49 protein-coding genes and 1 tRNA gene (1 of these 50 running past the window's edge) are annotated in these 57671 nt (G+C 55.3%); 10 read left to right on the top strand and 40 right to left on the bottom strand.

The genetic code is table 11. The annotated features are described in order from the left end of the window. The 8 genes from MK323_10710 to MK323_10675 all read right to left on the bottom strand — a co-directional run. On the bottom strand, positions 1-803 hold the 5' portion of the coding sequence (locus MK323_10710) for an SDR family NAD(P)-dependent oxidoreductase (protein ID MCH2482628.1). The gene continues 451 nt to the left of window position 1, outside the view; 803 of the gene's 1254 nt are visible here — the first part of the coding sequence; it begins with the start codon at positions 801-803; its stop codon lies off the left edge, out of view. Next, on the bottom strand, positions 800-1984 hold the full coding sequence (locus MK323_10705; GenBank protein ID MCH2482627.1) for a thiolase family protein: 1185 nt from the start codon (positions 1982-1984) through the stop codon (positions 800-802). Before MK323_10705 ends, MK323_10710 begins: the two co-directional genes overlap by 4 nt. Further along, the gene (locus tag MK323_10700; GenBank protein MCH2482626.1) at positions 1981-3618 is read right to left on the bottom strand and encodes an AMP-binding protein; all 1638 of its coding nucleotides are present in this window, start codon (positions 3616-3618) and stop codon (positions 1981-1983) included. Before MK323_10700 ends, MK323_10705 begins: the two co-directional genes overlap by 4 nt. A gap of 13 nt (positions 3619-3631) precedes the next feature. Further along, positions 3632-4420, bottom strand: coding sequence for an aspartate/glutamate racemase family protein (locus MK323_10695; GenBank protein MCH2482625.1), 789 nt, complete (start codon positions 4418-4420; stop codon positions 3632-3634). 102 nt (positions 4421-4522) lie between these two features. Then, a tRNA-Thr gene (locus tag MK323_10690) sits at positions 4523-4598 on the bottom strand. A gap of 112 nt (positions 4599-4710) precedes the next feature. Continuing rightward, complete coding sequence (locus tag MK323_10685) at positions 4711-5349, bottom strand: hypothetical protein (GenBank protein MCH2482624.1); 639 nt, start codon at positions 5347-5349, stop codon at positions 4711-4713. Positions 5350-5452: 103 nt separating this feature from the next. Continuing rightward, a complete protein-coding gene (locus tag MK323_10680) occupies positions 5453-6460 on the bottom strand; it encodes a biotin--[acetyl-CoA-carboxylase] ligase (GenBank protein ID MCH2482623.1) in 1008 nt (335 codons plus the stop codon). Then, the gene (locus MK323_10675) at positions 6457-7770 is read right to left on the bottom strand and encodes a replication-associated recombination protein A (protein MCH2482622.1); all 1314 of its coding nucleotides are present in this window, start codon (positions 7768-7770) and stop codon (positions 6457-6459) included. Before MK323_10675 ends, MK323_10680 begins: the two co-directional genes overlap by 4 nt. Before the next feature lie 282 nt (positions 7771-8052). On the opposite strand from MK323_10675, the gene MK323_10670 reads away from it, so the two are divergent. Next, on the top strand, positions 8053-8829 hold the full coding sequence (locus MK323_10670) for a type III pantothenate kinase (protein MCH2482621.1): 777 nt from the start codon (positions 8053-8055) through the stop codon (positions 8827-8829). Positions 8830-8846: 17 nt separating this feature from the next. Here the strand turns inward: MK323_10670 and MK323_10665 are convergent, their stop codons facing one another. The 3 genes from MK323_10665 to MK323_10655 form a co-directional block, all read right to left on the bottom strand. Further along, positions 8847-9506, bottom strand: a complete 660-nt coding sequence (locus MK323_10665) for an alpha-ketoglutarate-dependent dioxygenase AlkB (protein MCH2482620.1) — start codon at positions 9504-9506, stop codon at positions 8847-8849. Beyond that, on the bottom strand, positions 9496-11067 hold the full coding sequence (locus MK323_10660; protein ID MCH2482619.1) for a gamma-glutamyltransferase: 1572 nt from the start codon (positions 11065-11067) through the stop codon (positions 9496-9498). Before MK323_10660 ends, MK323_10665 begins: the two co-directional genes overlap by 11 nt. A gap of 63 nt (positions 11068-11130) precedes the next feature. After that, positions 11131-12525: an FAD-binding protein gene (locus MK323_10655; protein MCH2482618.1), complete on the bottom strand. Its 1395-nt coding sequence runs from the start codon at positions 12523-12525 to the stop codon at positions 11131-11133. Positions 12526-12641: 116 nt separating this feature from the next. Between MK323_10655 and MK323_10650 the strand changes: the two genes are divergently transcribed. The 5 genes from MK323_10650 to MK323_10630 all read left to right on the top strand — a co-directional run bounded on the left by MK323_10650 (position 12642) and on the right by MK323_10630 (position 17770). Beyond that, on the top strand, positions 12642-13409 hold the full coding sequence (locus tag MK323_10650) for a class II aldolase/adducin family protein (GenBank protein MCH2482617.1): 768 nt from the start codon (positions 12642-12644) through the stop codon (positions 13407-13409). A gap of 39 nt (positions 13410-13448) precedes the next feature. Beyond that, positions 13449-13913: a hypothetical protein gene (locus tag MK323_10645; GenBank protein MCH2482616.1), complete on the top strand. Its 465-nt coding sequence runs from the start codon at positions 13449-13451 to the stop codon at positions 13911-13913. A gap of 55 nt (positions 13914-13968) precedes the next feature. Next, positions 13969-15051, top strand: a complete 1083-nt coding sequence (locus tag MK323_10640; protein MCH2482615.1) for an NAD(+)/NADH kinase — start codon at positions 13969-13971, stop codon at positions 15049-15051. 84 nt (positions 15052-15135) lie between these two features. Beyond that, complete coding sequence (locus tag MK323_10635; GenBank protein ID MCH2482614.1) at positions 15136-16785, top strand: amidohydrolase; 1650 nt, start codon at positions 15136-15138, stop codon at positions 16783-16785. Continuing rightward, on the top strand, positions 16754-17770 hold the full coding sequence (locus tag MK323_10630) for a GTP-binding protein (protein ID MCH2482613.1): 1017 nt from the start codon (positions 16754-16756) through the stop codon (positions 17768-17770). Before MK323_10635 ends, MK323_10630 begins: the two co-directional genes overlap by 32 nt. A 3-nt stretch (positions 17771-17773) precedes the next feature. On the opposite strand, the gene MK323_10625 is transcribed toward MK323_10630, so the two are convergent. The 6 genes from MK323_10625 to MK323_10600 form a co-directional block, all read right to left on the bottom strand. Further along, a complete protein-coding gene (locus tag MK323_10625; protein MCH2482612.1) occupies positions 17774-19213 on the bottom strand; it encodes an FAD-dependent oxidoreductase in 1440 nt (479 codons plus the stop codon). Continuing rightward, positions 19210-19407: a hypothetical protein gene (locus MK323_10620; protein ID MCH2482611.1), complete on the bottom strand. Its 198-nt coding sequence runs from the start codon at positions 19405-19407 to the stop codon at positions 19210-19212. Before MK323_10620 ends, MK323_10625 begins: the two co-directional genes overlap by 4 nt. Then, entirely contained in the window at positions 19404-19781 is a 378-nt protein-coding gene (locus MK323_10615) for an MmgE/PrpD family protein (protein ID MCH2482610.1), read from the bottom strand. The genes MK323_10620 and MK323_10615 overlap by 4 nt, the downstream gene beginning before the upstream one ends. A gap of 156 nt (positions 19782-19937) precedes the next feature. Then, positions 19938-20528, bottom strand: coding sequence for a cysteine hydrolase (locus tag MK323_10610; GenBank protein MCH2482609.1), 591 nt, complete (start codon positions 20526-20528; stop codon positions 19938-19940). Between the two features lie 18 nt (positions 20529-20546). Continuing rightward, positions 20547-22607 carry a hydantoinase/oxoprolinase family protein gene (locus MK323_10605; GenBank protein ID MCH2482608.1) on the bottom strand — a complete coding sequence of 687 codons (2061 nt, stop codon included), beginning with the start codon at positions 22605-22607 and terminating at the stop codon, positions 20547-20549. Between the two features lie 15 nt (positions 22608-22622). Continuing rightward, positions 22623-24290: a hydantoinase B/oxoprolinase family protein gene (locus MK323_10600; protein MCH2482607.1), complete on the bottom strand. Its 1668-nt coding sequence runs from the start codon at positions 24288-24290 to the stop codon at positions 22623-22625. A 163-nt stretch (positions 24291-24453) separates the two neighbouring features. On the opposite strand from MK323_10600, the gene MK323_10595 reads away from it, so the two are divergent. After that, positions 24454-25449 carry an LLM class flavin-dependent oxidoreductase gene (locus tag MK323_10595; GenBank protein ID MCH2482606.1) on the top strand — a complete coding sequence of 332 codons (996 nt, stop codon included), beginning with the start codon at positions 24454-24456 and terminating at the stop codon, positions 25447-25449. Positions 25450-25530: 81 nt separating this feature from the next. Here MK323_10595 and MK323_10590 read toward each other — a convergent pair whose 3' ends face one another. From MK323_10590 to MK323_10500, 19 genes are all read right to left on the bottom strand, one after another. Continuing rightward, complete coding sequence (locus MK323_10590) at positions 25531-26511, bottom strand: ABC transporter ATP-binding protein (GenBank protein MCH2482605.1); 981 nt, start codon at positions 26509-26511, stop codon at positions 25531-25533. Next, positions 26504-27511, bottom strand: coding sequence for an ABC transporter ATP-binding protein (locus MK323_10585; GenBank protein ID MCH2482604.1), 1008 nt, complete (start codon positions 27509-27511; stop codon positions 26504-26506). The genes MK323_10590 and MK323_10585 overlap by 8 nt, the downstream gene beginning before the upstream one ends. Beyond that, positions 27511-28368: an ABC transporter permease gene (locus MK323_10580; GenBank protein ID MCH2482603.1), complete on the bottom strand. Its 858-nt coding sequence runs from the start codon at positions 28366-28368 to the stop codon at positions 27511-27513. The genes MK323_10585 and MK323_10580 overlap by 1 nt, the downstream gene beginning before the upstream one ends. 44 nt (positions 28369-28412) lie before the next feature. Further along, complete coding sequence (locus MK323_10575) at positions 28413-29402, bottom strand: ABC transporter permease (protein ID MCH2482602.1); 990 nt, start codon at positions 29400-29402, stop codon at positions 28413-28415. A gap of 104 nt (positions 29403-29506) precedes the next feature. Continuing rightward, positions 29507-31087 (bottom strand): ABC transporter substrate-binding protein, encoded by a 1581-nt coding sequence (locus MK323_10570; protein MCH2482601.1) that lies wholly within the window; start codon positions 31085-31087, stop codon positions 29507-29509. Positions 31088-31307: 220 nt separating this feature from the next. After that, positions 31308-32903, bottom strand: coding sequence for an AMP-binding protein (locus tag MK323_10565; protein ID MCH2482600.1), 1596 nt, complete (start codon positions 32901-32903; stop codon positions 31308-31310). 68 nt (positions 32904-32971) lie between these two features. Continuing rightward, positions 32972-34552: a sulfatase-like hydrolase/transferase gene (locus MK323_10560; GenBank protein ID MCH2482599.1), complete on the bottom strand. Its 1581-nt coding sequence runs from the start codon at positions 34550-34552 to the stop codon at positions 32972-32974. Between the two features lie 77 nt (positions 34553-34629). After that, a complete protein-coding gene (locus MK323_10555) occupies positions 34630-35427 on the bottom strand; it encodes an MBL fold metallo-hydrolase (GenBank protein ID MCH2482598.1) in 798 nt (265 codons plus the stop codon). A gap of 150 nt (positions 35428-35577) precedes the next feature. Next, the gene (locus tag MK323_10550; GenBank protein MCH2482597.1) at positions 35578-37095 is read right to left on the bottom strand and encodes an AMP-binding protein; all 1518 of its coding nucleotides are present in this window, start codon (positions 37093-37095) and stop codon (positions 35578-35580) included. Continuing rightward, positions 37092-38366 (bottom strand): acyl-CoA dehydrogenase family protein, encoded by a 1275-nt coding sequence (locus tag MK323_10545; protein ID MCH2482596.1) that lies wholly within the window; start codon positions 38364-38366, stop codon positions 37092-37094. The genes MK323_10550 and MK323_10545 overlap by 4 nt, the downstream gene beginning before the upstream one ends. 2 nt (positions 38367-38368) lie before the next feature. After that, positions 38369-39157, bottom strand: a complete 789-nt coding sequence (locus tag MK323_10540) for an alpha/beta hydrolase (GenBank protein ID MCH2482595.1) — start codon at positions 39155-39157, stop codon at positions 38369-38371. Next, positions 39150-40202, bottom strand: coding sequence for a peptidase M29 (locus MK323_10535; protein ID MCH2482594.1), 1053 nt, complete (start codon positions 40200-40202; stop codon positions 39150-39152). The genes MK323_10540 and MK323_10535 overlap by 8 nt, the downstream gene beginning before the upstream one ends. Before the next feature lie 28 nt (positions 40203-40230). Beyond that, a complete protein-coding gene (locus MK323_10530; GenBank protein ID MCH2482593.1) occupies positions 40231-40638 on the bottom strand; it encodes a RidA family protein in 408 nt (135 codons plus the stop codon). Next, positions 40631-42262, bottom strand: coding sequence for an AMP-binding protein (locus MK323_10525; GenBank protein MCH2482592.1), 1632 nt, complete (start codon positions 42260-42262; stop codon positions 40631-40633). The genes MK323_10530 and MK323_10525 overlap by 8 nt, the downstream gene beginning before the upstream one ends. 57 nt (positions 42263-42319) lie before the next feature. Continuing rightward, positions 42320-43474, bottom strand: a complete 1155-nt coding sequence (locus MK323_10520) for an acyl-CoA dehydrogenase family protein (GenBank protein MCH2482591.1) — start codon at positions 43472-43474, stop codon at positions 42320-42322. A gap of 1 nt (position 43475) precedes the next feature. After that, on the bottom strand, positions 43476-44288 hold the full coding sequence (locus MK323_10515) for an enoyl-CoA hydratase family protein (GenBank protein MCH2482590.1): 813 nt from the start codon (positions 44286-44288) through the stop codon (positions 43476-43478). A 2-nt stretch (positions 44289-44290) separates the two neighbouring features. Further along, positions 44291-44806, bottom strand: coding sequence for a MarR family transcriptional regulator (locus tag MK323_10510; protein ID MCH2482589.1), 516 nt, complete (start codon positions 44804-44806; stop codon positions 44291-44293). Next, positions 44803-45591, bottom strand: a complete 789-nt coding sequence (locus MK323_10505; GenBank protein ID MCH2482588.1) for an SDR family oxidoreductase — start codon at positions 45589-45591, stop codon at positions 44803-44805. Before MK323_10505 ends, MK323_10510 begins: the two co-directional genes overlap by 4 nt. After that, positions 45591-47909, bottom strand: coding sequence for a bifunctional salicylyl-CoA 5-hydroxylase/oxidoreductase (locus MK323_10500; protein ID MCH2482587.1), 2319 nt, complete (start codon positions 47907-47909; stop codon positions 45591-45593). Before MK323_10500 ends, MK323_10505 begins: the two co-directional genes overlap by 1 nt. Before the next feature lie 103 nt (positions 47910-48012). Here MK323_10500 and MK323_10495 point away from each other — a divergent pair, with 103 nt between their 5' ends. Both MK323_10495 and MK323_10490 read left to right on the top strand, forming a co-directional pair. Further along, positions 48013-49467: an NADH:flavin oxidoreductase gene (locus tag MK323_10495; GenBank protein ID MCH2482586.1), complete on the top strand. Its 1455-nt coding sequence runs from the start codon at positions 48013-48015 to the stop codon at positions 49465-49467. A 62-nt stretch (positions 49468-49529) separates the two neighbouring features. After that, the gene (locus MK323_10490; protein ID MCH2482585.1) at positions 49530-50288 is read left to right on the top strand and encodes an SDR family oxidoreductase; all 759 of its coding nucleotides are present in this window, start codon (positions 49530-49532) and stop codon (positions 50286-50288) included. 69 nt (positions 50289-50357) lie between these two features. On the opposite strand, the gene MK323_10485 is transcribed toward MK323_10490, so the two are convergent. The 3 genes from MK323_10485 to dctP all read right to left on the bottom strand — a co-directional run bounded on the left by MK323_10485 (position 50358) and on the right by dctP (position 53431). Next, the gene (locus MK323_10485) at positions 50358-51803 is read right to left on the bottom strand and encodes a TRAP transporter large permease subunit (GenBank protein ID MCH2482584.1); all 1446 of its coding nucleotides are present in this window, start codon (positions 51801-51803) and stop codon (positions 50358-50360) included. 3 nt (positions 51804-51806) lie between these two features. Beyond that, the gene (locus tag MK323_10480; protein MCH2482583.1) at positions 51807-52337 is read right to left on the bottom strand and encodes a TRAP transporter small permease; all 531 of its coding nucleotides are present in this window, start codon (positions 52335-52337) and stop codon (positions 51807-51809) included. A gap of 107 nt (positions 52338-52444) precedes the next feature. Beyond that, on the bottom strand, positions 52445-53431 hold the full coding sequence (gene dctP, locus MK323_10475) for a TRAP transporter substrate-binding protein DctP (GenBank protein ID MCH2482582.1): 987 nt from the start codon (positions 53429-53431) through the stop codon (positions 52445-52447). Between the two features lie 358 nt (positions 53432-53789). Here dctP and MK323_10470 point away from each other — a divergent pair, with 358 nt between their 5' ends. Then, a complete protein-coding gene (locus MK323_10470) occupies positions 53790-55292 on the top strand; it encodes an amidohydrolase (GenBank protein ID MCH2482581.1) in 1503 nt (500 codons plus the stop codon). A gap of 82 nt (positions 55293-55374) precedes the next feature. Here the strand turns inward: MK323_10470 and MK323_10465 are convergent, their stop codons facing one another. After that, positions 55375-57633 (bottom strand): molybdopterin-dependent oxidoreductase, encoded by a 2259-nt coding sequence (locus MK323_10465; GenBank protein MCH2482580.1) that lies wholly within the window; start codon positions 57631-57633, stop codon positions 55375-55377. Positions 57634-57671: the final 38 nt, after the last annotated feature.

Below are 57671 nucleotides of genomic sequence, written 5' to 3'. Positions count from 1 at the left end.
TGTGCGAATACCAGGTCGCCCCCGTCCATTACCCCACCCGGCCGGACAAACCGCGCATTGTTGACCAGGATATCGACCTTGCCGCCGATCTCACCGCACAGTTCCTCGACGGACTGTGTGTCACTCACGTCCAGCGGTACGAGTTCGACGTTGTCGATCTCCTTGAGGCTGTCCCGTTCGGGCCAGTGGCGCCAGCTTTCCGCCTCACCGGCGAAGACGAGGGCGGCATCGGCCGTGGAGAAGGCCCTAGCCAGGGCCTGGCCGCTTTCGCTGCGTGCATCTGTAATCAGTATGCGTCGAAACTTCGGGCTGCAGGTCAGTTCGCGCAGTTGGGGATCATCTTCCATAGCTGGTATCTCCTTCTCGGGCAGGGCAAACAGGACACCGTGACCAGACTTGTCAAGGCGGTTAATCATGCGGACATTTCCTTGGGACTCACAGTCCCCATGAACATGACAGATCATCGACGGGCCGCAATCCAGTTGCACGGTACCGACCCGCCACGGGGTACGTTCACGGAAATAAACGTGTGTGCTGGTGCGAATGACGGTCTCGGCGACCAGCCGGCCCCGGTTCGAGACGACTTGCCATTCAAGGTCTACCGACAGGCAGCTTGAACAGGCGTCCCGCGGTGGGTACTGGATGGCTGAACACTCTGTGCAGACCTGCAGCATAAATCGCCCCCGTGCAGCTGCCACCGACAGTCCAAGCGCGGCGCGGCTACGCGTATCCGGCGGCACGACCGGCACACGGGTACGCTTCTGAGGATTCTTTCTGGCCGGTGGACTGATCGGCGTAGTCATGAGCTACCTCCCGAGATCATCACCGCACCCGAACAGACGCCGCGGTCGTAGTTAATCATGCCGAAACCAGACACCAGTGCCAGCTTTGCGTCCGCTACCTGGGTGGGGCCGGCCATTCCCGTCACCTGTCGGATCGCCTCGACCAATCCGAGATAACCGCCTGCCGCACCGGCCTGCCCAGCGGACAATTGACCACCAGAGGTATTGTGCGGGAAATCCCCGTCGATCGTCAGGTCCCGCTGGCGGACGAATGCAGGGGCCTCGCCTTTTTCACAAAAGCCAAGATCCTCAATCTGCATCATCGTGATGACCGGGTAATCGTCATAGGTCTGCACGAGATCGACATCAGTGGGGGCTGCCTGTGCCATTCCGTAAAGCTCATCAACATCCACTGCCCAGCCACCGCGCATCTGTACTGGATCAGCAGCGAAGGCATTGTGCCTTTCTATGGTCGAGCGGATACAGGCAAATGGGAGACCCTGGGCCACGGCATCGGTTTCGCGCAAAACCAGAAACGCTTCTGCGCCTGCCACCGGCATCACACAGTCATAAAGTGCAATCGGGTCGGAAATCAAACGGGCCGACAGGTATTGAGCCATCGTCAACGGCTCTTTCATGATAGCGTGCGGATTACGCAGGGCATTGCTGCGCTGGGAGACACAAAGACGACCAAAGTCCTCACGGGTTGCGCCGAAGGCGTGCATGTAGTGATCGGTCAACAGACCAAAGCTAGTGTTGGGCCCACCGGAACCGTAAGGCCAGGACGCATCCTGGGCAAAACGACTGAAACTCGACAGCAGCCGTCGGAAGCTGTCGATATGATTGGTGTCGCCGGCGACACAGGCTACGACGTCGACGTCTCCAGCCTGGACTGCCCGCGCCGCGCGGCGCAGAGCCGTGATGCCACTGGCCCCACCAGTAGGTATGTGATCAAGCCAGCGAGGCGCCAGTCCCAGATGCTGCGTAAGTCCTACAGCAGTATCTGGAAACAAGGTAAAACTGGCAACAGAGAACCCGTCCAACTCAGTCGGAGAAATCCTGGCTGCGGTCAGGCTCCCGCGAAGGGCCCGCGCGATCCAATGGTGAGCCGATTCCTTTGAGAACCGTTGATAAGGTACGGTCACCGGTGCCGCCAGGACGACCCCGTCGTAGGCTGTACGAAACCCTGTCGGGCGTCTCATGATCCACTTCGACGACGCTTCAGGGCCGTGGTGTCTACAGTGGCCGAATCACCCAGCAGCCGGTCTACCAGGGCTTTCAACTCACTGCGCTGAATCTTCTGCGTGGAGGTCAGCGGCAATTCAGCAACACTGGCAACGAAACCAGGCACCTTGTAATAGGCGATCTGGGTCAGGCACCATCTGACGATATCCCGAAGCCGGTCTTCTGCAGCGTCCCCATTAATGACCAGACAGGCGAACACCTCCTCGCCCCGAACCACATCGCTGACCCCGGCGACCCCTGCCGTGACCACCGCCGGATGGCGCATCAGGGTGGATTCCACTTCTACAGCCATGATGTTCTCACCACTACGGCGAATCACGTTCTTTTTGCGGTCGACAAAAAACATATCTCCGTCGGCATCCCGCCGCGCTATATCTCCGGTGTGGAACCACCCACCTTGCCAGGCGGCGTCGGTCGCCGCCTGATCTTTATAGTACTCGGTGAAGAAACCCCGCCTCGGGTCTACCCCGGCGTGGCGGACCAGCAGTTCGCCGGGGCGATCTGGACCAGCTTCTTTTCCGTCTTCTCCAACAATGCGCACCTCCACATCAGGACCAGGACGCCCCAGACAGTTCTTCCCCACCTTGCGAGGTTCGTGATTGGCACAGATCACCGCGCCGGCACCGGTCTCGGTCATAGCCCAAGCCTCGATCAGCGGGAAACCGAAGCGCCTCTCGAATAGCTCATGCAGACCTGGATCGACGCCGGCACCAAATCCAAATCGCACCTGATGATCCCTGTCAGTCATCGCTGCTGGTGCTTGCATCAGGATAGACAGCATTACTCCCAGATAATGAAGGCAAGTTGCCCGGCTTTCCCGCACGCTGGCCCACCAACTGGACGGGTGAAAACGATCAAGGGCGATCAGACAGCCACCTGTCATCACCATTGCCATCACTGAGCAGGCCATTGCATTCATATGAAACATCGGCAACGGCGTGATCATCCGTTCTCCATCAGTGGCGAGCGAACACAGGCCACCGGCATCGTTATACCAACGACCCGCATGGAGAAAATAAAGGTTCGCCAGCACACACCCTTTGGGCTGACCCGTGGTGCCGGAGGTGTAGAGCATGGCGGATTCACGCTGCAGGGGCCCGACCGACAGGTCCATCACTGGTTCACAATTCGCCGGCGCCGGCAGCGGCGCGTCGGAGGCGATGACCGGGAAGTTGACACCCGACTCGCAGCTTGCCTGCTGCAGGTCCTCTATACCTGACCCGGCGGCGACGGCGAGGCAAGGCTGGGCGTGGCCCGCGATAAATCCAAGCTCTGCTGCTTTCAGATCAGGATTAACAGGAACGACCGACAACCCGAGTGCATTCAGTGCAAACCAGTGCTGGAAAAATCCCGGCCGGCTCTCCAGCAACAGCATGACCCGGCCCCCGGCCCGGTAGCCTGCCACTTCGTAAGCCACTCGAAGCCTTTTGACGTCGGCCAGTAACTGGCCATAAGTCGTCTCGCCGGCAGCAATCCCATAGGCAGCGGCTGTTTCTGGCAGCACATTGAGAAACAGACGCGCCGGCCAGCGCTCAGCCATATTGCTGAACGTGCCAAACACCGTGTCGGTATCGGTAAAAACGTACCCCATTGAACGGAAATTCCTACAGACCCTTGGGATGACTCAGAAATTCTTCGATAACGTGGCCTGGTGGTTTGATGTAATCACCGACACGACTGACACCCAGACCGCTGGCTCGCTGCAAGAAGACAGCAGTTTCGGCCGCTTTCACAACAATGTCGATACCGTTCACCACCGGTGCACCCGAAACGTTAAAACCGAACTGATCAGCAAACAGCAGCATGGGAATACCGCCACCCGCGAGTATCAACTCCACACCCTCTTCGACCAGGGGCTCGGCCTGCGTACAGAACAGTGCTTTGGCCTCAAGGGTTTTCTGGGTATTACCCATCGCGTCGAGCAGCTGACCTGGCTCGAACTGCATTGCGTGAACGCCCGTAATACGCTCGGTCAGCCCATACTTGCGAATCTGGTGCTGGAACCACGGGATGAAGCGGGTATTGATGGTGACGACGCCGATACGCTGAGCAAGCTGGCAACTGTACAACATGCTGGACTCGCCGAGCGACACCACCGGTATATCGACGACCGCGCGCGCTTCATACAGTCCCGCATCTTGGAAGTGCCCGACGATAAATGCATCGTAACCCTCACGCTCCGCAGCAACCGCGTTACAGATCATCTCCCTGGCACAGCGCATCTCGACCAAATTGTGGGCATAAGAGTCAAAGGGCGTGATACCGCGGATATCGATGGTGGTACCAGGATAAGTGATTTTTTTCAGGTACGCACCCAGTGTGTCCCAGTAGGTCTTTCCGTTCTCGTAGTCCACATAACTCTGATAGCAGATCCTGATCGGCTGTGTGTTCATCTTTCACCGTCCTTGCGTTCTTTTACGGAGTAATAATAACCTCACAGCAGGCCTATAGTTATCCACAGGTTTCCGGGGAATACCTGTAACGCGGTGAGATTTTGGAGCCCGCAAGTGGATTCGAACCACCGACCTGCTGATTACAAATCAGCTGCTCTGCCAACTGAGCTATGCGGGCTTGATCGGTCCGTCAGTAGGTGAATTGTGACTGCCAAGACGCAGCAAAGTCCAGGAAATCACTGTGTTATAAACAATTTTCTAAGACTGCGGAGTTTGAAGGCCTGCAGATACTATGAGCTGGTGCCACAGGGCACTGCGGCCAAGCGCACCTTCGAGTCGGCCCAGTCAAGCGCCGCCAGGCTCTGCCGGCGTTCCTCATTCACAACGTCCGAAATCTCGAGCCAGCGCAAAGGACCCAGCGTTCTGACTTCAGCTTTTGCGTTTGCCGCCAGGCCTAGCACAGTAAGTTCGGCGACATAGCGGCCGGCTTCTTCCCCCTGCGAAAACATCTGTATAGATAAAAGTGTGCCAGCCTCAACTTGATGGGCGTAATGATTCAGGCCCATCTGATCTAGCTTCCTGGCAGACTGATCCTGTTCAATAGGGCTACTGAACGGCCCCAGGTAAACCCGAAAGGTTCGAAGCTCCCGGGCACTGATGACATTTCGTGTAAATCCATAGCCTTTATTGACCAACAGGCGCGCTGCTCGAGAGTACGTCTTCTCAGTCGCGAACGGTCCCACACGCAGACAATCAACTAACACTTGGCTGCCTCGCCTAGCATTTCGCTCGTGCAACAACTCCATCGCTCGACTGTTCACGTTCGGCATTGCGCTAGGAAGAGTCACGCGGCTCTGCACAGGGTGTCCTGTTACCCACAGGTAAAAAATTACGTTCACAAGAGCCAGCGACATAAAGACCCATTTCATCTGTCGAACCCAGGACGTTCAGAGAAGAGATTTCCGACGGAGCAGAAAAGTGTCACGCAGCTACAATAAAATGCTTGTTCGAGCAAAGTCTAACCTGTAAACGCTAGTCCCTTTGGTAGTTCGGCCTGTCAGGAGCCGCCCGTTGTGGAATTATCTCACCTATCAGTATTGATTCAACCTGACAATCATCGAGACGTACCCGGTAGGCCCCACTGGTATCGACTCCGAGAGCCTCCCCTTCAACAGTCCTGTTATTGATCTGAGCCTTAACTCGTAATCCGGCATACGCATCACAGGCATTCCAGGCGTCGACATCACCTGAAAATCCGTCACGGTCGAATGCTTCCAGAGTCCGGCTCAGATCCGCAATGATCAACGCGACCAGCTGGGTGCGATCTACGGGTACTGTAGACAAGTCCACTAAATTGGCGACACGTCTTTCAAGGCGAGTTGCAATTACCGCAGGATTCTTCAGATTGATTCCGATCCCAACGACCACCGTACAACGATGGTCTGAGCCGGTCAGAACATCAACCAGAATTCCCGCGAGTTTTCCGTGGTCACAAACTATATCGTTGGGCCACTTGAGTTGCAGGTGCTCTGCACTGAATGTCTGTAATCGTTGGAGCAGTGTCAGACCCACCGAAAGACTTAAGCCCCCGGCACGCTCTGCTGTTCTATCCATCTGCCAGGCCATGGACAGCATGATGTTCCGGCAGGGGACACCCAGCCAGCTACGCCCCCGTCGACCCCGACCCTGACTCTGAAATTCTGCAACGCAGGTTCTACCGTGCAGAATCTCCCGATCCGGCCATTCAAGCAGACGCTGACTGGTGGAATCTACTTCCCCCAGGACCTCTAACCGATCTTCGATCAATAGGCCTTTTGAACGCAGTTCCACCCGCAAGCGATTTTCATCAACCAGCTGGAGTGATTCGGTCAGCTGATAGCCTGTTCCCAAAAGATCTGAAATTCCGAATCCCCAATCTCGGAGGGCCTTCACACAGTCGTCGACAGCGCCAACAGAGACTCCAACCTGTCTGGCCAGATCACGACTCGATACCGATCCATTGGCCTGCAAAAACCTCAAGATCTCAATATGATGCTTCATGTGGAAGCCGCATCCAATTGGCCTTTCAGGCGTGCCAGTTTTTCACGAATCCGAATTTCCAGTCCGCTGTCAACGGGTTCGTAATAGGTTCTGCCCAGGAGCTCTTCGGGCAGGTAAGTCTGTCCGTGAGAATATCGGTCCGGTTCATCGTGTGCATATCGATAACCTTTACCGTGTTCAAACTGCTGTGCCAGCTTGGTGGGTGCATTTCGCAGGTGTACTGGCACTTCCAATGTCCCGAATTCGACAGCATCTGCCCTGGCTGCATTGAAGCCCTTGTAAACTGCGTTGCTCTTTGGAGCACAGGCAAGATAGACCGTCACCTGCGCTAGAGCCAGCTCCCCTTCAGGAGTACCCAATCGTTCGTAAGCCTCGGCACCGTTCAGGGCCAGAGCCAGCGCCCTCGGATCGGCGTTGCCAACATCTTCACTGGCAACCCGTATGAGTCGGCGCGCGATGTAGCGCGGATCGCAACCGGCTTCCAGCATGCGAACCAACCAGTACAGTGAAGCATCAGGATCGGTACCACGAATAGATTTATGCAGTGCTGAGATCTGATCATAAAAATAGTCACCGCCGCGGTCGAAACGACGCGTTGTTGCACCGGTGATATCCGGCAACATATCTTCTGTAATGCAGACGTTACCGTCATCATCTACGCCAAGCTGAACCGCCAATTCCAGAAAGTTCAGCAACCGCCGTGCATCACCATCTGCGGCTCTGATCAGTGCGCTGGCCATGCTATCGCTGAGTTCAACCTGCATCCTACCTACACCTTTTTCCTTATCAGTTAGTGCCCGGTCAAGAACTCGTCGCAGTTCAATATCCACTAATGGCTTAAGTACGTATACACGAAGCCTGGAAAGCAGTGCATTGTTCAGTTCGAAGGCCGGGTTTTCAGTTGTAGCACCGACCAATATCAGGGTGCCATCCTCAATATGTGGCAAGAATGCATCCTGCTGCGCCTTGTTGAACCGGTGGACCTCGTCGAGAAACAAAACCGTCTCACCGTCATGACCCTTGGCTTCGCTGACCACAGTTCGTACATCCTTAACGCCCGAGGTGACAGCCGAGCGCATTAGGAAGCGCGCACCGCAGGATCCCGCCATAAGGCGCGCGAGGGTAGTTTTTCCAGTTCCAGGCGGCCCCCACAAGATCATCGAATGCAGACGTCCCGCTTCCATAGATTCTCGAAGTGCACGACCGGGTGCAAGCAGATGGGCCTGGCCAACGAAATCAGCGAGACCTTGCGGGCGCAAAGATTCTGCGAGCGGCTGATAATCCTTAGTCGACATAATCAGATCAGATATCAATAGGGTTTGGTGATTGAAGCTCTGTCACGCTGCTGAACCCCCTCAGATCACTGTGCAACATTACAGGACAGACCGGATTTGAACATTACTGTTCAGTGTAATCGTGCCATTGCTGTTCACACAGTTCAACAGCAGGCGGATAATCTTATCGACCGGTGCTTGACCAGGCACCATAAAGCCCTCTCGCCTCCGGCTCACACTGTTAAAGTGATGTATCCTGTGCCATGGGCTGTCCTGTAAGAGTCTGTTCTTATAGCCTTAATCTCGGGAGGTTGTGCCATGTTGTTACTGGTGGACATAGGCAATACTAATATAACGCTGGGAGTGGCCATCGATGGACAGCTGGTTCGCGACTGGCGACTCAGTTCCCGCGGTAATATGACAGCCGATGAATTCTGGATGATGCTCACCTCACTGCTGTTGCCCGAAAACATCCGAATCGAAGACCTAACGGGTGTGGCCATTAGTTCTGTTGTTCCCAGTCTGACTCCCACCGTGCAACAGGCCGTACGCCAACGGCTCGACATACCACTGGTCAACGTGACCTCTGAACTCGACCTCGGCGTTAGTATTACCTACGAAAAGCCTGAAGATGTGGGCGCCGACCGCCTCTGTAACGCGGTGGCTGGCTACAAACAGTACGGTGGCCCACTGGTGATTGTAGATTTCGGAACAGCCACGACCTTTGATGTCCTGTCCGCAAACGGGGACTACCTTGGCGGCATCATCGCGCCTGGACCCGAAACAACAACAAAGGTACTCCATGCAGTTTCAGCGAAATTGCCAGCCGTTAAGCTCGAATTCCCCCCAAGTGTGATAGGCCGAACCACCGAAACCAGTATTCAATCTGGCCTGATGTTCGGCGGGGTAGCGATGGTTGATGGGCTGAATCAGCAACTGCGTGCTGAACTGGGTGATGACACCAGGATCATTGCCACTGGTGGACTGGCGGCGGTCTTCCTGCCGCATTTCAAAACCGTAGAAGCCATCGAGCCAAATCTCACACTCTACGGGCTGCAGCTTATATTCGAGCGATGCCGGCCCCAGGGAAAATAATGGTGGCTTAAACTTTCTCAGTCAATCCGACGGAAAGTCAGATTGAGTCGAGGGCTATCTTGGTTGCGCATCGTGGGAACACTGTGCCGCCAGTTTTTCTGTGTCGTGCCCTGCATCAAAAGCAAGGATCCGTGTTCCAAATTCACTTCATGAACTGGCAGGGCACTGCACCTGCGATGACGCAACAGGAAACGCCGTGGCGCACCGAGGCTGACTGAAATAATTACAGGGTTCTCGCCCAGCTCCTTTTCATCATCACTGTGCCAACCCATACTGTCCTGCCCTGTTCGATAAAGGTTCAGCAACACACCATTGAAACCCATCCCCACGTATTCCTGGACTCGATACCGAATGTCCAGCAGCTCTGGGAGCCACGGCAGGGGTTGATTGACTAAACCGGAATAGCGGTATACAGATTCCTGATCACCGTACCAGGCTGCAAGTCGCGGTGAACAGACTTGCTTACCAAAAAGTGTGATCCTTGGCTGTTTCCAGCGGACCGTGGCGGACAGATCGACGAGTAGCCGATCGCCGGCCGAGGCCGAGAGAAACCCGGGTACATAGGCAAGATCACCGTCCGGCAAAGCAAGTCGACCGTGGCCACCCAGTATCACCGGCTTCTGGCGCCGATTTTTCATGGTCTTAAGCAACAAGCCTTCCGGTGGTTCAGTCGACACCCACGGCCGCAGCCACGGGTGACATGACAAAAGCTGCGCCTGTGCTGTTACCGGTGCGCGGATCGAACTGAGCGATTCCGGGGCAGGCGTACATGCTCGGATAGACCCCATGGGGAACCGCAATAACCGAGTGATGCCGGCTGAGATATTCGACTATGTCAGGATCAAGCAATGTGTCGATGGTGATGTCCGTACCCCCACTGACATCTATACGAGGCTGGTGCATCGCGTCGTGAACAGTCATCTGGCAATCAACCATGAACGACAAAATCTGAAGCACTGCTGACATGATACGACGGCCACCGGATGCCCCGATTGCGGTACGGCATCCGGCTGGGTCGCATATGATCACCGGGCACATATTGGACAATGGACGCTTACCCGGGGCGATTGAGTTTGCTCTGCCAGGTATCGGGTCGAACCACATCATGCCGTTATTCATCAGGATGCCTGTATCGGGAAGCACCACCTTTGACCCAAATAATGACAACAGCGTCTGGGTCAGCGCAACCACATTACCCTCGCGATCGACTACGTTCAGGTGGGTGGTACACGACGGTATTGCGCCCTCAGGGGTATCACCAAAACCACAAAGCCGTTCAGCATACGCTTCGTTCATTGCAGCAACATAAGCACCATACAGCTGGCCATCGGGCACCACGGGCGGATCGGTAAGTTTTTGTTCCAGGAGACTCAGCGCATGCTGTAACGTTGGACCCGCGCTGAGGCCGGTTGCTGAATTGACGGTGACGTTTCGATAGTTGAACCCGTCAACGACGTGCAGCACTGGCGTATAGTTTTCCAGATCATCGATGCCGAGCTGCATACCGAGCAGCGACGCATCCCTGACGATATCCTCGGCAAGCGACCCCCGATAGAATGAATCTGCCCCTTCTACTGCCAGTCGCTGAAGTGTGCTGTAAAGCGCTTTCAGGTCTATAACAGGCAACGGCCCACCCCACTCACCAACCGGCGCCTGACCATCCGGCAGGAACAGCGCTTGACTTGATGGAAACCGTGAAAGATCGCGTGCTGCTGAGGCGATCTTTAGGCTGGAATACCAGTCGACTCGCAGACCCCGCTCGGCAAGTTCGATCGCGGGTGCAATCAAGTCGCCCCAATCCCATGTCGCAAAGCGCTCGACCACGGCATCAAGCCCAGCCACAAGTCCGGGGACAGCCACCGACCAGGGACCCATCACGTTCCGATTGTCGAGCACGCCGGGCCAGTTGAACAGATCAGAATCGAACCCGGTGCTCAATGGATAGTCAGCAGGATCGACGGCGAGCGGCGAGCGGACACCGCTTTCCAGTACATAGGTTTTGTCATGTGCCGCAGAGTAGGTCACCATGAACGCACATCCACCCAATCCGCTCATCCACGGTTCAACCACACCCAATGCAAAGGAGGTGGCGACGGCAGCATCCATCGCATTACCGCCTTGGGCCAGCACCCGTGCGCCAACCTCGGATGCGAGATAATGCTGGCTGGTAACGACCCCACCAGAGCTTTCTACGGCCGGCTTGGCAACCGTCCATGTTTCGGCCAAAACATTACTCATGAGGCAGGTGTCCTGTCACCCGAAACGAGTTACGTCGATTGTTTACCCGTACGAACCCGTCAGTCAGATCCGAAATATCTTGCCGGGATTCATGATGTTGTCTGGATCAAGCGCTTGCTTGAGGGTGCGCATCACGCTCACTGCTTCACCGTGTTCTGCGACCAGAAAGTCAATTTTCCCATAACCAATACCGTGCTCACCGGTACAGGTGCCTCCCATCGACAGCGCCCGCATCACCATGCGTTCATGCAGCGCCTCAGCACGATCACGCTCGTCCGGTTCATCCGGGTCGATTAAAATGCACAAATGAAAATTACCGTCGCCAACATGACCGGAGATTGGTGCCAGCAGTCCCACCTCCTTGATATCTGCCTGAGTCTCGGTAATGCAATCTGCTAGTCGCGAAATAGGCACACAGACGTCTGTTGCCCAGATTTCGCCTTTCGGTCTCATAGCCTTACACGCATAAGCGACATCGTGCCGGGCCTGCCACAGTTGGTTTCGCTCCTCGGTGTTGGCCGTCCACTTGAAATTTCCACCGCCGAATTCAGCAGCGATCTCTGACAGACTTTGGGCCTGTTCAACAGCGTAGGCTTCAGTGCCATGAAATTCCAGGAATAGGGTCGGCATCACTTCAAAGTCGGTCTTGGAATAATTGTTTATGGCCTCGATCTGAGCTTCATCAATCAACTCGATTCGAGCAACAGGGATACCCAACTGGATGGTTGTGATTACGGTATTAACTGCGGATTCAACATCCGGAAAAGTGCAGACAGCAGATGTAATCGATTCAGGTATGCCATATAAGCGAAGCGTGATTTCGGTAATTACGCCGAGAGTGCCTTCCGAACCCACAAACAGTCGTGTGAGGTCGTAGCCTGCGGCAGATTTTCTGGGGCGCCGTGAGGTACGGATGATTCGTCCGTCTGCCAACACCACAGTCAATGCGAGGACGTTCTCCCGCATTGTGCCGTAGCGAACTGCGTTAGTGCCCGACGCCCGGCAAGCGGCCATACCGCCGATGGACGCATCTGCACCGGGATCTACGGGGAAGAACAGACCCCTGTCTTTCAGATATTCATTGAGTTGTTTGCGGGTAACACCCGGTTGCACGACGACATCCAGGTCCTCTGCGTGCACCTCGACCACCTGATTCATCTCGAGCATGTTGATACACACACCACCGTGCAACGCACCTACATGTCCTTCAAGTGCGGTCCCAGTGCCATAGGGAATCACGGGTACGTGATGACGCGTACAGACACTCACGATATTGCTCACTTCTTCAGCACTCTGTGGTGTCACAACCGCATCGGGTGGTAAAGAGGGATGAAACGACTCATCTTTACCGAATTTCTCCCGTACCGCATCAGACAAGGACACGCGATCACCGAATTGAGCGATCAACTCGTCGATAGCGGGTCTGGACGGTCCATACTCATACGCCTCATGTGCCATTTTGCTGAGTCCTCCGTTAAATCCACAGCACCGAAGCAGTATAGCCCTCCTTTGGCATGCAGTGTTCTCGTTTTCTGATACCATCAACCGGGACCCAGCATCTAGGGAGAAGTGCTATGGCATCAACAGGGGCAAGTACTGTTCGGGGAATTACCCAGTTCGGTCAGACAGAGTGGGACACGCGCGTGGAACTCGCAGCCTGTTACCGGATCTTTGACTATCTCGGTTGGACCGAGCTGATCTACAACCACATTACGCTCAGAGTACCCGGACCCGAGAAACACTTCCTGATCAACCCGTTCGGCCTACACTACAGCGAGGTTACCGCGTCGAATCTGGTCAAGATAGATCTTGACGGGAATCCGATAGGCGACAGCGATTATCCTGTGAACCTTGCAGGTTATGTGATTCACAGCGCCATCCATCGGCACCGTAACGACGCACACTGCATCATGCACACCCACACAACGGCCGGCATGGCGGTCGCGTGCCTTGAGGATGGGCTATCTCACGACAACTTTTATGGCGCATTTCTTCCACATGTCGCTTACCATGACTTCCAGGGCGTCACTGTCGACCTTTCGGAGCAGGAAGATCTGGTTAGCAGCCTCGGTCAATCCGATGCCATGATCCTTCGCAGCCATGGCCTGCTGTCCTGCGGACCTGATGTTGCCAGAGCCTTCAGCACGCTGTGGACACTGGAAAGAGCGTGCCAGATTCAACTTGCAGCTCACTCAATGAACAAAGCGGTCTTGTCTCTGCCAGAAAAAGCATTCCATAGGACCACCGATCTCGACAGCCAAAGAGATTACCACCCCGAACAGATGGTGCTGGACTGGTTGCGTCGTGAAATCGACAAGCGCGACCCCAGCTATGCGACCTGACCCGGCTACGATTTACTGAGCCGATACCGGTAACCTCAGATGGCCATGTACTGGCGTGAAATCTCGGTACCCTGGGGGGAGTCAGACCCTTTTGGACTGGTGTACTACCCTAGAATCGTGGCCTGGTTCAATGACACCGAGCATGAACTGTTTCGGACCATTGGACACCCTATCGACCGGATGATTCGTGATGACAGAACCACCTTCGTGATGGGTGAGATACATTTTCGTTTCATCGGACCGGCTGCCTACGGTGACCGGGTGATGACCAAAGTCAGCCTTGAAAAACTCGGCGAACGCACGCTTCACTGGAACTGTATCGCGACAAACGTGGAGTCCGGCGACTTGATCTGTGAGGGCAAAGCCGTACGGGTATATGCGCGGATCAAGGAGGATGGTAATCTGGAATCCCGTCCCATACCTGAGTTCATGCGCACCGTATTGAAAGAGATCGGGCAGGTCAAACAGTTGGGAGAGGGGCTGATCGACGAAACAACCCGGTAGAATGGACAACAGCTCGTTGCCCTGACTTACCTACCGGCTGGACCAGAGTCTCCTAATGGCTCTTCAAGCACAAAACTCGAATCTTTCAGTATCCGGCAAAAATTGCCGGATCGGTATACTGGTTAATCCGCGTGCTGCACGTGATGTACGCCGACTGGTAACTGGCGCATCCTCCATCCCGACTTCCGAACGCGTTGCTGTCTGTCATCGAATTGTCCGTGGACTGGCGACACTCGATGTCGGACAGATTTTGATGATGCCTGATCGTGACAACATCGCCAGCAAACTGTTGCGCGCGGTTGAACGCGACACGTTACCTACCATCTACAAACTCCCCGAGATCAGATTCCTTGACATGCCGATCACGGGTCTGGCTCAGGACACCCTCACCGCTGTCCAGCTGATGGTAAAGGAAAAAGTCAGTGCTATTGTCGTCCTTGGTGGTGACGGCACCCACCGGTTGGTTGCCCATGAATGTGGGCAAGTGCCACTCGTCTGCATCTCGACCGGTACAAATAATGCGTTCCCGGATGCTCCGGAAGCCACGATTGCAGGTCTTGCGGCAGGCGCTGTAGGTCGGCGGTTGATTAAACCCGAAACGGTCTGCCAGTTAAATAAACGTCTGTGTGTTTGGGTCAATGGTCAGGAAACCATACCCGCTCTCGTGGATGTCTGTATCACCTCAGAAACACAAACAGGCACCCGGGCGCTATGGCGAAGCGAACGCCTTCGTCAATTGTTTCTAACCTTTGCTGAACCCGGCAAGGTCGGCCTGTCTTCCATCGGCAGTCTTCTGTCACCCACACGCCGAGACGACGATCACGGACTCGCAATCGATATCGATCCTACTGCGGAAAAATATCAGCAATTGGCGGCGCCCATCGCCCCGGGACTCTTTGCGCCGGTGGCGATCACAGGTTATCGCCCTATCTCAATCAATCAGCGGTGTGTGCTGACCACAGCTGCGGGCACGTTGGCTTATGATGGCGAACGGGAGGTGAATCTGTTCGACGGAGATCGGGTAGAAATTATGTTGGATCGCCAGGGACCACGTACGGTAGATATTGCAAAAACTGTCGAACAAATTGCTCATGCTGGCATTCTGATCAATAGCGATGCACTACAATCAGATCACTGATCTACAACCAAATCTGGATTTACAAATCAGCCGTTTCAACTATTCCAGTGGCTAATTTGACACCGATACCGGGACACTCAGCAGATGACCGACACCACGACAATCTTTTGTGCACGAAAGATCCTCACCATGAATTCCTACCAACCCATTGCAACACATGTTGCGGTTCGGGATTGTCGGATACTCGGCGTTGGATCTCTGGATGAGTTGAGCCAGTGGGGTGACTATTCGCTCGACGAGTCTTTTGCAGACAAGGTGCTGCTACCAGGCTTCGTCGAAGCCCATTGCCACGCCATGAATGGATCGGTATGGGAAAACACTTATGTCGGCTTCTATGACCGAACCGACCCCGATGGGCGGGTCTGGCCAGGCATCCAAGACCTGGACGGCGTGATTGGGCGGCTCAAAGAAATAGAACGCACTCTGGATGATCCCGAACAGACCCTGGTCGCCTGGGGCTTCGACCCAATTTATTTTGACGACGGCGTCCGCATGACGTTAGAGCATCTCGATCAGGTCTCGCGCGACCGGCGCATCCTGGTTCAACATTCCAACGGACATCTGCTCAATGTCAATCGAATGGTACTCGAACTTGCCGGTATAGATGCGAGCACTGATGTTGAAGGCGTCATGAAGGACAGCACCGGAAACCCTACTGGTGAGCTCGGCGAAATGGCCGCACAGTTCATGGCCTATAAAGTGACGGATGTGCGTCGGTTCGATGGGATCAACAGCAAAGATCTTTGGTCTTTCGCCCGAACAGCTACCAATGTGGGTGTCACCACGGCGACAGATCTACATGCCCGGGTTCAGGACCAAAACATCGAATCATACGTAGAGGTAACACGGAACACCGATTACCCTTTGCGTCTGGTGCCAGCAGCCGGTGCACTGACGATGTCTATAGAGGATGGTCCCGCACATGTTGCTCAGCTGAAGCGGCACAACAACAGCAAGCTTTATCTCGGCCTGTGTAAGATCATGACTGACGGGTCTATACAGGGCTTTACCGGCAGATTGAAATGGCCGGGCTATATCAATGGCAAGCCCAACGGAATCTGGAACCTGCCACCGCAGACACTGACTGACATGGTCGAGGCCTACCATGCAGCTGGACTTCAAATGCACATGCACACCAATGGTGATGAAGCATCCGAACTGATGATCGATGCGATCGAAAAAGCGCTGCACAAATCACCCCGGCCTGATCACCGCCATACGCTCACACACTGCCAGATGGCAGACGAGGCACAGTTCAGGCGTATGGCGCAACTCGGGATCTGCTCAAACCTCTTTACCAATCACATCTACTACTGGGGAGATCAACACTATGGTCTGACGATGGGACCAGATCGGGCCACGCGCATGGACGCCTGTGGCACTGCGAAACGGATTGGCGTGCCCTTTACTATCCATTCTGATGCACCCGTCACACCGCTCGACCCCCTGTTTACTGCCTGGTGCGCAGTGAATCGACAGACGGCCAGCGGCCGGATTCTCGGACCCAACGAGTGTATTGAGGTGGATGATGCGTTGAGGGCCATCACCCTGGGCGCCGCTTACACGCTGCACCTTGATCATCTGATCGGCAGTATCGAATCCGGAAAATTTGCCGACTTCGCGGTACTTGAACAGGATCCCACTGAACTGCCTCCAGAAAATCTGAAAGATGTACAGGTCTGGGGCACCGTCGTCGACGGCATTGCCCGACCCGCATCCGGAAGCGGGGCTTGACTGGACGGTGAAACCACCGGCTGTCTCAGCGCTGCCGTTCACGGTCATCGGGGGGTTTCTCGGCGCCGGCAAGACGACGATGCTCAACCACCTGCTGGAAAACGCGAGCGGGACGCGTTTCGCCGTGCTGGTCAACGACTTCGGCGAGTTGAACATCGATGAGCGCCTGATTACCCGGCATGACGGTGAAACCATCGCGCTGGCTAACGGCTGCATGTGCTGCAGCATGGCCGACGGCTTCATCAGTGCATTGAGCGCTGTCATGGATCGGGCCGACCAGTTCGATCAACTGGTTGTTGAAGCCAGCGGTGTTTCCAATCCCCGACGGATCATGGATATCGCGACGCTGGACCCGGGGCTCATTCCCAATGGATCAATTGTTCTGGTCGATGCGTCGCAGCTTCTGGACCAACTGGACGACAGCCTGATAGAGGATGCCGTGGTCACCCAGATCAAAGAAGCTGACATCCTGGTCATCAACAAAACCGGGCTGGCCAATAGTGAAACACTGGAGCGGGTTGCGACAGTCCTGGCTGAGATCAATCCTGGCTGCCCGACCGTGACCAGCGACAGACAGAATCTGGCTCCGGCAGTACTCCTGGGCAGCAGCGAACTCCAGGCTGATTACGGCACGAAGCGGAACACCCCGGAGAAGACGGGCGGCGAAAACGTGACCCACACCAGCGACCACGCGCACGGGCAGTTCCGCAGCTGCGTTCTGCGGCAAGAAAAATCGATCGATCGAAACACTTTTGAAACCTGGGCCGAATCTCTGCCGGCGAGCGTACTGCGGGGCAAAGGATTTGTGGTCTTTTCGGACGCTCCTAATCAACGCTGGCTATGGCAGAAAGTTGGTCGGTCGTCGCGGCTGGAACCAGAAAAGGGCGAGCCGATTATCGAATCGACTGTCGTCCTGATTGGGACCCGCACGATGCTCATCGACACCGATCCATCAATCACGGGACCTTTCCAAAACGTTAACTGATTGTTACCTGAGCCTGGCTGACCTATCACGGCCTGCCCGGGCGGCGCTTATCCCGGCAATCCGGCCCAGTGTCACAGCACTCAGAAGGCCATTTCCCGACAGATAGCCCCAGACCGCGGGACCCGATACGCCTCTGGCTGCACCGCCACCTGCGAACAGGTTATCGAAACGCTCGCCATCGTTGTGCAGTACGGCAGCGTCGCCATCGACCCGCAGACCGCCCTGCGTATGGAACAGTGCACCGGTGACCTTGACCAGCCGGTACGGAGGTTCGAGCAGCGGGTGGTTGCGGAATTCCCGGCCGTATGGATCCTCGGCGCCACCGTCGCAATACGCCCTGCAGTCAGACAGCGTGGCTGCGACCCGCCCCAACGGTGCCCCAATTAGTTCAGCGAGTGCGGCCGGATCGGGCACGATTCTGACAGCGCCGGCGGCATCGGCCTGACGATAATCCTCGAACTCAAGTGCCAGTCGGTGCAGACGCTCATCGAACACGTTCCAGGCCACCTCACCGGACTGATTGAGCACAGCGACGGCCTGCTCCGAGTAGCCCTGGTGTTCATTTGAAAAACGGTCCCCTTGGTTGTTCAGTTGGATGCCCCCTTCCATCATGATCGCCCAGGTAATCAGTGCACCGTGCGGGGTGGCAACCGACCCGTGACCCTGATAGGCACCCAAGTCGTCCAAGCGTGCACCCAGTGCCCTGCCCCAAGCAACAGCATGCCCCTGATTGCCGCGATGACCGAAATACAGCGCATCCGCCATCTCGGGTATCAGTTCCCGGACCAGTTCCGGGTTACCCCCGTAACCGTTGCAGGCCAGGATCAGGGCTCCACAGCCGATGTTTTCCCGGGCCCCGTCTGGCCGGACTACCTCGACACCCGCAATCCTGCCGCCAGGCAAGGCAAACAGGCACTCGACTGTCGCGTTGGTCACGATTTCGATCCCGGCATCGACTGCAGCCGACGACAACCCGTCGATCAATGCCCTTCCCGTGCGCGCTGGCACCGCATGCATTCTGAGCGCCGACTGCCCGGGATAGGTAAACCCGGTCACCAGGGTGAAGTCCAGCCCATGGCTGTCGCTCAGCCACTCGAGGGTCCGGCCAGACTCGCGGCACAACACTTCAACATACCCAGGGTCAGTCAGATCTTTTGTCTTGCGCAGTATGTCATCGACCATCAGCCCAACCGAGTCACTGACACCGACCGCTGCCTGCCAGCGTGTTTGACAGGCTGGAATAAATCCGCTGGACAGGGCCGTAGACCCACTGGGTTTGGCGTCCCGCTCAAGCACCAGCGCCTCGACACCTGCATCATGGGCGGCGAGTGCGGCTATCAGGCCGCAGGCGCCCGCACCGATGACGATGACCGGTACCGAGACTGGGAATTTTACAGCAGTGCCGAACTGGACTTCCGCCCGGACCGAACTCTTTTCGTTCATGACCCGGGTGCAGCGACAGGACCGGTCAACGCATCAACGTCATCTAAGGAAGCCAGGGCCATAATCTCCTCCCGGCCAATCGCCTCCCGGGTGAAACTTGCGAGCCCGGAATGCCCGTTGACCAGTGTCGATGCAACGGCAAACGGCAACGAGAACTTTGCGGCCAGTGTGTTGCGTGGTAACTGATCGTTCAACTGCGCCGCCAGGGAATAGGTCTCGACGCGGATCTTATCAATCTCACCGATCTGGAACGGGAGTCCGCACAGATGCGGGCTAGGACATCCAGTGCACCGTGGTTATAACGGCAGCAGGAATGCCGCTTGAAGTAGTTACGCGGGATCTCCCAGCGCGTGCCGAGTTCCTCAGTCAGTGCAGCTGGGTCCCGACTCTCCGAAAGCACCGAACCCCAGATCGTCGCCAGGCCATCGTGCTCGCCATTGAATCCGGCCTTGACCATGTCCCAGGCCATCACCGCCATCTGCCCGGATACGCCGGCAAAGCTGTTACGTACGGTCCCGCCCTGGAGCATCGTCTGACGACTCGTACCCAGTCCCAGAGTCGATGCCACATTTATGGTCTCGCGAAACTCTTCAGACCAGCTGGCATGAATCCGACGGGGAATGCGGCTTTTTTCATTGTTGTCCCTGATAAAGGAACCTTGCCCCGTAGAACAGCCTACTTCAGTCCGATCACCGCGGCAACGGTACGGGCAGGAATCAGTCGGTCAGCCAGACAACTGGTTGATCAACGCCGCACAATTGGTCAGCCTGGCGATACTGCCGAGCGCCTCCAGATTCACGTCATGAACCTGCTGATCGAAGGCTGCACAACCATCAGACAGAACGGTTACCTCGAATCCGTGCACATGCGCATCGCGTACCGTGGATGCGACACCACCATTGGTGACAATGCCGCCGGCAACAAGATGTGTGATGCCAGCCTGGTGCAGCACCCACTCCAGTCGGGACATGTAGAACGCTGAATAGGCGACCTTCTCTACAGACAGATCTGCCGGAGAAAGTTCCTCGATCAACGCATGGCCAAAACTTCCAGGTGAAAAATCACCCTTCGCAAGGAAAGGACGCAATTCCTGGAGATGCTCACTGATAAACGGCTCCGCATCCCGGCCTGGAACAAGTGTGAAATGCGTCGACACGACCCAGCCGCCAGAGCGGCGAATCGCGTCGCAGACCGGTGCGAGCAATGCCGACAGTGCGCTGATCGCCTCACAGCTGATGCCCGCGCGTGCGTAGGCTCCTTCGGGGTGCAAAAAATCATTCTGCATATCAATCAGAACCAGCGCCGTGTTCGACATCGTATTCACCGTGTTTGATTAAGTATCCAGCCGTTGCACAATCAAGTTACCATAATCATCGACCACACCTTCCAGGCCCGGATCGATGAATATGGTTGCATCGGACTGCTCCAGCAGCGCAGGCCCATGGATGCGTTCGCCTACCGGTAGACTGAGGCGCTCGTAGACGCGGGCCGAGTGCCAGGCGCCATCGACCCAGACATCCCTTTCTCCTGTCATCCTAGTCCGGGTATTGGCAGCGGGAGAGATGACTGACAGATCGAATGTCGGCCGCAGGCCCACTACAGTAACTCGAAGGTTCAACACCCGCACGGGAATATTTTCCAGTAGACGACCGTAAGTACCGCGGTAAGTCTGATCGAACGCCGTCCTGATAACCTCTTGATCGGCAGAGTCATCCGGAATTCGCCCCGGTAAGGACACGGCAATCGTGTGCGTCTGTCCAACATAGTTCATGTCCAGCTCGCACGTCACCTCGATCCCATCGAGGCGAATTCCGGCTTCGCGCAACAGGCGCTCACCGCTTTCAGCGCTGTCGCGCACAAGCCGGTCCAGCTGCGCTGTGTCGAGTTCCTCTAGCAATTGGTTAATCGTCATCACCCGGTCGTGCCGCATATCTGCAGCGATACAGCCCAGCGCACTGGTGACTCCCGGATAACGCGGCACGAGCGCGCTGGCAAGCCCGACGTCCTTGATCAACGAACCCACGTGCAGTGCGCCGCTCCCGCCGAAGGGCATGGCAACAAAATTCTTGGGATCGTGCCCGCGCTCGACCGACACCAGCCGGATTGCACCGGCCATTTTTGCATTCGCCACCCGGATGATAGCCTCCGCCGCCGCCATGGTATCCAACGCTAACGGCTCTCCGATTTCGCTCTGGATTGCACGAGCAGCCGATTCAACATCGAGCTCAGTCAGTCCACCCCCAATCGGTTGCTGCGCATTGATCCTGCCCAGGACCAGGTTGGCGTCGGTCACGGTCGGATGGCTGTTCCCCTGGGCGTAGCAGACCGGCCCTGGATCCGACCCGGCACTTTCAGGTCCGACCTGGAGCAGGCCGCCTGGGTCAATCCAGGCGATCGAGCCACCGCCGGCACCGATCGTGGTGATCTCGACCATCGGCGTTCTGATCACCATACCGAAGTCGATCTGGGTCTGCGCCACCATCTTGCTCTGGCCTTTTATGATCACCGAGACATCAAAACTGGTACCACCCATATCACAAGTAATGATATTGTCGATTCCTGCCGACCGGGCGATGTGAGCACTTGCGATCACACCGGCCGCAGGCCCGGACAACGCTGTTCGAACCGGGAGCCTGCAGGCCGTATCAATCGTCATGACACCGCCGTTGGACTGTACGATCAAGATGTTTCCCGTCAACCCGCCATCTCGCAGACGACGCTCCAGCTGGCCGAGGTAATCTCCTATGGTCGGCTGGAGGTATGCGTTCAGCGATGCTGTCGAAGCCCGCTCGAATTCCCTGATTTCCGGCAGGATCTCATGTGAAGCAGTCACATGAGGATTGGGCCACATCGCCCGTACCGCCTCCACAGCCATGCGTTCGTTGTGGTCGTTGGCATAAGCGTTGATAAAGAAAACACAGATCGACTCAGCGCCCTGGGCCCGCAACTGCCTCGCAGCCTGCGTAACCTGGTCAGGATCGATCGACACCATGCAGGTCCCGTCTGCGAGCACCCGCTCATCCACTTCGAGGCGAAAATCGCGGGCAATCAGCGGGGTAAAGGTACCCCACAGGCCCCAGGTGTCGGGCCGGTCCCTTCGCCGCATTTCCAGCACATCCCGAAAGCCCCGGGTCGTGATCAGACCGGTCCGGGCACCTTTTCGCTCAAGCAGCGCATTGGTCGCAACCGTCGTCCCGTGCACGATCGTGGCCACGTCCGTAAGCCCTCCGAGGGTTCGGTCGATGCCTTGCTGAATACCCCGGGACTGATCATCCCGCGTGGTGGGCACCTTAACGACCTCGCATGTGCCATCTACCTCGTCGAGAAAGAACATATCAGTAAACGTGCCGCCAACATCAACACCAACAACGATTCGTTTAGTTCCTGTACTCATCACCTGGACAGTGTTCTACTGCGGATTCTCGCTGGCACGTGCCGTCACATAACCGAGCCGGATGTCTTCTTCCACGCGTTTCGGATTCCTATTTTTCGGTTTCCCGTACCCGCCACCGCCCGGCGTTTCGAGGCGAACGCGTTGATTCTTCTTCAGCTTGATCCCAACAATCTTCGATACCAGTTCCGGTGAGTGAAATCCGTCATCCTGCTCATATGAAAACCGGTTGCAACTGCCTGGCGATCCACCCACCACGCCCGGCGGTGGAAATTTTCCACGGTCACCGAACAGAAAAGCCTCGGCCTCATCCTCCAGTAGCGCGATCTCGTAGATCGCCCCGCAACCGCCGCGATGTTCGCCAGCCCCACCGCTGTCCGGACGCAGCGCCCACTTTGTAAACAATACCGGATACGCCGCCTCAAGAATCTCCAGCGGCGGTATGGTGGCTGTAGAGATCGGTGCATTTCCATGGTTAAGACCATCACCTTGGGGGTGCCCGCCGTGGCCACCGCCAAAGAAGGAAAACATCACCCAGCGCCGCCCGTCCTTACGGTACCCGGCCAGCGACAGAGCGTTGATGGTGCCGTAGGCGCAACCGTTGGAGATTGAAGGATCGGCCTGAGACAGGGCCACGAATATCACGTCGATGATTCGCAGGATAGTCTCGGTATAGCCACCGACCGGCCGCGGCGCACTGGCTGACAGCAGGCTGTCTTCTGGAATAACGAATTCGATAGGCGAAAGGACGCCGGAGTTTGCCGGTACCTCCTTGAAGATGTGCTTCAAGGCGACGTAACAACAGGCGATCGTCGTAGATCGGGAAATATTGACCGGCCCCGCACACGAACGCGCTGTCCTTGAGAAATCCAGGCACATGCTGTTATCACGAATCTCAAGATCCAGTGCAATACGAAGGGGCTCGTCAACAATGCCGTCATTATCGAGCCAGTCTTCCGCCGAGTACCTGCCTTGAGGCAGTTCTGCAATGTGGCTGCGCATCAACGCCTCGGCCCGCTGTTTTAACTGACTGAAGGCCTGCTCAACCTGGTCGGTACCGTATTCTTCGAGCAATGCATCAAGCCGTTGCACCCCGAGGTCAAGTGAATTCAACTGGCCGTTGAGGTCGCCATAGAGCGATTCCGGCAGGCGGGAATTGGCCTTCAGGATGTCAATGATGTCGTTTTGGATTCGCCCACCCTCACAGAGTTTTACGGGCGGAATCAGCATACCTTCCTGGAAGCTCTCGGTCGCTGCGGGGTTGTAGTTACCAGGCACATTGCCACCGACATCGTGCCAGTGCCCCACCGAAGCCAGGAAACAAAAAAGTTCGCCCTGGTAGAAATAAGGACGTACCAGCTTGAAGTCGGAGAGATGCGTGCCGCCTTCATACGGATCGTTGAAGATGTAAATGTCGCCGGAATTCAAAGGGGCATCGGCCGCATCGATGCGATCGATCACCAGTCGAACAGCGAACGCCATGGTGCCGACGAATATCGGCAGACCACTCTTTCCCTGAACCAGGGTTTCCCCGGTGGTGGCGTGGTAGAGCCCGTGACTGGCGTCATGAGCTTCCGCAATGATCGGATTAAATGCGGATCTAAAGAGCGTCGCATCCATCTCGTCCGCAATCTGTTCGAGACGCCCCTTGAGAACGGAAAGTGTCACAGGATCAAGATCAGGCATAAATTGAAAGATCTCTCTGGTAAACAGGGTGCGCGAAATGTACGACAGTCGTATCATAACCGCCTGACCCGCCACGAAACAGGTCATGCCTGAAGTTGAGCTAAAGCCACACGATCTTTTTTCAACCTGTAGCACCTTGCATCGCCCAAACAGGAGAAGTCAGTTGACTCGTATTGGAATCGCCTTCTCCGGAGGACCGAGCCCGGCTGAGATAGTGGAATGCGTCAAGCTGGCCGAATCACTGGGCTATGAATCGGCGTGGGTCGCCGAAGGCCATGGCGGTGACCAGTTCTCGGTATTGACCGCGTGCGCGACACAGACATCGACAATTCTGCTGGGCACGGCGATATCCAGCGTCTTCGTGCGTTCGATCCCGACCATTGCGATGGCCGCAGCCACAGTTGACGAAATCTCAGGCGGTCGATTTATTCTGGGACTGGGTTCCAGTCACAGTGTGCAGGTAAAACCCGAGCACGGGATGGATTACGCTAAACCGATCACGCGGGTGAGGGAAAGCGTTGACATTGTCAGGGCCCTGCTGCGCGATGGTGTGGTCCAGTACGCCGGCGAAACGGTGACGATCGAGAATTTCGATTTCTGGTTCAGCCCGAAACGCAAAGACATTCCGATTTACCTTGCGGGACTTTTCCCGAAGATGATTTCTGTCTGTGGTGAAATCGCCGACGGTCTTATCCTGACCCGCAGCACGCTGGAAAACAGCATGCGATCCAGGCAGTGGATTGCCGAGGGCGCTGCCCGCTGTGGACGAAATGCCGCTGACATCGACGTGACCTCGCTGCTGCCGGCCGCACTCGCGGACAACCGAGAAGATGCCCTTGATGTGTTACGGCCGGGGCTGGCGTTTTACCTGGGGTTTTTCCCGCGCTATAACCGTCTGATCGCCGAATACGGGTTTGCCGGGGAGGCCGCTCGAGTGGCCGAGGCCTGGTCCCGAAACGACCGGGCGGCCGCAACCCGCGCTGTGACCGATGCCATGATCGAGGCGACCAGCGTGGTCGGCACTGCCGACCAGTGCCGGGAAAAGATCGAAGCCTATCGGGAATCGGGCATCGATCTGCCCATCGTCAGCCCATTCGCGCGCGGCGCGGAGTCAAAAGCGGTCTTTGAAGCGGTTATCCGAGCCTGCGCCCCGGGATAGGTCACAACACTGGCCCCCGGAGCGATTCGATCGCCAGGCCGATTCACGGCACACCCGGACCAGATATTTCGGGCCGAATGGTCACTCCGCTAGATGACACGCTACTCGGTGTGTTCTGTCCACCGCTCTCAGATCGGGCAGATCCGTCCGGCACTGATCGACCACAAGTGGACAGCGTGAAGCAAAGCGACAGCCAGGCGGCAAATCGATCGGGTTCGGCGGATCACCAGTGATGGTTGTGCGACGCCCCCGGTTTCTACGATTTGGGTCCGCTGACGGCACGGCCGACAGCAACGCCTGGGTATAGGGATGTTTGGGATTATTAAAAAGTGATTCACGGTCCGCTTGCTCGACGATCTTGCCCATGTACATCACTGCAATACTGTCACACATGTGTTGAACAACACCAAGGTCGTGAGAAATAAACAGATACGTCAGATTGAGATCTTTTTGCAATCTGCGAAGTAAGTTTAGTATCTGCGCCTGGACACCCACATCAAGCGCCGAAACCGGCTCATCGCAGATCACAAGACTAGGACTTGAAGCAATCGCCCGGGCGATGCCAATTCGCTGGCGTTGACCACCTGAAAACTGATGAGGAAACAGTCTCAGTTGGTCCTGACGTAGCCCGACCTGTTCAAACAGTTCCTGAACCCGATTGTTACGACTCTTAACTGATCCAATACTTAAACGATCGAGTGGCTCTCGGACGATATCCTTGGCACGTAATCTTGGATTCAACGACGAATAAGGATCCTGAAAAATAAACTGCATATGCCGTCGATGAGTTCGGAGCGATTCACCTTGTAAGCCAAGCAGGTCAACATCACCCATTCGAATTTTACCGGTGGTTACAGGTATTAAACGAGCGATCGCCAGAGCCAGTGTCGTCTTACCCGAACCGGATTCACCTACAACAGCCATAGTCTGGCCTCGTTGTAGCGATAGCGAAACGCCATCGACCGCTCTCAACTGCAGCGCGGCACCGAAGAGGTTCGTTCGCTTAAGGTCGAAGCGAACCTCCACATCACGAAGTTCTAACATCGGCGCAGTGTCAGGCATCGGCTGACTCATTGCTGGTAACAAGCTCCCAACATGCTACGCTTTGGGTCTCTGTTAGCTTTGTGTGGTGGGGTTTTTCTTGCCAACAGACATCGCGAACCAGATCGCATCGTGGTGCGAACATGCAACCATCGAAGCCAAATTCAGAAAGCGGGGGCACCATTCCAGGCACCTCTTGAAGATATGGCCGGTCCGCTGTCACTTTGCCCAACAGATGTGGCACACACGCTATGAGTCCTCGGGTGTAAGGGTGCTGTGGTCGCAACAAAATATCTTCCACTCGACCGTCTTCAATCTTACGCCCAGCGTACATAACCACCACTCGCTCAGCCATTTCGGCGACCGACCCCATATCGTGAGTGATGAGAATGATCGCCGCACCTGTCTCATGTTGTAAGTTCTGCATTAGATCGAAAATCTGTGCCTGTACAGTCACATCCAATGCGGTTGTCGGTTCATCTGCGATCAGAATTTTTGGTTGGCAAGCCAACGCCATCGCAATAATGATGCGCTGCCTCATTCCACCGGATAGTTGATGCGGATAATCATTTGCACGACGGTCAGGCAGGGGTATCTGTACCGCATCTATCATCTGAATCGCCTGAACTTGGGCCTGCTTCCGGGTCAGTCTCTGGTGACGTCGCAGCGTCTCAGCAATTTGCTCACCTACCGTGTAGACCGGATTCAGGGACGTCATGGGTTCTTGAAAAACCATCGAAACTTCGTTGCCTCTGATCTCACGCATCCTGGCATCTGTTGTTTGAACTAGATCTTCGCCCTGCAAAGTTATTGAGCCTGCAGATATCACTCCAGGCGGTGATGGGATCAATCCCATAATTGCAAGCGCGGTCATACTTTTGCCACAGCCAGATTCTCCGACCAGACTCAATGTTTCACCGGGGCCAAGATCAAATGACAGATCATCAATCACCGGCACTACACCACCACGGATCGTGAACTCAACCGTCAAATTTCTAACCGACAGTAGTGGTTCTGCCATTAACGTTTCCGAAGCTTGGGATTTAATGCATCATTCAAGCCATCTCCTACCAATGAGATGGCCAACACCGTAATAAAAATAGCCAGGCCTGGATACATGATTGTGAAGGAGTGTTGTAGGATGAATGGTCGATTATTTCCCATCATCGCACCCCAACTCACCACGTTGGGATCACTCAAACCTAGAAAACTCAAACCCGCTTCAAATAAAATTGCAAAACCAACCAGCAATGCCGCTTGCACCACAATTGGTGGCAACGCATTAGGCAAAATCACTCTAAAGATTAAGGTCGGAGCCTTCGCACCAGCCGAACGCGAAGCGGTAACGTACTCGAGTTCTCGAATTTTAAGAAATTCAGCTCGCGTGACCCTGGCAACACCAGTCCAGCTAACGATGCCAATCGCAAACGCAATCATCTGTAGTGAAGCTCCAAAAAGCGCAACAAGAACCATAGAAAATAGCAATGTCGGCAACACCTGAAAGAATTCCGTGATTCTCATCAGAATTTCCTCAACCCACCCCCGATAGAATCCCGACAGGGCTCCAAAAGTAATACCAATCAGGACACTCAATAAAGCAGCAGCACACCCCACTGCTATGGTCGCCCTTCCACCGTGAATAATTTGGGCCACAAGATCGCGTCCTAAATAGTCTGTTCCTAAAAGAAACCCTTTGGCCCCTGGGGGGCTAAAGGGAGACCAGACCATCTCCCAGGGATCAACCGTATACAGAAACGGGCCCAACAACGAGACTACGATAATAATTGCCAACACAAGCAACCCTGCGACAGCGGCATAGTTTGCGGCGAACATTCGCGCGGCCTCTGTAAAAGGGTGCTCAATCTGAACAACACCCATTTCTTGATGACTCAGGCTTTGCTGTTTTAGCTCTTCACTCACGATTACGCCTGACTTCCTTCTGATGTCTTGATTCTCGGATCAATAATTCGATACACCATATCGGTCAATAAATTCGCCACTACGACAACCAACGATGAAAAGAACAAGATACCCAAAATTGTTGGGGTATCTCTTGCGACAATTGCCTGGACAGCTAACGTTCCCAACCCTGGCCAACTAAACACAGTCTCGACAAGAACTGCACCGGAAATAATTCCAGAAAATACCAATCCAACAGTTGTAACCACTGGGAGTAGTGCGTTACGCAACGCATGCTTGAACACTACTTGGAATTCCGACAAGCCTTTGGCCCGTGCTGTTCTAACATAGTCAGAGCCCAACACATCCAACATACTGGCTCTCGACAATCTGCTATAAATCGCCAGAAAAATCGAACCCAAAGTAACCGCTGGCAAGACTAAATGGTGCAACACATCAATGACATAAGCGATCCCGTCCCTTTCTACTGACACATCTATCATGTTTCCTATGGGAAATATCGGGACGATAACGGAAAACAAAATTATCAGCATGATACCGGTCCAAAACACCGGCGCCGCATAGCCAACCAAAGACAACACGGTAACAAAATGGCTTGTCACCCCGTTTGGGTTTCGAGCTGCCGTGACACCAAGCAATATACCCAAGAAAATGGATATAACCTGGGCACTGATCACTAACAAAAGAGTGGCTGGTAACTTCTCCATTATGAGTTTGGTAACCGGCTCGTTATAGTAAAAAGAATAACCAAGATCTAGCCTTGCCACACCCCAGAAATATTTCGCCATCTGCTCCCACAAAGGTAGATCAAGCCCGTAATCTTCGCGAATCTGCTCCATTATCTCTGCATCTAATCCACCAGCATCCTGGGCAATCGTGTCTGCGACATCGCCTGGAGCAATGTGTATCAGCACAAAATTCAACGCCAAAACAGCAACAAGCAATACGAGACCAAAACCGGCACGCTTAAGTGTGATGATCAAAAACTGCATTGAATTACTATGTATTTAATATGAAATTAACTTGTTCGACCAAATGAGAAATGCCTGCTGACAAGCAGCAGGCATTTCCGAACAACATCTGACATTTCTCTAGGTCAATTCTTCAGATAGACCTCGTCCATTGGGGAGCAAGTGCCCCAAATCGTATTCGGTGGATTGCCCACCTTGGTATGGTTGTAGATCGTGTGGTAAGGCACGGTTTCTGTGAAATAGATCGGTACATCTTTCGCAATTAGTTTCTGCGCTTCGGAATAGAAAGCGACCCGTTTCGCCTGATCGTTCTCCTGACCAGCTTTAGCCAATATGGCATCAACTTCCGAGTTACAGTACTGCTGAGTGTTCGACCAGATCACACCCTTTTTCGCGTTATTACACAAATAGGTTCTATGCACACCGATAACTGGATCACCCCAGTTAAATACCACATCGGTTGTGATATCAAAGTCCCAATTTGAAACAGTCTTTGCCCAGGCGGGAAACCCCGCTGATGTGCGTACAGTGACATCGATCCCAATCTTTTTGAGCTGAGGTTTTAGGTATTCAGCGTTTGGCTTGGCACCCGGCCAACCGAAGTCAACTGTCAGAGGAAAACGCATTCCATCACCGCCACGTGCATAACCCGCGTCATCAAGCATGGCGTTGGCTTTGTCTAGATCTAGATCATAGTGCTCGACATTTGGCTCATGAAAAATACTATCCGGATGAATACCAGTATAAGCCGCCTTAGTTGTACCCTGGCTGATCGCGTTCATGAGGAAATCGCGATCAATCGCGTAAGCGATCGCCTGCCGTACTCGCACATCACTCAGTGGCTCTTTCTTCGTATTAAACGCATACCAGGCTATTGGCCCTATAGCCGCGTAACCTTGGTCAGTCGCAGTCAAATGCGCAACACCCTCAGCATGCAAAATGTCTTGCGCCAATGACTCAAAGGCCGACATGTCAATTTCGCCATTCTCTCTTCCGAGGGATCTTGCTGTTGGATCTTTGATAATCCGCATGACGATTTTGTCTAGATACGGACGACCCTTGATGAAAAAGTTCTCATTCCGTTCCAGGATAATATGTTGATCCCGAACAAACTCAACGAACTTAAATGGTCCCGAACCGACGACGTCTTGAGAGTTACGTGGATGTTTCTTTGGATCTTGTCCATCGCCATAAATATGTTCTGGGATGATCGATCCGAGCTGTGAGGACAGTGCCAGCATAAGAGCCGGATGTGGTTTGGATAATTTGAAAACAGCCGTATTTGCGTCCGGTGTTTCGACACTTTCGACTGCTCCAAACATCGTTTTAAACGGATGATGCGCTTTGATGGTCTTGATGGAAAATGCAACGTCCTTAGAGGTGATCGGTGCGCCGTCATGGAACGTCGCACCCTCGACGAGATTAAACGTCACTGTTCTTGAGTCATCAGACACCTGCCAGGACTTCGCAAGGTAGGGATGAGCATTCCACTGGTCATCGAACCGAAGCAGAGTCGCAAAAAGCTGTGCGCCCGGTGCACCCGTCGCAATACCGGACTGTACTGCGGGATTGAGATGTCGAGGCGTCGTGCCGATCGACATAATCAATGTACCACCCGCTTTAGGGGTATCCGCCTGTACAGTTACGCCAGTCAATGCGAGAACAATCGCACCAATAGCGCTAATCAGTTTTGTTGTCATTCGCATTAATTGTCTCCTTTGGTAGTCAGACTTATACCGTGTCAGCATCGCTGATCACCTGTCCATTGTTCACCTTATCAATCCGCTTTGCAAGGTGAGGAGCGATCCGGCTAGTGGTGCAATATTTGGTTCTGAATTGGTTCTATATTCACAACACCGTTGACCAACAGATTCCAGTGGTGCGCCATCTTGACGTGAACGGACTGCTCCTGGTGCTGGATTGCACCTAACCATTTCTGCTTCGCTCTGCTTCGACGAGTACCCGCCGCAGAATTTTGCCGGAAGCAGATTTAGGAATCTGCTCAGCAAAGTCCAGTAACCGCACGCGCTTGTGCGGTGCGACATTGTCCGCGACAAAGGCCATGATCTCGTCGGCCATTTCATCACTCGCGGCCTCCGGCTCTTTTAGTACTACGATGGCCTTGGGAATCTCACCGGCTTCCTCATCGGGACTCGGGATCACTGCCGTATCGACTATGGCCGGATGTGTCACCAGCAGCGCCTCGAGTTCAGCAGGACTGACCTGCATTGCCTTGTATTTAATCAACTCCTTAACACGGTCCACAATGAAAAAGAACCCTTCTTCATCGACATAACCGACGTCACCGGTGTGGTACCAAGCCTCCGAATCGATACAGTCTGCTGTTTCTTCGGGTTGATTGAGATAGCCCCTCATGATTTGCGGACCGCGTATCCAGAGTTCACCGTCTTCACCCTGGGCACAATCGCGACCGGACTCGACATCGACCACCCGGACTTCGGTATCAGGAATCACTTTTCCGATGGCACCTTGCCGAGATTTATCCGGGTCCATCGAGGACAAGTGTGTCACCGGGCTTGCCTCGGTCATGCCGTATCCCTGCATTATCGGACAGCCAATTCGCTGGCTGGTCTCTATAGATAATTCTCGTCCCAGCGGGGCTGCACCACAGAAGATCGTCTTCACACTGGAAAGGTCAAACTGATCGACCAGGGGACTCTTGGCCAATCCCAGTACGACGGGCGGAACCAGTGGCAGCGTGGTCGCCTTGTATTGCTGTACCAGACCGAGAAACTCCTCCATATCAAATCGAGGCATACTGACCAGAGTAGCGCCTCCAGCGAGCGCCAGCTTCATGACCACGATCATCCCATAGATGTGGAAGAACGGCAGCATTGCCATGATGATCTCGTCTTCGCCCATGCGTTTTTGTTCTTCGAAACCGTCTACCTGACACAAATTAGCAACAAGATTGTGGTGGGTAAGCATCACACCCTTGGGTAGACCCGTTGTACCGCTCGAATAAGGCAGAACCACCAGATCATTCTTAGGGTCGATCTCAACAGCAGGGGCTGGTGAGTCGGTGGACATTAACTCCGAAAAAGAGCGTGCCCCTTCGCCCTCACCGAAGACAAAGACCTCTTCAACCGAAGAGCTGCCTGCGGCTTCAAGCGCCTTATCCAGAAATGGGGGTACAGTCACCAGAAACCTGGCATTGGCATCGTTGAGCTGCTTGGCAAGTTCTGCAGCCGTATACAGCGGGTTAACCGTGGTGTTGATACCACCCACTGAAGCGACAGCATTAAACACCAGCGCGTACTCGGGCATATTGGGGCAATAAATTGCCAAGACATCTCCTTTTCTGAATCCTCTGGCATACAGCCCACCGGCAACTTTTTTGATACCGCCGGCCAGTTGGCCATAGGTCAGACTACGGCCTGAAGGACCGTCGATCAGGGCCGGCTTATCAGCCAGCCGTTCAGCGTGTCGCAGTGCATACTCCGTTATGGAAACGTTCGGGATTTCCAGTTTGAGATCTGTTCGTTCGCTGGTGTAAATCATCGGCTTCCCTCCATCGCTTTTAATACGACTGGCTTAACGCTGGATATTCCATCAGGGGCGGTTTTATCCTACCACTCCCCGAATATAAACCCGCCCCTGGTCGCAAATTCATGGCGGGTATCGAGATAGGCGTAATCAACAGTGACCGTGGATTTCCGACACCTGAACCAGTGGAAAAGACGATCCCGATGCTCATCGAGGATCCCCTGGCATGACGGATCTGAGGCCCGATCGACCAACTCATTTGGATCACCTTCAAGGTCAAACAACTGGGAGTCAAACCCTTCGTAGAACACATACTTCCACCGTTCGGATCGCACCATCCACCCTTTTGCCCGGTCAGCTGCTACCTTGAGTTCCAACCGGGCTTTGCGCGCAAAATAATCGAGCTCAGCCACGACGAAATCCCTCGATTCAGCGTCTCTTCCATGAAGTATGTCCAGAAACGACCTGCCTTCCAGCCAGGGTTGATGAGGATCACCGCCCAGCACTTCGATAAAGGTCGGTATCAGATCGATACCCTCGACCAGTGCCTGGGAGGCACACCCCCTGCTCAGGTCCGCGGACTCGGACGGATCAGCAACGATAAGCGGAATACGGACAGACGGTTCGTGAAACAGCTCTTTCTCGCCCAGCCAGTGATCACCCAGGTAATCACCGTGATCGCTCGTCAGCACAATCAATGTATCTCCCGATCGGCCCAGATCTGACAAAGCCGTCATCAGGTGGCCCACGTGGTCATCGATTTCCTTCACAAGTCCCATGTAGGTCGGGATAACGTTTTGTCGCGCAGCATCGTCGGACAGTACGACACTCTCTCCATGGTTCATAAATGCCTTGACTACGGGATGCGGATCAGCCCTTTCCTCATCGCTGCGTACTGCAGGCAGAATATCCTCAACACCGTACATGCTGTGATATGGTGAAGGCACCATGTAAGGCCAGTGCGGCTTGATATAGCTCAGATGCAGACTCCACGGCTCATCGCCTGCTTCCCGAATAAAGTCTATAGCCCGCCGTGTCATGTAGGCTGTTTCCGAGTGCTCAGCCGAAACCCGCGCCGGTAGATGAGCATTGCGCATATAAAATCCGCTGACGACATCGCCAGCGTCATTGAGCGCAGAAATTACAAAGTCGTTCCACGGGTTGTCGGATACGTAGCCCTGTTCCCGCAGGTACTGGTTGTATCTCAGATTGGGATCAAACATGCCCATCGGATGCAGTCCGTCATCCCGTTCATATGGTTCAAAACCACACTCGAGCACATAGCGACCGTCAACACCTTCTGCGGCAAGATTCAGGCGCTCAACATCCGTTGGGTTGGCGCCAAAATGGGTCTTTCCCACTAGAGCTGAACGCAATCCCTCAGCCCGCATGTAATCACTGAGCGTCCACTCGTCGGTTCGAATCGGTACCCGGTTGTAGGCACAACCATGACTCGCCATTGTTCGGCCGGTGTAAAACGACATGCGGGACGGGCCACATATCGCCGCGTTACAGTACGCGCGGTCAAATTTCATCCCGCGCGTGGCCAGGGCATCGATGTTCGGTGTTTCTAACGTCGGGTGCCCATAGCAACTCAGGTAATCTGCCCTGAGTTGATCGGCCATGATGAACAGAATATTTCGAACCGCGGACATGCGACTCATTATAACGGGCCGAACCAATCCTTCCGTGAAATGCGCTTGTCGGTCGACCTAAGGCACACCGGTCGCCAGCCTACCGGTTATGACCTGACCGGCAGGCTGAAATTCACATCACCCCACTGCACACTTCCTGTGATGACATCGATCGCCATGAGGTCTTCGCCCACGATGACTGGACCGGCATACTCTGCACGCGCTTGTTCTAACAATCTTGCACGATCGGTGTCGGGAGGCACGATATGGGTCAGAAGCAGGCAACCCACATCCGCCCGCGCAGCTACTTTGCCGACATCGGTACTGGCCGTGTGGTAAGCCGCCACGTTGGCCAGTCCCCGCTCAGTGCGGGTGCCGATCACCGGCATCGAGCCATGGACAAAAACCTCGTGCACCAGAACATCTGCTCCCCTGGCAGCCTCAACGAGGTTTTCGCAATACCGCGTGTCGCCGCTCAAAACCAGCTTGCGCCCGCTCGCTTCAAAAATAAAACCAAATGCCGGTTCAACCGGCTGGTGCTCGACCTTGACCACGCTGACACGGCCGCCAGCATGCTCGAGTACTACGCCTTCTGATTCAAGCTCATGGATTTCGATCTCAAACGCAGCGAGCGATGAGCGTTTTTCCCACTTGATCCTAAGTTCCCGCTCCGTCCGCCACACTGCCATCGTCGATTCGACCAACTCTTTGATACCGGGCGGTCCGTAGATGACCTGCTTGCGGTCGCGGTTCTGATGCCAGGAAGAAATGATGAACTGGTAAAGGTCTACCAGGTGGTCGGTGTGGATATGGGTCACCAGCACCGCGTCAATTATTGCGCCGTTCGCACCACACCCCAGCAGCCGCTGGGTGACACCGGATCCGATGTCAACGAGCAGCTTCATGCTGCCGCACTGAACTAGGTTGGCAGGACCAAACCGGGCCGTACTGACAGATGGACAACCGGTCCCTAGCAGTGTGATTCCCAGAGTCGTGTCCATGTCCTTTCAGTCGACACCCAAAGTTGTGTTACTCATTGGCGGCACTACATCGCCTCACTCGGGCACCAGGGTCCCGTCAGCGAGCATCTGCCGCAGTTCATGTTTAAGAACCTTGCCCATCACATTCCGGGGCAGCGCATCGACACGGACCACCGCCTTGGGATGCTTAAACCGGGCCAGCACCCCATCGAAGCACGACAACAGCGCGGCATTGTCGATGTCACAGCCTGCTTCCAGCACGATAACCGCAACAGGCACTTCACCCCACTTGCTATCGGGCATACCGATTACTGCGGCCTCGACCAGCTCCTCAATTTGATCCAGTACGTGCTCGAGTTCGGCAGGATATATATTTTCACTGCCAGAAATCACCACGTCTTTCTTCCGGTCGTTGATATACACATAGCCATCAGTGTCACAGTAACCGATGTCACCTGTCCTGAACCATCCTTCCTGCAGTGCCTCACGGGTCGCTGCCGGATCACCCCAGTACTCCGAGAGCACGTTCGGCCCCTGCAGCAGAAGTTCACCCGACCGCCCTGCAGGCACATCTCGGTCTTCCTCGTCGACGATTCGAAAGCGTGTATGCAGCGCCCCACGGCCAGTTGACCCAACGCGGCTGAAAGCATTATCAATACGGAGGTAAAGTGCAACAGGGCCGGTCTCTGTCAAGCCGTAGTTCTGGATAACCGGAACGTTGCGGTCGTGAAAAATATCGATCACCGACTTCTGAACAATGGTCGACCCTGTCGTCACTGACCGAATTGAACCCAAGTCTGTGGTCTTAAAGTCCGGATGTTCGGCCAACGCGATGATTGTGGCCGGGACCAGCACAAGCCGAGTTGGACGAAGATCGCGAATGGCTGACAGCACCATGGCCGGTTCAAAGCGTCGCTGTAACGTAACGGTTGCACCGACATAAAGGGCAGGTGTGGTCTGTATGTTCAGCCCACCCACATGAAACATCGGCAACACAGTGAGAATGTGATCCGAGACATCCAGATCATGCATGTGGACACTGTTCAAGGCATTGAACAATACGGCTTCCTGCGTCAGTACCGCACCTTTAGGCTGGCCTGTCGTACCGGATGTATAGACCAGCAGCAGGGGTGTTGTGAGATCGATATGCGGATTGCGGTCTACCTGACCCTCCGTACCGCCTGTGACCGCAGCGATATCAGCGTGATCACAGATTTTGCAGCCGGGTACCGTTTCTGATAACTGATGCCCAATCGTCACGTGATCATCATCGCAGACCAGTATCCTGGCCGCGGCATTTTCCAGAATATAGGCCTGCTCCGGACGCGTCAGTCGCCAGTTGAGCGGCAACAGCAAGGCCCCCAGCCGCGCACAGGCAAAGAAAAGTACCAGCAGTTCGGGAGAATTGAAGCCCAGGTAGGCAATGCGGTCGCCCCGACCAATGTCATAGGCCGCTTTGAGAACAGCCGCCGTCGTCTTGATCTGCAACAGCAGCTGGCGGTAAGTAATTTCTTGCCCCTCGAATCGAACGGCAATTTTTTCAGGAGCAAAGTCAGCGTGTGTTTCGATCCACTGACAGACATCCTGACTCATGATTCATCCGTCTCACCAACCTCGTAAAGCGTGTCCCGACCCAGTTTGTCGAGGCATAGTTCGGCCGTCCAGGGCAGCATCAGCGACCCACAGCGGGAATCCCGGTAGATGCGTTCCAGCGGCAACTCCTTGAGCATGGATTGGCCGCCACAGGTACGAATTGCAAGTTGAGCCAGTTCATTGGAATTTTCCATAACGGTATACTGAGCGACGTAAGCCCGCATCACCTGGTCCTTGGTCGGATTTCGACGCGCTTCGCTCATCACTTGAAACCAGACCGATTTGGTCTGCTCCAGCATGACCCGCATCTGTGCGACCGCCAAACGCTTGGTCGGATACATCCTCCGCTTTGTCGGTGGCATCCCCGGCACCTCGCCACGCAGGTACCGAACTGTAAAGTCATAAGCCGCCTGCGCCAAGCCAAGGTAAGCAGGCGTCAGGGTTAGAAACATGTGTGGCCACTGACTTGCTGCCTGATAGTAAATCCCACGTGGCATCAGTTCAGACCCGTCAGGTACAAACACGTCCTCGAACAGCAGTGTGCGGCTCACCGTACCTCTCATACCCATCGGATCCCAGTCACCAGTGACGCGAACCCCGCCGGCCGCCGCAGGAATGGCCAGATAAAGCGTATTTCGCCGACTCGGGCGATCATCCTCGTGAAGCAGTTCGGTACACAATGCACCGTAATAATCCGCACTGCCTGCAAGTGAGGCAAAAATTTTCTTACCGTTTACCTGCCAGCCCCCCTCAACTCTACGAGCCGTGGTGCCAAACGCAACGGCGCCCGATGCCGCTGCACCACCTTCAGAAAAAGGCTGCGCATAGATTGCGCCATCATCCAGAATTCGCCGATAGTGAATCGAGCGATTCTGGTGGTGCTGCGCCCGAACCACATCATCCATATCAAGATCGTCTGTCAGTGCACCTGACCACAAGCAGGAACTCACGTGCATGTTCCAAGTCAGCGCAGTGGCACCGCAGTAGCGCCCAATCTCCGCTGCCGCCAGGGCATAACACCGCAGCGGTGCCTCATGTCCGCCATCGCTTTTAGGTATACATATCCCGAGCAGTCCAGCCTCGTGCATATCCCGATAGTTTTCGGTCGGAAATGACGCCTCCCGGTCGTAACCGGCCGCGCGCTCGGCAAACCGGGATTGGCCAAGCTCTCTTGCAACGGTCGAAAGCTCACGCTCCTGGGAGGTCAGTCCCCAGGCATCCGCTTCAAACATTGGCGCATCAGGGTGGCAATCTGCCGGACGAGTCGCCATACCTATAACTCCAAGTTTTGCTGGTGCCGTTGAACAAATTCGACAACAACTCTGTTGAAACCTTCTGCATTTTCTATGGGTGCCAGGTGCCCTGTCTCGGCGAGCAAAACATACTCCGCACCCGGTATCTTCGACGCCATCTTCTCCATCATGGGCGCGGGCGCGTTTTGATCCTGATCACCCGCCAGTACCAGTGTGGGTAACGTAATTCTGGGCAGGTTGTCCCGACCCTCGAAGGTCACAATGCATCGCATCGCTGCGCTGTAGGTATCAGGGGTGATCTGATTCATGCAGGCCTTGGCCAACTCCAAAGCATCACTGGATGCACCACCTGCAATGAGTTCTGGAATGACATCTTCGGCGATATCAGCCATCGTCTTCCCCTCCTGCAGCGGCTTGAGTCGGTCAGCAACAAACTTTTTCTGAAAATCACCTGATGGATTGCCGAATGCCGGTGAGGTCTGGGCCAACACCATGGACGCCAGCCGGCTCTGATGATGGCAGGCAAATTCCTGCACCACCATCCCGCCGATAGAATGACCAACAGCGTGCACCGTGTCGACGCTGAGTTGATCCACCAGCCAGAGCATGGCATCAGCCAGCGCCGGAAAAGTCATGTCTTCGAGCGGATCCGACCGGCCATATCCTGGCATGTCCCAGGCAACAGCACGAAAACCGGCCCGAGCAAAAACTTCCAACTGGTGCTTGAACCCCAAGGCCCCGCCACCGATACCGTGCAGAAACATCACCGTAGGACCTGAACCTGTTTCGATATAGTCGACCTTACCCACTCGATTCCGCTCCAACCAACTGACCGTTTTCAACGACCGGTACGCCATCTAAGGCGACTGTGCACCCGATCATCGGCAGATCAAAGTGACCCATCGTGAATCGTTTGGCAAATTCATTGGCGCCTGTTGAAAACAGAAAGTTTCCTGCGAGCGCCCGCAGTTCAGTGCCGTTGATGTCATGTTTGTCATACATGGTCAGCGCTTCGTGGCGCGCATTGGGATTCAATCCCCAGCCCACATGGGAGACCCCATAAGCTTCAGGATCATCCCAGGCTGCGTAATACTCACGCATCAACTGCGCATCGAGTCCGTCGCCTTCGACCTGGGTCACATAGTCATTCTCGATGACCAGCGTGATCGGTGTTTCGATGTAACGCTTGAACGTAAGATTGATATCGCCCGGCTTCATCACCAACCGGCCGTTAACCGCATTTCGACCTGGAAACGCAACCAGTATCCCACCTGGCCAGTGTGTCACGGTACCCGGTCTGTCTGTCCATCCCCACACACCAGCAACAGGACAGTCGGCAATATCGATCACCAGATCACTGCCGGCATCCGAAGTTACTGTCATCTTGCGAGCCGCCTTGGTCTGTTTAACTGCATCGCGGACCCTGGGCTTGAGATCCTCGGCCGGACGCAGGCGTTCGAGCGCTTCCGGGTGCTCATTCGAGATCATCAGTACCCTGGCGCCGCCCTTCAAAATCGTGGGCAGCTCGGTTGAGTGCAGTAATCCTTCACAGGTAAGGTCGACAACCATCGACGCGCTGGCGAGCGCGTTCAATGCAGCTGTGTTCTGCTGTAACGCATCAGACGCACCGGTTGATCGGACCGAAACCGGCGCGGTCTGCACCGGCGTCGGCATTACCACATGAAATGGGCGGGCTTTGAGCGCCAGCAGGGCGAGTTCGGTGAGTTGAACATTCACAGCGCGCGACTGGGTCTCAGACAGGATTACCACCTCCTCCCCTGGGGTCACCTTGCACAACTCGAGCACATCACGGAATGCATCAACCCATTTGCCTTCAATACGGTCAGTAAACATGCGTTTCTCCTTGCCCAGTACGTTCCAGCTAACCCGAACCTTCGTCCACGACAGCTGTACATTCGATTTCGACCTTGGCCCGATCCTCGACCAGGGCTGTGACTTCGACCGCAGTCATGGCGGGGAAATTCCGTCCGATAATGTCTCGATAAGCCTGGCCGATTTCCTTGAGCCCCGCGATGTAAGCGGCCTTGTCAGTGACATACCACGTCATGCGAACGATATGCTCGGGCCCAGCCCCGGCAGCTTCCAGAACCGCGACAACGTTTCGGAGCGCCTGTGCGGCCTGCTCTGCTATATCATCAGAATTAAATCTCTCCTCACTATCCCAGCCCACCTGCCCGGCAACATAGATTTGACACCCTTGGGCGACAACCGCGTTCGAATAACCCTTGGGGCGACGCCAACCCTCCGGAAGTACAGTTCGGTTACCCATGATGCGTTCCTTCTTTCTGCGCCATTTCACGGAGCCGGAAACGCTGAATCTTGCCGGTCCCAGTTTTGGGCAGTTCACTCACGAATTCCACCTCACGCGGATATTTATACGGCGCGATCGTGTGCTTCACATGATTCTGGAGCTCGGCCACCAGTTCTGGTCCGGGCTTAACGTTGTCAGCACACACAACATAGGCCTTAATGATAGTACCGCGCTGGTCATGCTTTCGGCCCACCACGCCACACTCGAAAACCGCCGGATGTTTAAGCAATGCATTTTCCACTTCTGGTGCACCTACGTTGTAACCCGATGAAACAATCATGTCATCGGTCCTTGCCTCATACCAGATATAGCCGTCTTCATCCATACGGGCGGTATCACCCGGCAGATTCCATCCATCACGGACATAGGCCTTCTGACGCTCATCTGCCAGATAGCGGCAACCCGTAGGCCCCTTTACCGCCAGTCGACCCACCTGCCCAGTCGGCAATTCGGCGCCGTTATCATCCAGAATGGCAACACGGTACCCGGGAACCGCTATGCCGGTCGCACCGGGTTTCATATCTTCCTCGCGCGCGGTCACAAAGACATGCAGCATCTCGGTAGAACCGAGTCCATCGATCAGTTTGATCCCGGTGGCCTGGAAAAAGGCATTAAAGGTAGCGGCTGGCAGATGTTCCCCGGCCGACACCGCCTTGCGCAACGACGAAACATCATGCGTGGCCAGTTCTGGCAACATCGCGCGATACGCTGTGGGCGCCGTGAAGCAAATCGTCGCACGATAATGCTCTATCGCCTCAAGCAACACAGCGGGCGACGCCTTTTCCAGTAGAAACACTGCGGCGCCTACATCGAGCGGAAACAGCGCCATGCCACCCAACCCAAACGTAAACGCCAGCGGTGGACTGCCGCAAAAGATGTCATCGGGCTCAGGCCTTAAGACCATGCGATTGAATCCATCGCAAATGGCCAGCAGATCCCGGTGAAAATGCATTGTCCCTTTAGGCTGGCCAGTCGTGCCAGAGGTAAAGGCAATTAGGCAGATATCGTCTATCGCACTGTCAAAAGCTGTGTAATCGGTCGGTTTTCCATCCATCAGTGCTTCAAGCCCGTCGGACGCTGTCGAGTGAAAGTAACCAATCGTAGTCAGGTCCTGCGCCCGGTCGCGGCAGGCTTCGAGCTCGGCGCGCAGTCGCCAATCACACAAGGCATGGGTAATTCGAGCCTTATTCAGTATGTCACTTAACTCCGTAGACCGCAGCAGCGGCATGGTGCCTACCGCGATCCCACCCACCCGGATCACTGCCAGGTAGGCCGCCAGCATCATCGGGTTGTTCGCAGAGCGCAGCAGCACCCGATTCCCCGGAGCCAGGGCATAGTCTTCAACCAGAACATGCGCAATCCGGTTGACCTGCTGATAGAGATTGTCATAAGTCCAGCGATCACTCGGCGTTACCAGCGCTGTTCGATGGCCTTCACCTCGCTCGATCCACTGATCGAGAAACCGCGTGACGCAGTTGAATCGATCAGGATAGTGGTATGCGCTGTGCGTTAGATCAATCTCTGGCCACAACTCGATTGCCGGTAGATTTTCGCGAGCAAATGTATCTATGGCCTCTCCCATTCGCTTTATGAGCTCTGTTGATCAACGCACGATCGGTAATTGCGGTAAAGGGTCAAATCAAGGTGTTCCCAGGGTCTGCCGAGCAATAATCAATTTCTGAATTTCGCTGGCACCCTCGTAAACCCGCATGGCCCGAATGTCCCGATATAGCTCTTCGACCTTGCGACCTGTCCGAACACCCTGTCCGCCGTGTAACTGAACCGCAGAATCAATAACACGCTGCGCTTCTTCGGTTGCGAACAATTTTGCCATAGAAGCTTCCCTGGAGATCCGTGGGGCCCCGCTGTCTTTCGTCCATGCCGCACGATAGACCAGTAATGCAGCCGCATCGACACCGGTTGCCATATCTGCAATACGGGCCTGTGTCATCTGATAGCTGGCAAGCACCGTATCACCGATTTTTCGTTCACCGACAAACCTGACTGTTTCACTCAAGGCCCGTCGGGCCAGTCCCAGTGCCGCCGCACCGACAGTAGAACGGAAAATATCCAATGTCGCCATGGCCACCTTGAACCCCTCGCCGGGCGCACCAACTCTCAGCTCGGCCGGTACCCGGACCGAGTCAAATTCCAAGGTCGCCAGTGGATGGGGCGCAATGATCTCAATCCTCTCTGTGATGGATAACCCTGGGCTATCAGCCGGCACGATGAATGCGGATAGTCCTCTGGTTCCTGATCCCTCACCGGTACGCGCAAATACGACATAGTGATCGGCAATACCACCGTTGGATATCCAGGTCTTACAGCCGTCGATCAGGTAATCGGTACCATCTGTCCGCGCGCTGGTCGTAATTGATGCGACATCGGAGCCAGCTTCGGGTTCGGACAGGGCAAACGCGGGCAGGGCCTGTCCACTCGCGACACCGGGTAGAAACTGATTTTTTTGCGTCTCTGTCCCGAACAGTGAGATCGGGCCGGAACCCAGGCCCTGCATAGCGAACGCAAAATCAGCCAATCCGGAAAATTGTGCCAGTGTTTCACGGATCACGCACAGCGACCGCACATCGAACGGCGCATCGCCTTCAGCCACCGCATGGCGACAAATACCCGCATCACCCAGTGCACGAACCAGACTGATACAGATGTCATCCAAGCCGTTACCCGCTTCTATAATCTGGTCGACGTGCGCTGCCGCCCATACCTCCACGCTTTGCGCCAGGACCCGGTGTTGGCTGTCAAAAAAGGGCCAGTCGAGATAACTTTTATCGGGCATCTCAGTTACCTTCAAAGACCGGCGTGCGCTTGGCAGCAAATGCTTCGAAGGCACGCTGAAAATCTTTGGTCGCCATGCATTCAGCCTGGGCGCGTGCCTCCGCATCGATAGCCTCATCGACAGACATGTCCCATTCTGCGTGCAGTTGTCTTTTGGTTACGGCATGTGCGTAGCTGGGTCCTTGTGCCAGCGAAACAGCCAACGCCTGGGCGGCTTCCAGAACTGACTCCGGCGATTCGATCCGATTAAAAAAGCCCCAGCGCTCACCTTCGTCAGCATCCATAAAGCGACCCGTGTAGAGCAATTCTGAGGCTCGTCCATGCCCGATAATCCGGGGCAGAATGGCGCAGGCACCCATGTCACAACCGGCCAGGCCGACCCGGACAAACAGGAATGCAGTGCGCGCCCTCGCGGTTGCGATACGGATGTCTGAAGCCATTGCCAGTATTGCGCCGGCACCGGCACAAATGCCATCGACCGCAGCCACAATTGGCTGTGGACAGTGACGCATCGCCTTAACCACCGAGCCGGTCATCTCGGTAAATTGCTTCAGACCCACCTCGTCACGTTTAGTCAGTGGTTCAATTATTTCAAACACGTCACCGCCGGAGCAGAAATTGCCCCCGGCACCGGTAATCACAACGGCACGGATCTGGTCACAGCCATTCAACCGCTCAAAGACATCGTGCAGTTCGGCGTAGGACTCGAATGTCAGCGGGTTTTTCCGCTCAGGGCGATTCAACTTAATCGTCGCGACCCTGTCGGTGACCTGCCAACCGAAGTGCTGGGACTGATAATCAGTCATGCTGCCCATATTCATTCCTCCTGCTGCTCATTCAATTTTCTCTCGAGCGACGTCTTCAACTGCCCGAGCGTCTGGTTCAGCACACCCACCTGGTCCGGGCTCAGGTCCTCAAACAGCTCACCTATCCATTTTTCGTGTTCACGCGCGACTTGAGTAAAACGTTCATAACCATAATCAGACAGCGCAATAATCTGTACGCGCCGATCGGACGGATCCTGTTCTCTTTCAACCAGACCATCGGCCACCAGCCTGTCCGTAAGGCCAGTGACATTACCGCCGGACACCATCAGTCGCCGACTGAGTTCAGTCATGTTCATCCGACGATTCGGTTGCCGATAGAGTTGTGATAAATAGTCAAAACGCGGCAGTGTCATGCCGTGATCGCCGTATAAGCGTGTACGCACAACCCTTTCGACCGAACCGACACAGGACCAAAGCCGTAGCCAAGCCCTAAGCGCAGATTTGCCGCTGACTCTGCTACGGCTGATGGTGGTGACAACATCCGAAGTTTGGGATTGAGCTTTCATAAAGCTGTCTCACCGCCGTCAACAGCAAGTGCCTGGCCGTTGACTGAACCTGCTGCCGATGAGCACAGCCATAACACACAGTTGGCCACTTCTGCTGGTTCGATCAAGCGACCCTGGGGATTCATCCTGGTCAAATCCGCTCGGGCCTCTTCACGGTCGCGGCCTGTTTTACTCACGATGGTGTCGATCGACCTCGACAGCATTGGTGTGTCGGTAAACCCCGGGCATACTGCATTGACTGTGATGCCAGTCCCCGCCAGTTCAGCAGCCAGGGCCCGTGTGAACCCGATCGCCCCGTGTTTGGCTGCACAGTAACCAACGACGTAGGGATAGCCCTTCAGGCCTGCCGTGCTGGCGATGGTCACGATCCTGCCGCTGGCCAGTTTCTTCATTTGCGGTAGAACACATCTTGTGGTGTTGAAAAGTCCGTTCAAATTGACATCGATCATCTCGTCCCAGCAATCAGATTCTCCGGCAGCAAATGATTCACTGACAGCACCGCCGGCATTGTTGATCAAAATCTTAATCGGCCCGTGCTGATCGACAATCCGCTCGACTGCTTCGGCGACACCAGGCCGATCTGTGACATCAGCCACAGCGATCTGTGATTTATGATCGAGTGATTGCGCCACGGACACCAGTGTTGTGTGTGTTCTGCCCATCAATGAAACACGGGCGCCAGCACTGGACAACGCGCGGGCAATCTGTTCGCCGATTCCGCTGCCCGCACCGGTGACCAGCGCGTGAATATCTCTTAGGTCGGTCATGTATTCGTTGCTCGTCATTAGATCTGCCGCAGTAACTGCCCTGCCCGATCCAGATTCCGGTGTTGCTGATCCCGGCCGGCCAGGTACTGTCGGGGCCACGCCTGTGAATCATAGTTCAGCTCGGCTGCGGCGCGCAGCGTCCAGAACGGATCAGACAGATGAGGTCGAGCAAGTGCAACTAGATCAGCCCGACCTGCAGCCAGAATCGAATTAACATGGTCTGCTTCAAATATGTTACCAACCGCCAGGGTTGCCACACCGATCTCGTTACGGATCCTATCGGCAAAAGGCACCTGATACATCCGCCCATAGACCGGATCGGCCTGTGTGCTGGTCTGGCCGGTCGAAACGTCCACCAGATCGACGCCTTCGTTCTTAAATGCCTGCGCAACCGCGACGCCCTCCGCATCGGTCAGCCCACCCGTATGCCAATCCGTAACGGAAAGCCGCACGGACATGGGTTTTGCCTGTGGCCACACCCGTCGTACCTCACGAAACACCTCCACCGGAAAGCGCACACGATTATTCAAGGATCCACCATATACGTCCGTACGTTGATTAGTTAAAGGTGAGATAAAACTTGACAGCAGGTAACCATGGGCAGCGTGTAGCTCGAGCATGTCAAATCCGGCATCAGCACCGCGCTTTGCGGCGGCCACGAAATCAGCCACGACCCGGTCCATGTCAGAACGGCTGGCAGCCCGGGGTACCTGATTGTCAGCAGACCAGGCTAGAGCCGATGCGGCCAGCAGCTCCCAGTTATCAACTTCAAGCGGCAGATCATCACCTTCCCACGGCAGGCGTGTGGATCCGCGAGGGCCTGAGTGCCCCAACTGCAGGCACACCTTGGCCTCCGAATGCTCGTGTACAAACGCAACAATTCGCTGCCAGCCCGCGCACTGTTCGTCATTCCAGATACCAGCGCATCCCGGGGTTATCCGGCCCGTTGGGGATACCACGGTCATTTCCGAAAAAATCAGCCCGGCACCGCCCAGGGCGCGTGTACCCAGATGTACCAGATGAAAGTCACCCGGTATTCCATCCACTGCCGAATACATGGCCATGGGGGATACCACTACCCGGTTGGTCAGATGCATATCTCGTAAAGTGAAAGGCGTAAACATCGGCGGCAATGCGACCGCCGAACCGGCGCGGCCCGCCTGTTGTGAAAACCAGTGCTCGATACGGTCTAGATAGACACGATCCCGCCGACGAAGGCCCTCATGACTTACCCGCTGACTTCGCGTCAACAGGGAATAGGCAAACTGCTCTGTTGGTAGTGCCGTGTAGCGGTCGACATTCTCAAACCATTCCGTGGAGTTGCGGGCCGCAGACTGTATTTTGAGCACTTCAATTTTGCGTTCCGCCTCATACTGCTCGAGCACCTGAGGAATTGACCGGTTACCCGGTTCCTCCAATAGATGAGCCAATGCAATAGCATCCTCCATCGCAAGCTTGGTGCCCGAGCCGATGGAAAAATGTGCGGTGTGCGCGGCGTCTCCCATCAGCACAATATTGTCTTTGACCCAGTTCTGGTTTGAGACGCGCCGGAAACAGATCCAGGCTGCAGAACCCTGGAGATGTGCCGCACGAGACATCAGTGGCTGACCATCGAGAAACTCACTGAACAGTGATTCGACAAAAGCAATACTTTCGTCTTCTGCCATACGGTCAAGCCCGGCCCGGTGCCAGCAATCTTGCGAAGTTTCGACAATGAACGTCGACGTTTTGGAATCAAAACGGTAGGCATGCGCCTGAAACCATCCCCATTCGGACTCAACAAACAGAAACGAGAATGCATCGAAAACTTTGTGCGTACCGAACCAGATAAAACGATTTTGTCGTTCGTCGATCTCCGGCTTGAAATGATCTGCAAATTCCTGGCGAATAGTGCTGTTTGCGCCATCCGTTGCGACGATCAGATCCGCTTCGTCAAATTCACAGGCGTTCTTGATTTCGCGCCCCATCTCGAGGGTGACACCCAGGCCTGCACACCGGTGCTGGAGTATCTGCAGCAGTTTAAGACGCGATATACCGCAAAAGCCGTGACCGCTTGAACGGATCGTCCGACCGCGGAACCGGATTTCTATATCATCCCAATGAGCAAATGACTGCAGGATATTTGCCTGGGATTCGGGATCTGCTTCACCGAAATGACCAAGGGTCTGGTCAGAAAAAACGACGCCCCAGCCAAAAGTATCGTCCGCGGCGTTGCGTTCGTAGACAGTGACTTCGTGATGGGGCTGGTGTTTCTTCATCAGCAGCGCAAAATACAGCCCGGCTGGGCCGCCACCGACGCAGGCAATTTTGAGCGGTCGTTGCAACGATGTCGCCATAGTGGATAAAGGTCGTGACCCTAGTCAGATAATATACTTTAATTATAAACATTATGGGTATATAGTAAATAGTCCACTGAATCGTCCAGGGTCACTCAGTCCGATGTGGAAACCGCCCGAACGTATCCGTTACCGCACCCACCCCGGTGAATGGCCAACCGCAGCCGTCGCAGCCGCATCAAAACTCTTTATGCCTTTGAACTATCAGGCACTCTCTCTCTCAGCACGGACCTGGGTGCCGGCGATGGTGCCCTGGCGAGCGACTGAAACCGGGTTTGTTACTCCCGACAATCTGGACTGGTACGAGCGCTTTGCACGCGGACAACCCGGTGTCCTGGTCGTTGAAGCCACCGGTATCCGCGACATTGCGTCCGGTCCGCTGATGCGCATCAGTGACGATCGTTTTATTCCGGGATTGCAGACCCTGGTGGAAAGGGTCCGTGCGGCCAGTGACGGACAGACCCGATTACTGATTCAACTGATCGATTTTCTAACCGTGAGGCGGCGGCCAGAACCGGAAAAATTCTTTGCACGCTATCTGAAAATTACAGATCAGCACCGCGATGCTTTAAAGGCGGATGACTGGTCCGAAAACCGAGTTCGTAAAGCTCTCAGCGATCTCGAACTGGAAGAACTCAAGACCATCCTCAGTCCAAGGGAGTTCGAATCGTTGCGCTTTGGTTATAGGGAGCACGTAACCGATACGCAGATTCCGCACATCGCCGAGCTTCCAGAAACCCTGCCCGTCCTCTTTGCTGATGCTGCCCGTCGTGCACAGATCGCCGGCTTTGATGGCGTGGAACTGCACTACGCCCATGCCTACACCATGGCATCGTTCTTGTCCGCAACCAACAACCGGCGGGACGGCTATGGCGACTCTCTGGAGAACCGCGTCCGGCTGCCGATAGAGGTCTACCAGGCTGTACGAGAGACCGTCGGTAAAGACTTTGTCGTCGGCTGTCGGTTTCTGACAGAAGACTGTATCGAAAACGGATCAAGCACAGACGACAGCAGTTTTTTTGCTCAGCAATTTGCAGCTGCCGGGATGGATTTTGTCTCGACCTCACGTGGCGGTAAATTCGATGATGCCAAGCAACCGACCATCGGCGACGCCGCTTATCCCTATACCGGTCCGAGTGGTTACGAATGTATACCGGGCTACCTCTCGGATGCCTTCGGACCGTTCGGCCGCAATTTTGCCGCAACCGCCAAAATCCGGACCGCAATACGAAACAAAGGGTTTAATACACCGGTTGTCGTCACCGGGGGGATTCACGACTTTCAGCAGGCGCAGAGCCTGCTCGAATCCGGCACCGCGGACGTGATCGGACTGGCCCGCCAGTCGCTGGCGGACCCGGATTGGTTTTTTAAACTCCGATCCGGGCGTGGCGACGAGATCAGAGTCTGCGAATACACCAACTACTGTGAAGGCCTGGATCGAAAGCACAAACAGGTGACTTGCCAGCTGTGGGACCGGACCGATCTTGACGAACCGGGCATCAGCCGCTCGCGGGATAACCGCCGGCGCCTGGTTGCACCGCACTGGCGATCAGACTGACCAGGCGCATCATCCAGCTACCGCTATACTATTTATCGGTTAACAAACTATAGGTAACCCTCATGATCTCGGCTGATCTTAGCGGTAAATGCGTTCTCGTGACCGGTGGCCTATCCGGTATTGGCCTTGCCACCGTAAAGACCTTTGCTGCCTGCGGCGCACAAGTGGCTGTTAATCACTTACCGGACGATCCGGCGACCGACCAGGTGCTGGATGAACTCAATAAGGATGGGTGCCTCATTGTCAGCGCTCCGGGGGATGTTTCGGATCCTGATCAGACTGAAACCATGGTCGAACAGGCAATCGTGGCACTCGGACGCCTGGATGTTCTGATCAATAATGCCGGCACCTCGAATACCAGAACGCCAATCGCTTTCGATGATCTGGCTGCGATGTCAGAATCGTTCTGGACAAAGATCATGCAGACCAACCTGATCGGCGCGTTTCGCTGTGCCCGTGCAGCGTTTCCTTCTCTCAGATCGGCAAAAGGTGCTATTGTCAGCACAGCCTCGGTCGCGGGCCTGGGTGTGCCGGGCAGCAGCATTGCCTACGGTGCAAGCAAAGCGGGCCTGATCAACCTGACCCGGTCTCTAGCCCATGCGCTGGCACCCGACGTGCGGGTCAATGCAGTCGCACCCGGATTGGTACGCACTCCCTGGACTGACCCCTGGCCTGATGAGCGAAAAGCTCAGACCATCGCGGACTGCTTGCTGGATCGAATGGTCGAACCCGAGGAGATTGCAGCGACTATGCTGTTCCTCGCCTGTAATTCAGCCATCACCGGCCAGACGGTCGCTGTTGATTGCGGGCGCACCTGCTAACACATCGATTGCTCCAACCCATTTGTACAACAAGCAAGTTGGGAATGACCAACACTCCTCAATCAGTTTTTATTCAAGTTGCTTCGGTAACCAGGTTGCAACATCGGGTACAAAGATCAGTAAGATGAGGACCGCCAGTTCGATCAGAATAAACGGCAGCGCGGCTCTGACCACCTGTCCCAGGGTCACGCCGAACGGTGCGACCCCCTTCATCACGTAAAGCAGCAGGCCGAACGGTGGGGTCAGCAGACTGATCTCCATGGTGATCAGCATCAAGACCATGAGCCAGATCACATCGATGTTGAAAACGACCTGCAGGGACTGGGAGCTCAACAGAAAAAAGGGCAACGTCAGGAGCAGCATACTGACCTGGTCCATAAAGGCTCCCAGGAATAACAACACCAGCATCATCATGATCACAACGGTCAACGGCGTCAGGTCCATCGCGGCGATGTGCTGCAACAGCCCTTGTGTCGCGCCGGAGTTCGCCAGCGCCTGACTGAAGACCAGCGAGCCCGCGATGATAAAAAGGATCATCGTGTTGATCTTTGTGGTTTCCAGTAGTGCTTTCGCGATCGCCCGCCAATTGAAATCAGCCCCGTCTATGCCGGACACCTGTATCCTGCTCCTGAACACGCGAAAGACGTAACACACGCCCAGCGACGCCAGACAACCCAGTGCAGCAGACTCGGTCGGCGAGGCGAGTTTGTAGAAAATACTGCCGACAACGACGATAAAGATGATCATAAGCGGCAGTACGTAAAGCACCGTCGGCAAGATCCGGTTGACGAACCGACAGTAGCGCCCAGCGTAGGTCCAGGACAACCACCGACGGCCCCTGCCATTCAACGAAATGGTCACCGCTTGATCGAGGGCATCGGTATCCGGCTCGTAGGTGGGTGCAAGTTCCGGATTGATTGCACAGCGGGCCACAACATAGGTAAAAAACAGCACGGCCATCAGGATCCCCGGCACGATCCCGGCAATGAGCAACAGGGCGACCGACTGTTCTGCCAAACTCGCAAGCAAGACGGCCAGCGCTGACGGCGGTATCAGCATGGCAATGCCCCCGACTGCCATAATCGGCCCCATCGCCATACTCGGCTGGTAACCGCGTTTCATCATATCCGGCAGCAGGACCGATCCAAGAATGGCGGTATTGGCAATGGTCGACCCGGAAAGCGACGAAAAAACTGTACCGCCGACAATCGAAACAACCGCCAGCCGCCCGGGCACGCGCGCGATGAGTCGATCGATTGCGCCAATGGCCTTGAAGGCCACCCCGGTCTGCAGAAGGATTTCCCCCATCAGCAGAAACAGGGCAATTGGCGCCAGCGTGAACTTGATGGCGTTATGAAACTCCAATGGCATCAGGACCAGGCCAATATCCCCGTTGATGAACAAAGCCGTTCCAAGTATGTTGGCAGCAAAGAAGGCAAAGGCCACGGGCAGGCCCAGGAACATCGCTGTGCAGACCGTGCCAAGCAGCAGCGCAAGTGCCAGATACCATTCCATGGTTCAGAACCCCGCCTTGGGTAATCTTTGATCCACCTTGGAGGCTTTCTGACCAGCTCGACGAAACCGCAACAGAAACTCAATGGCCAACAGGAAAAATGAGGCCGAAAAAATAGCCATCATGTAGCCAGTTGGGATCCGCAGGTCCTTATCCGGCAATGTGCCATCCTGGAATTCCCAGAGCATCACGCGGGAACCATAAAAGCACAGCAGAACACAAAGTACAGCGCCCGCAAGATCCATGATGCGCTCGACGTGTTGAGCAGATGCTGTGTTCAGCACCGCGGTGAGGACATCAACTCGTACATGCGCCCCCTGGTTGAGCACCCATGGCGCGCCAATGAAAACTCCAAAATAAAGGGTGTACTCAACCCCCTCGTAGAGCCACCAGATACTACCCAACTGGGTCCTGATGAGAAACAGATTGAGGGGAATGAGGACCGTAAAGAGCCCGATGGAGAGTGCCACCAGGTAAGCCAGGTACAGCACAACGCGGTTGAACCCGGCCTCGAAACGATCGATCCGCCTGTGCATATCGGACCCGGCAAGGATCAGTGCTGAACGCTTAAGGCGATACCCCGCGACGGGAAGCCGGCCAACCGGCCAACTCCCCGTCGCGGGTACAAGTGGTCAGTCAACGACTACTTGCTGAACAGCTTCTTCAGTGCTGCACCATGCTCCGGGCTGCGTTCCAGCACCTCGGCCCATCCCGCATCCGATGCGGCCGCTACCCATTTGGCCCGATCGGCGCCTTCCATCGTGATAAATTCCATTCCCTCACTGGCCAACCAGTCTTTTTGTTTTTTCATTGCAGACCCGCCAACGGCAGAAGTTTCTTCGGCGTTTCCCTCGAATTCCAAACCAACTGACGTCAGAACGTCCTGCTGGGCCTGGGTCAGCGAATTCCACGTCTTCAAGTTGACAATGCCGTGCAGTGATGCGTGGTAGAAACCAGGCTCGACTAGATACTTGGTAACTTTTACCCAAGCCGGGTTCCAACCCAGCGCCGGCCAGCCGTATCCCTGTACCGTGTTGTTTTCCATGTAAGTATAGACCTGCCCGTAGTTAGAGCGCTGCACGGTGGCACCCAGCGATTTGAAGAACGCGGTATACACGGGAGCCACTCTCAGGTTCAGGCCAGTCAGATCAGGTCCTGTGATCGGCTTACTGAGCCACAAGTAAAACGGCCCGAAATCATGATAGCGAGCGATGTACCGAATATTCTTCTCAGCCAAAAGCTTCTGCACATAGTCGAGCGCACCATTCTTACGCAGTTCGGCATAAGTATGATCGGAGAAGCGCAGCACTGGCGCCTCGGGCAGTACATTGCCAAAGTAAGCTTCGGGACAGCCGACCATATCGTAAGCACCTTTGGCCATTTTCTGGGTCAGCGTGAACGGGCTGCCAATCGCCGGCGCACCCCCTTTGAGATCGATCTGTACCACACCCTTGCCGCGCGCATTGATCTCTGCCACGAATGCTTCAAACGGCCTTCCCGGGGGACTGCCGATCGGAAAACAGCTCGCACCCGTGAGCATCACTTCACTAGCAGACACCAGGTTCGGCACAAAGCCGAACAGAGCAAGCGCCGCAGTCAGTACCAAACCAGATTTAATTTTTGATTTCATCATTGTCTCTCCTCCGAAGTTAACCGCCTTTGAACTACACTTAACCGAACAGTAAATTACTCAGATTACCGGCTTTCGCGTAGCAACAACTGATCGTTCACCATCCCCGGCAGGCCCTTTATGCAGCAACACGCCAGCCTGCAACCGGTCCAATGATAACTTAAACTCTGCCAGGCCGAAATTGTGCTGTCGCACCTGTCACCCGCGATCGGCGTGATTGCAATGCCCCACCGCCCAGTTGAACTGACATCGATTCGAACGCTACCATCACGGTTGCCCGATTTCTGTCGTGGGGCGCTGACTTATTCTGACAAACATGCGTACACTGACGCCTGAATCCTGACCCTTAGAAAACCACATGACTTATACCCTGATCACCAACGGCCTGGTTCTGGATTGTGAGACATCGACTGCAACCGCAGCCGATATCCTGATTAATCAGGGCAGGATCGAGACCGTTGGGCCGCCGGGGATCGAGGCGCCCCACGATGCTGCAGTCATTGATGCTGCTGAGCGACTGATTATCCCGGGCCTGATCAACAGCCACACCCATGGGCACGGCAGTCTTTACAAAGGTGGGGGCGACCGCTGGACACTTGAACTGTTACTGAACGCCGGACCGTGGCTTGCGGGCGAACGCACCCTGGAACACAAGTACCTGGCGGCATCGTTGGCGGCAGCCGAAATGCTGTGTAAAGGCTGCACGGCAGTCTACGACCTGTACGTGGAAATACCCGCACCCACCCTGGAGGGAATGCGTGCGGTCGGGCAGGCGTATAGCGATGCTGGAATACGCGCTGTCGTGGCACCGATGATTGCAGACCGGACATTTTTTCAGGCGATTCCTGATCTTGTCGATGCGTTACCTGAAACACTTCGCGAACGTGTGCAAAAAATGAAAACGACACCGGCGGCGTCGACCTTCGATACCTGCCGCGCCCTGTTGGATAACTGGACCTTCGACCGACGTCGTATCACCCCGGCCTTAGGACCCACCATCCCGCTGCACTGCAGCGATGATTTCCTTACCACTGCCCACAACCTAGCCCGAGAGTACGACGTCGGACTGCAAATGCATCTGGCCGAATCAAAGATCCAGGCACTCTCGGGTGTCCGTCACTACGGCAAATCGCTGACTGCACATCTGGACTCACTGGGCTTCCTCGGCCCTCACTTCACGGCTGCCCATGCTATCTGGCTGGACCACGACGACATCGCACGGCTCGCTGATCATGGTGCATCAGTTGCGCACAATCCAGGCAGTAACATGCGGCTGGGTTCAGGGATTGCGCCCGTCCGTGAGATGCTCGATGCTGGTCTGAATGTCGGCATCGGCACGGATGGTGCCCATTGTGCCGACAATCAAAACATGTTCGAAGCGATGCGGCTGGCTTCATTCGCATCCCGACTGCGCAGCCACGACTACGACAGCTGGCTCAGCACCCGGGAAGTGGCTGCGCTGGCCACCACCGGCAGCGCTCGTGCACTCGGTATGGGAGACCAAATCGGCAAAATCGCCCCGGGCTTCGAGGCGGACCTGGTGCTACTCGATCTCAATCACCTCAACTGGCTACCCATGAACGATCCCGTAAACCAGTTGATCCACACTGAAGACGCAACCGCTGTTCACACCGTCATAGTGGGCGGAGATCTGGTTGTGCGCGATGGCCAGCTGTTGTCAATCGATGTGGCCAAACTAAAAAGTGATGCTCAGGAGGCCATCGCCTTCCTTGGCGAGCAGAACCGGGAGACCCGGGCACTGGCAGAACAGCTCGAGCAGCATGTTGGAAAATTCTGTAGCGGCCTTGCCCGTTCCCCACACCATGTACACGCAATGGCAGAGCCCGATTTACCACGATAAAGCTATTTTCATCTACAGCAAATTGTTGATCTGCACCCGCTGGCTTTTACCCTGAGCCCATAACACCGGGCCAATGTCCGGTTCAGTCATCAGCGACCCGGCTGACTTCAACCAGTGTTGTATGGGCGGTACTGCCCTGCCCCAACCGTGATGTGCCCAGATCGCGGGTCAGCACATTGGGATTGCCCTGACGATCGGTACCATCACTCTGAGGATCATGCCAGGCACCGGTCGGGAGCGACACCACACCCTGGCGAATGTCTGTACTGAGACTGGCCCGGGCCAAGCATGCACCCCGGCTGTTGAAGATTCTAACCAGATCACCATTTACAACACTGCGCTGCTCGGCATCTGTAGAGCTGATCGTGACCGTGGCTGGCCGTGCGCCAGGCAAATCGGCGATTGCGCATTCGAGCTGGCTGTGAAGTTTATCGCCGGGCTGTGGCGATACCAGATGAAGCGGGAATTGTTCCGTTGATGCCGCACCGAGCCATTCATCCGGTGCTCGCCATACAGGATGACCTGGGCATTCTTGATAACCAAAACTATCTACCGTCTCCGAAAATATTTCAATCCGACCAGATGGCGTATCGAGAGGTGCAGCATCAGGGTCAGCTCGAAAATGTTCAAACGGGATTCGAGCATGTTCAGCGCCGCTGATTGGCAGCTCAACCCAGTTACTTGCGCGCAACGAATCGTAATCAGGCAGGTCAACCCCCTGATCAGCACTGTCACGTTTGAATCCTTGATACAAATACCGTAGCCAAGCATCTGCGTCACGGCCTTCGGTGTATACCTCGTCAATGTGAAGCCGCGTCGCAAGTTCAGAAAATATTTCATAGTCATCCCGGGCATCATCAACTGGTGAAATCAGTTCGGGCATATGAAACAGAAAGGCATCCGTGGCAGCACGCGCGATATCCTCGCGCTCATAAGGCGTTGTCGCGGGAAGCACGATATCGGAGTACTTCGCAGTCGCGGTCCACCAGGGTTCATGAACGATAATCGTCTCGGGCTGCTTCCACGCCTCGCGGAGGCGGTTGAGATCCTGGTGGTGATGGAATGGATTGCCGCCACACCAGTAAACCAAACGAATGTCGGGATAGTGGCTTTGGTTTCCGTTAAAGCTGTATGGCTGCCCTGGATTGAGCAACATGTCGGCAATACGGGCGACCGGTATGAAATCTGATACAGCATTCTTCCCACGAGACAGGGATGGGCGTGAGAGTCGTTTGAGCGGCACCCCGATACCGCCGATCGCCCCGTAACCATACCCTACGCCGCCACCCGGCAACCCGATCTGACCCAGCATCGCAGCCAAGGTTGCTGCCATCCAATAGGGTTGCTCTCCATGCTGCGCACGTTGAAGTGACCACGCTACTGTAATCAGAGTTCTCGAAGCCGCCATTTGCCTGGCGAGATCTTGGATAGTAGTGGCTGGAACACCACAAACATCGGCCGCCCAAGCCGCCGTTTTTGCTTGACCGTCGGTCTTGCCCAGTAAATAGCTTTCGAAGCGTTCGTAACCTACCGTACAACGATCGAGAAACTCTTTATCCAAAAGTTTTTCATCGGCCAGCGTATGCGCAAGCCCAAGCATCATCGCCGTATCGGTACCGGGAATAATAGGCAACCACTCACTTGGTTGTGATGCATCGCCTGCCTGCGGACTGATGTTGACCAACCGCATTCCCGAATGTTCAAAGGTCTTGAACCAGTTGCTGGTCTCATGACGGGTCACACCACCCATGCTGACCTGCGAGTTCTTGGGATTAATCCCGCCGAACATGACCAGTGTCTGCGTGTTGGCCGCAATCATGGGCCACATGTTTTGTGCGGCATACATCAATTTGAGAAAGTTCATCCCGAACACATGGGGGATGATCGCCTGTGCGGCTGCCGTACTGTAGCTGCCAAACGACGATACGAATCCCCCGAACGCGTTCAGAAAACGATGAAGCTGGCTGGGTGCATGGTGAAAACAACCCGCACTGGCCCAACCATAGGACCCCCCGAATATCGAAGTATTGCCATGCGTTTTTTGTACCCGATCAATTTCTGCTGATGCGATATCCAGCGCTTCATCCCAAGGCAACTCAACAAAAGTATCGTTGCCCCGGTTCTGACGCGCACGATCAGATCCACCTTCCAGCCAGCCGCGCCTGATCGAGGGTCGCGCGACCCGCGTACGGTGGTGTACAGCTTCGGGCAAGGCTGAGGAAATACCCGAGGGATTAGGGTCTTCCTTAAATTCCGAGACACCGACAATTCGCCCGCCATCAGTGATCACTTCAAATGCACCCCAATGGCACGAGGAGACTTTTGTTTGTCGTGCAGTCATTCTCTGGACCCTGTTAGATGCTTGAGCTCCCTGTATTC

Source organism: Gammaproteobacteria bacterium (assembly GCA_022450155.1).
Taxonomy (GTDB): Bacteria; Pseudomonadota; Gammaproteobacteria; order Arenicellales; family UBA868; genus REDSEA-S09-B13.
This window is presented reverse-complemented; position numbering and strand designations above follow the sequence as displayed.

Coding starts and splice junctions, on each gene's coding strand:
- MK323_10705 (MCH2482627.1), bottom strand. CDS start 1,984: ATGAGACGCCCGACAGGGTTTCGTACAGCCTACGACGGGGTCGTCCTG.
- MK323_10700 (MCH2482626.1), bottom strand. CDS start 3,618: ATGGGGTACGTTTTTACCGATACCGACACGGTGTTTGGCACGTTCAGC.
- MK323_10695 (MCH2482625.1), bottom strand. CDS start 4,420: ATGAACACACAGCCGATCAGGATCTGCTATCAGAGTTATGTGGACTAC.
- MK323_10685 (MCH2482624.1), bottom strand. CDS start 5,349: ATGAAATGGGTCTTTATGTCGCTGGCTCTTGTGAACGTAATTTTTTAC.
- MK323_10680 (MCH2482623.1), bottom strand. CDS start 6,460: ATGAAGCATCATATTGAGATCTTGAGGTTTTTGCAGGCCAATGGATCG.
- MK323_10670 (MCH2482621.1), top strand. CDS start 8,053: ATGTTGTTACTGGTGGACATAGGCAATACTAATATAACGCTGGGAGTG.
- MK323_10660 (MCH2482619.1), bottom strand. CDS start 11,067: ATGAGTAATGTTTTGGCCGAAACATGGACGGTTGCCAAGCCGGCCGTA.
- MK323_10655 (MCH2482618.1), bottom strand. CDS start 12,525: ATGGCACATGAGGCGTATGAGTATGGACCGTCCAGACCCGCTATCGAC.
- MK323_10650 (MCH2482617.1), top strand. CDS start 12,642: ATGGCATCAACAGGGGCAAGTACTGTTCGGGGAATTACCCAGTTCGGT.
- MK323_10645 (MCH2482616.1), top strand. CDS start 13,449: ATGGCCATGTACTGGCGTGAAATCTCGGTACCCTGGGGGGAGTCAGAC.
- MK323_10640 (MCH2482615.1), top strand. CDS start 13,969: ATGGCTCTTCAAGCACAAAACTCGAATCTTTCAGTATCCGGCAAAAAT.
- MK323_10635 (MCH2482614.1), top strand. CDS start 15,136: ATGACCGACACCACGACAATCTTTTGTGCACGAAAGATCCTCACCATG.
- MK323_10625 (MCH2482612.1), bottom strand. CDS start 19,213: ATGAACGAAAAGAGTTCGGTCCGGGCGGAAGTCCAGTTCGGCACTGCT.
- MK323_10610 (MCH2482609.1), bottom strand. CDS start 20,528: ATGTCGAACACGGCGCTGGTTCTGATTGATATGCAGAATGATTTTTTG.
- MK323_10605 (MCH2482608.1), bottom strand. CDS start 22,607: ATGAGTACAGGAACTAAACGAATCGTTGTTGGTGTTGATGTTGGCGGC.
- MK323_10600 (MCH2482607.1), bottom strand. CDS start 24,290: ATGCCTGATCTTGATCCTGTGACACTTTCCGTTCTCAAGGGGCGTCTC.
- MK323_10590 (MCH2482605.1), bottom strand. CDS start 26,511: ATGCCTGACACTGCGCCGATGTTAGAACTTCGTGATGTGGAGGTTCGC.
- MK323_10585 (MCH2482604.1), bottom strand. CDS start 27,511: ATGGCAGAACCACTACTGTCGGTTAGAAATTTGACGGTTGAGTTCACG.
- MK323_10580 (MCH2482603.1), bottom strand. CDS start 28,368: ATGGGTGTTGTTCAGATTGAGCACCCTTTTACAGAGGCCGCGCGAATG.
- MK323_10575 (MCH2482602.1), bottom strand. CDS start 29,402: ATGCAGTTTTTGATCATCACACTTAAGCGTGCCGGTTTTGGTCTCGTA.
- MK323_10570 (MCH2482601.1), bottom strand. CDS start 31,087: ATGCGAATGACAACAAAACTGATTAGCGCTATTGGTGCGATTGTTCTC.
- MK323_10565 (MCH2482600.1), bottom strand. CDS start 32,903: ATGATTTACACCAGCGAACGAACAGATCTCAAACTGGAAATCCCGAAC.
- MK323_10560 (MCH2482599.1), bottom strand. CDS start 34,552: ATGAGTCGCATGTCCGCGGTTCGAAATATTCTGTTCATCATGGCCGAT.
- MK323_10555 (MCH2482598.1), bottom strand. CDS start 35,427: ATGAAGCTGCTCGTTGACATCGGATCCGGTGTCACCCAGCGGCTGCTG.
- MK323_10550 (MCH2482597.1), bottom strand. CDS start 37,095: ATGAGTCAGGATGTCTGTCAGTGGATCGAAACACACGCTGACTTTGCT.
- MK323_10545 (MCH2482596.1), bottom strand. CDS start 38,366: ATGGCGACTCGTCCGGCAGATTGCCACCCTGATGCGCCAATGTTTGAA.
- MK323_10535 (MCH2482594.1), bottom strand. CDS start 40,202: ATGTTTACTGACCGTATTGAAGGCAAATGGGTTGATGCATTCCGTGAT.
- MK323_10530 (MCH2482593.1), bottom strand. CDS start 40,638: ATGGGTAACCGAACTGTACTTCCGGAGGGTTGGCGTCGCCCCAAGGGT.
- MK323_10525 (MCH2482592.1), bottom strand. CDS start 42,262: ATGGGAGAGGCCATAGATACATTTGCTCGCGAAAATCTACCGGCAATC.
- MK323_10520 (MCH2482591.1), bottom strand. CDS start 43,474: ATGCCCGATAAAAGTTATCTCGACTGGCCCTTTTTTGACAGCCAACAC.
- MK323_10515 (MCH2482590.1), bottom strand. CDS start 44,288: ATGGGCAGCATGACTGATTATCAGTCCCAGCACTTCGGTTGGCAGGTC.
- MK323_10510 (MCH2482589.1), bottom strand. CDS start 44,806: ATGAAAGCTCAATCCCAAACTTCGGATGTTGTCACCACCATCAGCCGT.
- MK323_10505 (MCH2482588.1), bottom strand. CDS start 45,591: ATGACGAGCAACGAATACATGACCGACCTAAGAGATATTCACGCGCTG.
- MK323_10500 (MCH2482587.1), bottom strand. CDS start 47,909: ATGGCGACATCGTTGCAACGACCGCTCAAAATTGCCTGCGTCGGTGGC.
- MK323_10495 (MCH2482586.1), top strand. CDS start 48,013: ATGTGGAAACCGCCCGAACGTATCCGTTACCGCACCCACCCCGGTGAA.
- MK323_10490 (MCH2482585.1), top strand. CDS start 49,530: ATGATCTCGGCTGATCTTAGCGGTAAATGCGTTCTCGTGACCGGTGGC.
- MK323_10485 (MCH2482584.1), bottom strand. CDS start 51,803: ATGGAATGGTATCTGGCACTTGCGCTGCTGCTTGGCACGGTCTGCACA.
- MK323_10480 (MCH2482583.1), bottom strand. CDS start 52,337: ATGCACAGGCGGATCGATCGTTTCGAGGCCGGGTTCAACCGCGTTGTG.
- dctP (MCH2482582.1), bottom strand. CDS start 53,431: ATGAAATCAAAAATTAAATCTGGTTTGGTACTGACTGCGGCGCTTGCT.
- MK323_10470 (MCH2482581.1), top strand. CDS start 53,790: ATGACTTATACCCTGATCACCAACGGCCTGGTTCTGGATTGTGAGACA.
- MK323_10465 (MCH2482580.1), bottom strand. CDS start 57,633: ATGACTGCACGACAAACAAAAGTCTCCTCGTGCCATTGGGGTGCATTT.